The organism is Acidobacteriota bacterium (assembly GCA_039030395.1).
Taxonomy (GTDB): domain Bacteria; phylum Acidobacteriota; class Thermoanaerobaculia; order Multivoradales; family JBCCEF01; genus JBCCEF01.
Genome location: JBCCEF010000009.1, coordinates 57,672 through 115,342, shown reverse-complemented (window position 1 = coordinate 115,342; position 57,671 = coordinate 57,672). Strand labels below are relative to the sequence as shown.

43 protein-coding genes and 1 pseudogene (2 of these 44 cut by a window edge) are annotated in these 57,671 nt (G+C 65.7%); 24 read left to right on the top strand and 20 right to left on the bottom strand.

Annotation, left to right across the window (positions count from 1 at the left end; all coding sequences use genetic code 11):
- The 3 genes in view from AAF481_11025 to AAF481_11015 are tightly spaced (at most 9 nt apart) and all read left to right on the top strand, a layout consistent with a single transcriptional unit that may run on beyond the window.
- Positions 1-503, top strand: the 3' portion of a protein-coding gene (locus tag AAF481_11025) for a multicopper oxidase domain-containing protein (GenBank protein MEM7481696.1). It extends 475 nt beyond the left edge of the window; the window shows 503 of its 978 coding nt (coding positions 476-978); its start codon lies beyond the left edge, outside the window; its stop codon occupies positions 501-503.
- Complete coding sequence (locus tag AAF481_11020; GenBank protein MEM7481695.1) at positions 503-1,507, top strand: multicopper oxidase family protein; 1,005 nt, start codon at positions 503-505, stop codon at positions 1,505-1,507. Before AAF481_11025 ends, AAF481_11020 begins: the two co-directional genes overlap by 1 nt.
- Positions 1,508-1,516: 9 nt before the next feature.
- Positions 1,517-2,053: a sulfur transferase domain-containing protein gene (locus AAF481_11015; protein MEM7481694.1), complete on the top strand. Its 537-nt coding sequence runs from the start codon at positions 1,517-1,519 to the stop codon at positions 2,051-2,053.
- A 17-nt stretch (positions 2,054-2,070) separates the two neighbouring features.
- On the opposite strand, the gene AAF481_11010 is transcribed toward AAF481_11015, so the two are convergent.
- Genes AAF481_11010 through AAF481_11000 form a run of 3 tightly spaced genes read right to left on the bottom strand, consistent with a single transcriptional unit; the run spans position 2,071 to position 4,054 of the window.
- Positions 2,071-3,390 (bottom strand): right-handed parallel beta-helix repeat-containing protein, encoded by a 1,320-nt coding sequence (locus AAF481_11010; GenBank protein MEM7481693.1) that lies wholly within the window; start codon positions 3,388-3,390, stop codon positions 2,071-2,073.
- Between the two features lie 36 nt (positions 3,391-3,426).
- The gene (locus AAF481_11005) at positions 3,427-3,813 is read right to left on the bottom strand and encodes a type II toxin-antitoxin system VapC family toxin (GenBank protein MEM7481692.1); all 387 of its coding nucleotides are present in this window, start codon (positions 3,811-3,813) and stop codon (positions 3,427-3,429) included.
- Positions 3,797-4,054: a type II toxin-antitoxin system Phd/YefM family antitoxin gene (locus AAF481_11000; GenBank protein MEM7481691.1), complete on the bottom strand. Its 258-nt coding sequence runs from the start codon at positions 4,052-4,054 to the stop codon at positions 3,797-3,799. The genes AAF481_11005 and AAF481_11000 overlap by 17 nt, the downstream gene beginning before the upstream one ends.
- A gap of 100 nt (positions 4,055-4,154) precedes the next feature.
- Between AAF481_11000 and tesB the strand changes: the two genes are divergently transcribed.
- Positions 4,155-5,027, top strand: a complete 873-nt coding sequence (gene tesB, locus AAF481_10995) for an acyl-CoA thioesterase II (protein MEM7481690.1) — start codon at positions 4,155-4,157, stop codon at positions 5,025-5,027.
- Positions 5,028-5,226: 199 nt separating this feature from the next.
- On the opposite strand, the gene AAF481_10990 is transcribed toward tesB, so the two are convergent.
- The 3 genes from AAF481_10990 to AAF481_10980 form a co-directional block, all read right to left on the bottom strand.
- The gene (locus AAF481_10990; GenBank protein MEM7481689.1) at positions 5,227-5,820 is read right to left on the bottom strand and encodes a gamma-glutamylcyclotransferase family protein; all 594 of its coding nucleotides are present in this window, start codon (positions 5,818-5,820) and stop codon (positions 5,227-5,229) included.
- Entirely contained in the window at positions 5,817-8,594 is a 2,778-nt protein-coding gene (locus AAF481_10985) for a tetratricopeptide repeat protein (GenBank protein ID MEM7481688.1), read from the bottom strand. The genes AAF481_10990 and AAF481_10985 overlap by 4 nt, the downstream gene beginning before the upstream one ends.
- A 166-nt stretch (positions 8,595-8,760) precedes the next feature.
- Complete coding sequence (locus tag AAF481_10980; GenBank protein MEM7481687.1) at positions 8,761-11,127, bottom strand: DNA polymerase II; 2,367 nt, start codon at positions 11,125-11,127, stop codon at positions 8,761-8,763.
- 127 nt (positions 11,128-11,254) lie between these two features.
- Here AAF481_10980 and AAF481_10975 point away from each other — a divergent pair, with 127 nt between their 5' ends.
- The 10 genes from AAF481_10975 to AAF481_10930 all read left to right on the top strand — a co-directional run bounded on the left by AAF481_10975 (position 11,255) and on the right by AAF481_10930 (position 23,921).
- Positions 11,255-11,638 (top strand): GntR family transcriptional regulator, encoded by a 384-nt coding sequence (locus tag AAF481_10975; protein ID MEM7481686.1) that lies wholly within the window; start codon positions 11,255-11,257, stop codon positions 11,636-11,638.
- A gap of 6 nt (positions 11,639-11,644) precedes the next feature.
- Positions 11,645-12,652 carry an ATP-binding cassette domain-containing protein gene (locus AAF481_10970; GenBank protein ID MEM7481685.1) on the top strand — a complete coding sequence of 336 codons (1,008 nt, stop codon included), beginning with the start codon at positions 11,645-11,647 and terminating at the stop codon, positions 12,650-12,652.
- 2 nt (positions 12,653-12,654) lie between these two features.
- On the top strand, positions 12,655-14,517 hold the full coding sequence (locus AAF481_10965) for a hypothetical protein (GenBank protein MEM7481684.1): 1,863 nt from the start codon (positions 12,655-12,657) through the stop codon (positions 14,515-14,517).
- Entirely contained in the window at positions 14,514-16,529 is a 2,016-nt protein-coding gene (locus AAF481_10960) for a prolyl oligopeptidase family serine peptidase (protein MEM7481683.1), read from the top strand. The genes AAF481_10965 and AAF481_10960 overlap by 4 nt, the downstream gene beginning before the upstream one ends.
- Positions 16,530-16,609: 80 nt before the next feature.
- Positions 16,610-17,692: a DUF2157 domain-containing protein gene (locus tag AAF481_10955; GenBank protein ID MEM7481682.1), complete on the top strand. Its 1,083-nt coding sequence runs from the start codon at positions 16,610-16,612 to the stop codon at positions 17,690-17,692.
- Positions 17,689-18,501, top strand: coding sequence for a DUF4824 family protein (locus tag AAF481_10950; GenBank protein MEM7481681.1), 813 nt, complete (start codon positions 17,689-17,691; stop codon positions 18,499-18,501). The genes AAF481_10955 and AAF481_10950 overlap by 4 nt, the downstream gene beginning before the upstream one ends.
- Before the next feature lie 214 nt (positions 18,502-18,715).
- Positions 18,716-19,093: a hypothetical protein gene (locus tag AAF481_10945; GenBank protein MEM7481680.1), complete on the top strand. Its 378-nt coding sequence runs from the start codon at positions 18,716-18,718 to the stop codon at positions 19,091-19,093.
- A gap of 61 nt (positions 19,094-19,154) precedes the next feature.
- Complete coding sequence (locus AAF481_10940; protein MEM7481679.1) at positions 19,155-20,501, top strand: hypothetical protein; 1,347 nt, start codon at positions 19,155-19,157, stop codon at positions 20,499-20,501.
- A 45-nt stretch (positions 20,502-20,546) separates the two neighbouring features.
- Positions 20,547-20,759 carry a hypothetical protein gene (locus AAF481_10935; protein MEM7481678.1) on the top strand — a complete coding sequence of 71 codons (213 nt, stop codon included), beginning with the start codon at positions 20,547-20,549 and terminating at the stop codon, positions 20,757-20,759.
- A gap of 240 nt (positions 20,760-20,999) precedes the next feature.
- Positions 21,000-23,921, top strand: coding sequence for a TonB-dependent receptor (locus tag AAF481_10930; protein ID MEM7481677.1), 2,922 nt, complete (start codon positions 21,000-21,002; stop codon positions 23,919-23,921).
- 10 nt (positions 23,922-23,931) lie between these two features.
- On the opposite strand, the gene AAF481_10925 is transcribed toward AAF481_10930, so the two are convergent.
- The 4 genes from AAF481_10925 to AAF481_10910 all read right to left on the bottom strand — a co-directional run bounded on the left by AAF481_10925 (position 23,932) and on the right by AAF481_10910 (position 31,984).
- Positions 23,932-25,293 carry a lysophospholipid acyltransferase family protein gene (locus AAF481_10925; protein ID MEM7481676.1) on the bottom strand — a complete coding sequence of 454 codons (1,362 nt, stop codon included), beginning with the start codon at positions 25,291-25,293 and terminating at the stop codon, positions 23,932-23,934.
- Positions 25,293-26,609: an MFS transporter gene (locus tag AAF481_10920; GenBank protein MEM7481675.1), complete on the bottom strand. Its 1,317-nt coding sequence runs from the start codon at positions 26,607-26,609 to the stop codon at positions 25,293-25,295. Before AAF481_10920 ends, AAF481_10925 begins: the two co-directional genes overlap by 1 nt.
- A gap of 62 nt (positions 26,610-26,671) precedes the next feature.
- Entirely contained in the window at positions 26,672-28,642 is a 1,971-nt protein-coding gene (locus AAF481_10915; protein MEM7481674.1) for a hypothetical protein, read from the bottom strand.
- A gap of 1,755 nt (positions 28,643-30,397) precedes the next feature.
- Positions 30,398-31,984 (bottom strand): sigma 54-interacting transcriptional regulator, encoded by a 1,587-nt coding sequence (locus AAF481_10910; protein ID MEM7481673.1) that lies wholly within the window; start codon positions 31,982-31,984, stop codon positions 30,398-30,400.
- 195 nt (positions 31,985-32,179) lie between these two features.
- Between AAF481_10910 and mprA the strand changes: the two genes are divergently transcribed.
- From mprA to AAF481_10895, 3 genes are all read left to right on the top strand, one after another.
- Complete coding sequence (mprA, locus tag AAF481_10905; GenBank protein MEM7481672.1) at positions 32,180-34,291, top strand: MprA protease, GlyGly-CTERM protein-sorting domain-containing form; 2,112 nt, start codon at positions 32,180-32,182, stop codon at positions 34,289-34,291.
- Positions 34,288-35,187: a rhombosortase gene (gene rrtA, locus AAF481_10900; GenBank protein MEM7481671.1), complete on the top strand. Its 900-nt coding sequence runs from the start codon at positions 34,288-34,290 to the stop codon at positions 35,185-35,187. Before mprA ends, rrtA begins: the two co-directional genes overlap by 4 nt.
- Positions 35,188-35,355: 168 nt before the next feature.
- A complete protein-coding gene (locus AAF481_10895; protein ID MEM7481670.1) occupies positions 35,356-35,571 on the top strand; it encodes a hypothetical protein in 216 nt (71 codons plus the stop codon).
- Positions 35,572-35,586: 15 nt separating this feature from the next.
- Here AAF481_10895 and AAF481_10890 read toward each other — a convergent pair whose 3' ends face one another.
- The 8 genes and pseudogenes from AAF481_10890 to recA form a co-directional block, all read right to left on the bottom strand.
- On the bottom strand, positions 35,587-35,712 hold the full coding sequence (locus AAF481_10890) for a hypothetical protein (protein ID MEM7481669.1): 126 nt from the start codon (positions 35,710-35,712) through the stop codon (positions 35,587-35,589).
- A 152-nt stretch (positions 35,713-35,864) separates the two neighbouring features.
- Complete coding sequence (locus AAF481_10885) at positions 35,865-39,179, bottom strand: CHAT domain-containing tetratricopeptide repeat protein (GenBank protein MEM7481668.1); 3,315 nt, start codon at positions 39,177-39,179, stop codon at positions 35,865-35,867.
- Between the two features lie 78 nt (positions 39,180-39,257).
- Positions 39,258-40,688: a hypothetical protein gene (locus AAF481_10880; protein MEM7481667.1), complete on the bottom strand. Its 1,431-nt coding sequence runs from the start codon at positions 40,686-40,688 to the stop codon at positions 39,258-39,260.
- The gene (locus tag AAF481_10875; GenBank protein MEM7481666.1) at positions 40,685-42,097 is read right to left on the bottom strand and encodes a CHAT domain-containing protein; all 1,413 of its coding nucleotides are present in this window, start codon (positions 42,095-42,097) and stop codon (positions 40,685-40,687) included. The genes AAF481_10880 and AAF481_10875 overlap by 4 nt, the downstream gene beginning before the upstream one ends.
- A gap of 629 nt (positions 42,098-42,726) precedes the next feature.
- Positions 42,727-42,804: pseudogene (locus tag AAF481_10870) on the bottom strand (elongation factor Tu).
- A gap of 1,124 nt (positions 42,805-43,928) precedes the next feature.
- A complete protein-coding gene (locus tag AAF481_10865) occupies positions 43,929-45,323 on the bottom strand; it encodes a hypothetical protein (protein MEM7481665.1) in 1,395 nt (464 codons plus the stop codon).
- A gap of 179 nt (positions 45,324-45,502) precedes the next feature.
- Positions 45,503-47,485, bottom strand: a complete 1,983-nt coding sequence (locus AAF481_10860) for a Na+/H+ antiporter NhaC family protein (GenBank protein ID MEM7481664.1) — start codon at positions 47,483-47,485, stop codon at positions 45,503-45,505.
- The gene (gene recA, locus AAF481_10855) at positions 47,485-48,543 is read right to left on the bottom strand and encodes a recombinase RecA (protein ID MEM7481663.1); all 1,059 of its coding nucleotides are present in this window, start codon (positions 48,541-48,543) and stop codon (positions 47,485-47,487) included. The genes AAF481_10860 and recA overlap by 1 nt, the downstream gene beginning before the upstream one ends.
- A 352-nt stretch (positions 48,544-48,895) precedes the next feature.
- Here recA and AAF481_10850 point away from each other — a divergent pair, with 352 nt between their 5' ends.
- The 5 genes from AAF481_10850 to AAF481_10830 all read left to right on the top strand — a co-directional run bounded on the left by AAF481_10850 (position 48,896) and on the right by AAF481_10830 (position 54,499).
- Entirely contained in the window at positions 48,896-49,603 is a 708-nt protein-coding gene (locus AAF481_10850; GenBank protein MEM7481662.1) for a glycosyltransferase family 2 protein, read from the top strand.
- A gap of 72 nt (positions 49,604-49,675) precedes the next feature.
- Positions 49,676-50,257, top strand: coding sequence for a hypothetical protein (locus tag AAF481_10845; protein ID MEM7481661.1), 582 nt, complete (start codon positions 49,676-49,678; stop codon positions 50,255-50,257).
- 143 nt (positions 50,258-50,400) lie between these two features.
- Complete coding sequence (locus AAF481_10840) at positions 50,401-51,348, top strand: MoxR family ATPase (protein MEM7481660.1); 948 nt, start codon at positions 50,401-50,403, stop codon at positions 51,346-51,348.
- A gap of 8 nt (positions 51,349-51,356) precedes the next feature.
- Complete coding sequence (locus tag AAF481_10835; GenBank protein ID MEM7481659.1) at positions 51,357-52,388, top strand: DUF58 domain-containing protein; 1,032 nt, start codon at positions 51,357-51,359, stop codon at positions 52,386-52,388.
- Positions 52,385-54,499 (top strand): DUF3488 and transglutaminase-like domain-containing protein, encoded by a 2,115-nt coding sequence (locus tag AAF481_10830; GenBank protein MEM7481658.1) that lies wholly within the window; start codon positions 52,385-52,387, stop codon positions 54,497-54,499. Before AAF481_10835 ends, AAF481_10830 begins: the two co-directional genes overlap by 4 nt.
- On the opposite strand, the gene AAF481_10825 is transcribed toward AAF481_10830, so the two are convergent.
- Positions 54,496-55,287 carry a prolipoprotein diacylglyceryl transferase gene (locus AAF481_10825; protein ID MEM7481657.1) on the bottom strand — a complete coding sequence of 264 codons (792 nt, stop codon included), beginning with the start codon at positions 55,285-55,287 and terminating at the stop codon, positions 54,496-54,498. The genes AAF481_10830 and AAF481_10825 overlap by 4 nt on opposite strands.
- Positions 55,288-55,387: 100 nt before the next feature.
- On the opposite strand from AAF481_10825, the gene AAF481_10820 reads away from it, so the two are divergent.
- Positions 55,388-56,296: a methylated-DNA--[protein]-cysteine S-methyltransferase gene (locus AAF481_10820; GenBank protein ID MEM7481656.1), complete on the top strand. Its 909-nt coding sequence runs from the start codon at positions 55,388-55,390 to the stop codon at positions 56,294-56,296.
- Positions 56,297-56,376: 80 nt separating this feature from the next.
- The gene (locus tag AAF481_10815; protein ID MEM7481655.1) at positions 56,377-57,216 is read left to right on the top strand and encodes an MBL fold metallo-hydrolase; all 840 of its coding nucleotides are present in this window, start codon (positions 56,377-56,379) and stop codon (positions 57,214-57,216) included.
- Positions 57,217-57,385: 169 nt separating this feature from the next.
- Here AAF481_10815 and AAF481_10810 read toward each other — a convergent pair whose 3' ends face one another.
- Positions 57,386-57,671, bottom strand: the final stretch of a protein-coding gene (locus AAF481_10810; GenBank protein ID MEM7481654.1) for a hypothetical protein. Its footprint extends 497 nt past the window's final position; 286 of the gene's 783 nt are visible here — the last part of the coding sequence; the start codon falls outside the window, past its right edge; its stop codon occupies positions 57,386-57,388.

Sequence of the window (57,671 nt, the reverse complement as noted above, 5' to 3'; positions counted from 1 at the left end):
TGCCCGCCGGCGCCGGTGACCGCCTCTATCCGGGCGGCCCGACCTTCGATCGCCAGTACACGCTATTTCTCCAGGAAATCGACGATCGGTTGAACTCTGCGATTGCCGGTGGCGGCAGCTACGACCTGGCGAACTATGAGCCGAACTACTACTTCCTGAACGGCCTCAGCCATCCCGGCACCAAGGGCGATGCGGACACCCGAATCGTCATGTCGAATGGCGAGGATGTCGCCATTCGAATGATCAACGGCGGCACTATCGTGTCGCCAATGCACTACCACGGCTACCACGTCGACGTGGCGACCCGCGACCGGGTGGTGGAAACGGCGGTGGTGGCAAAGGACACGGTGCTGGTGCGGGTGGACGAGTGCGTCGACGTGATCCTGCAGGTCGATCAGGTCGGCATGTATCCGCTGCACACTCACTATGTACCGGGAGTGACCGCCAACGGGGTGTACGTCAACCCCTTCGGCGGCGCCCTGACGATGCTGGAGGCCACCTGATGCGCACCTTTACTTTTCTCGGACCGGACACCGTGTCGGTGGTCGTGGCGATGAACGGCAGCCAGCAGATGGCCGACGGCACCAACATCGGCACCTGGTACTTCCGCGAGGGGACCGGCCTCGGCTTCAACGGCGACCGCACCATTCCGAGTCCGGTGATCGAACTCACCGAAGGCCAGAACGCTGCCATCACCCTGACCTCCAACCGCCCGCACTCGATCCATCTGCACGGGCTGGACGTCAACCAGGCGAACGACGGCGTGCCCACCACTTCCGGCTACGTGGCGACCTCGGTGCCGATGGACGGCTTCGGACGGGTGCAGGGCTACACCCGCCTGAATTCGCCCTTCACCTATGCCTTCGTGGCGCCGCAGGCCGGTAGCTACATGTACCACTGCCACATCGACACCGCCCTCCACATGGAGCGCGGTATGGCGGGCATGATCATCGTCCGTCCACCGGACGGCAACACCGAAGAGGTATGGGCCGGCGGACCGACCTTCGACAAGGAGTACATCTGGCACCTGCACACCATCGACAGCTCCTGGCACACGGTGCAGGTGAGCGACACCACCCTCAACCGCTACCGGCCGGACTATTTTCTGATCAACGGCAAGAACGGCTCGCAGATCGACACCGACCCGGCGACGGCGATCACCGCGGCGGCCGGCGATCGGGTGCTGATCCGGGCGATCAACGTCGGCTATCAGCCGGCGCTGGTCAAGTTCGGTGGCCTGTCCTTCGACGTGGTGTCGAGCGACGGTCGGCCGCTGGCGTCGACCCTCACCGCATTGACGGAGCTGTGGGTGACCTCCGGCGAGCGCTACGACATCATCTTGACCATGCCGGCGGCGACCGACGTCACCGCCTCCGTCGAGTACTGGAATGTCCGGATGGCTGCGATCCTCGGCACCGCCACGGCGCCGGTGGTGGAGGATCCGACCCTGTTCGCCGATGGATTCGAGAGCGGCGACACCACCCGCTGGTCAAACAGCGTGGAGTGAGGAGCTGCCATGCAGACTGTGGGCCTTGCGGGAAGCGTTTTGATGATCGGCCTGGCCTGGATGACGTCGGCCGCCGTCGATGCCGAAGCACGCCAGGTGGACGACTCGGCCTGGGAAACCCTCGTGCCCAACGCGCGGCGTCCGGCGCCGCAGGTAGTCTCCGGCGGCCAGCCTTCGGCGGAGCAGCTCAAGTCGGCGCGGGAAGCGGGTTTTCGTACCGTCATCAACCTGCGCGGCGAGGGCGAGCCGGGCGCCAAGGGCCAGGAGATCGAGGCCCTGGGCATGGAATACCGGGCTTTCCCGATTGCCAGCGCCGAAGACTTGAACGAGGAGAACGCCCGCGCCTTCTCCGCCCTGCTCGCGGACGCCGACGGTCCGGTGCTGCTGCATTGCGGTAGCGGCAACCGGGTGGGGGCATTGTTTGCTCTGTCGGCCTTCTACGTCGATGGAGCGACTCCCGAAGAGGCGCTCGAAAAAGGGCTCGCTTCCGGCTTGACCGGCCTGGAGCCGGTGGTGCGCCAGCGGTTGGGCGTGCCGGGAGAGTAGCGTCGTCGGTTCTTAGATCAGGGAACCGCCGCGTCCCAGGCTGTGGTAGTGCCGGCCTCGAAGCCATCGGTGAAAATCATCGTCCCGGCGGCGCCCTCGTAGGCTCCGATGTCGTAGGTGGCGCCCTGCGGCCGGGGGGTCCCGAGGATGTCCGTCGGCACCTGCGCCACCGGGTTGCCGGCGTCGAGAAGTGCGCTGGCCGAGGCGGGGCGGTAGTCATCGCCGGGGAAGTCTTCGAACCAATCTAGCGGTTCGCCAGCGAGGGAGTTGGCGTCCTGCCCGGTGGCCGTCCGCCACTCGGCGAGGGTGAGGACGCTGTTGCCGTCGTCGGTGGTGAAGCGGTTTTCTACCGCGTTGTGATCGCTGACGAAGCCGGTGAGGGAGTCGGCGGAAACGCTCATCGCGCCGCGAAAGGAGTGGGCGCTGTAGAACACGTTGTTGCGCACCTCGTTGCCGGTCGAAGCGTTTTGGATGTTGAGCCCCCAGCGGCCGTCCGAGGCCACCACGACGGTGTTGTTGTAGACCCGGTTGTTGATGGACGGCGCGCCGCCGTCGATGCGGTAGAGGGAAATGCCGCTGGCGTGGGTGTCGTAGATCAGGTTGTTGGCGATCCGCGAGAACTGCACGCCGTCGCAGTTGATACCGGAGCCGCCGGCCTCGCCGTTGTCGAAGATGACATTGTTCTCGACGATCGCCTGGCTGATCACTCCGTCGCCGCCGAGTGAAGCGTCGCCGTTCATGTGGATGCCGTTGGCGTTGTTGCCGTGGATGAGATTGCCACGGATCACCGGTCGGTCGCCGCTGTTCGAGACGTAGATGCCGTGCTCGATGACGCTGTTGGTGGTGACGTTGCCTTCGATGGTGAGGTCGTCGCAAAAGCCGGTGAGAATCCCCCAGCGGCCGTTGCCGTCGGCCCGGTTGTTGCGCAGGGTGACGTTCTCGCACAGCACCGCCCGAATGCCGGCGCGGGTACGGCCGTCCACCCGGAAGCCCTCGATCACCAGATGCGAAGCGCCCTCGATGTTGATGCCGTCCGGCGTCGACGCATTGTCCGAGACGATCGACGGCTCTTCCCCCGGAAAGGCCCGCCAGAGGATCGGCTGCACCGCCGTGCCGGAAGTGGTGAGCTGCGCCCCGGCATGGTTCCCGCCGCGCACCAGTACCGTGTCGCCGGGGGACACCTGGCTATCGGCATGCTCCAAGGTCGCCCAGGGGGAGGCGACAGTGCCCGGATTGGCGTCGTTGCCGGCGGGTGGGGGAGCGACGTAGAAGGTGTCGGCGGAGGCGGGGAATGCGCACAGGAGAAAAGAGCTTGCAACCCAGGCTAGTAGTTTCATAGCGGTGAGTCTATGAGATCCGTCGAAGACCCACCCTCAAATGCGAATCAAGGGCACGTCGTAGCTTGCAAGGGTGCGGTCGTGGGTTACCAGCGTGAAGCCTTCGACCTGAGCTTGGGCGACGAGCAGACGGTCGAAGGGGTCGCTGTGGTGAGGCGGTAACTCCCCGACCTTCTCGGCGTGGTCGAAATGGATGGGGAGAGCATTGAAGCCGCTATCCCTAATCCCCTCTTCGAAAGGCTCGGGTATGCGAAGGCGACCGATCGCGCGCTTGATCGCAGCTTCCCAAGCGGAGGCTGCGCTGACGAAGACCGCGTTGGCCGTACCAATGGCGTCCAGGCCCTCCTGGCCCAGTCTCGCGTCGTTGCTTCTCCACCAGAGGAAAACGTGAGTGTCGAGAAGGAGCCTAGTCGTTCGGGTCATTGCGACCCTCGAACGCTGCTAGCAGGTCGTCCGGAAGAGGAGCATCGAAGTCGTCCGAGATCCAGACCTGTCCTTCCCAGCCACCCGGTTTGCGCGGCAAGCTCTCGGTACGAAAGGGACTCAGCTTCGCCAGTGGCACTCCCGATTTGGCGATGATGATCTCTTCTCCCCGGGCTGCTCGATCTACCAGCTTGGACAGAGATGTCTTGGCTTCATAGAGATTGAAGACTGCTTTGGACATTTTCACGCGCTCCTCGCCTTGGTCTCAGCCTGCTTGACTAACCTTGACCAAAAAAATTGTATCCCAAGTCGATTCCGCCGTCCGATAGGATCCCCGTCCCATGAGCGCGATACTCGAAGATCTCATCCAGCTCCTCACTCTGGAGCGACTCGATACCAATCTCTTTCGCGGCCAGAGCCGGGACATCGGCACCAACCGGGTGTTCGGCGGGCAGGTGCTCGGTCAGGCGCTGGCGGCGGCGAACAATACGGTGGAGGGGCGGGTGGTGCATTCGCTCCACGCCTATTTCCTGCGCAAGGGCGACCAGGAAGCCCCAATCATCTACGAGGTGGACCGCCAGCGCGACGGCCGCAGCTTCACCAGCCGGCGGGTGGTGGCGATCCAGCACGGCCATCCGATCTTGAACATGGCGGCTTCCTTCCAGGTACCGGAGGACGGGCTGGAGCACCAGTCGACCATGCCCCAGGTGCCGCCGCCGGAGAAGCTGAAGGACGTCACCGACCACCGACGCCAGCTCCAGGACCGCCTGCCGGATACGAAGCTACCGCGCTATCTGCTGCACGATCGGCCCTTCGAGTTCCGGCCGGTGCAGCTCCCGCAGTTCATCGATCCGGAGCCGCGAGAACCGAGGGCGAGCATTTGGTTCAAGACCACCGGGCCGATGCCCGATGACGAACATCTCCACCGGGCGATGTTGGCCTATGTCTCCGACTACTACTTGATCGGCACCGCCACTCGGCCCCACGGCACGTCGGTGTTCGATCCGCGCCTACAGCTCGCCAGCCTGGATCACGCCCTGTGGTTCCAGCGCCCGTTCCGGCTCGATGAATGGCTGCTGTACTCCATCGTCAGTCCGAGCGCATCCGGCGGCCGGGGCGTTTCCCGCGGCGAAATCTTCCGCCGCGACGGCGCGCTGGTGGCGGTGGTGGCCCAGGAGGGCGTGATGCGCCTGTGGCCGAAAAAAGACAGTTGAAGAAGAATGGGCAGGGTACTGAAGAACTCTGTAGGCTCCTTCAGTACCCTGCTCCGAGCCCGAAGGGCGAGGCGGCGGCGTAAGCCGCCGAAGATGGGGTGAGCCTGAAAAGACTTGACTTTTCGGGCGAGGGGGGCGCCTAGCCCCCCTGGAAAGAAAAGCTGGTAGGGAAGCTGAGATCATAGGCCGAAGGCCTATTTCAGCGACCTGCCAGCTCGGCCATCAGCCGCCGGGTCCGCTCCTCCCACGAGTCGCCGTAAGCCGCCGCCAGCGGCGTGATGCCGTCCGCCAGAAAGGTGGTGCGGTCGAAGTCTTCGCCGAAGGCTCGGCCGACGCGGTAGGCGCCGCGGCGACCCAGCTCGACATCGAGCCAGCGCGGCAGCAGGCGGTCCGGGTCCCGTTCGATCCACTGCGCCGTGCGCGGCGCGGTGTAGAGACTGCCTTCGCCGATGGACTCTCCGGTAGCGAAGTCGTACAGCGGTTCGACCCGTCGCTGGTAGTAGCGTTCGCGGTGGTCGAGGCGCTCGAGTTCGCCGGCGTCCACCTCGAAGGCCAGAGCGTTGAAGTGGTGTCCCTCCGCCGGTTCGACGTTCATCGCGCCGGCTTCGATGCCCGCCTTGCCGAGTTCGCAACTGGCCTGGTAGTGGTCCGGCCGCAGGTTGAAGAGCCGGCGGTAGTCGCGCACGGTCACCGGCCGGGCGACCTTGGTCCCCGCGCGGTCGGCGCCGATGGTGTCGCCCAGAGAACCCTGGTCGAGGAGGGTGCCGTAGCCCACCAGCAGGACGCGGCTCATTCTTCGGCGGCCCCCCGGGCGATGGCGATTCTGCGCACCGCCTCCATCGCATCGGGGCGCTTCCAGCCCACCACCTCGGCTTGGGCAGCGCTCCACGCTCGGTCGCCGATCTCGCCGCGAACTGCCATCAGCCGAGCCTCCATGGTGTCTTTGTCGGTCGGTCGCTGCGAGACCTCCATCGCCTCTCGTCGTCGCTCGGCGAAGGCCGAAAGGCGCGCGGCGGCCAGGCCATCGCCACCCAGGGCGGCGATCTCGGCGGCGATTTCCCAGCAGCGGAGAATCGAAGCTTGGTCATCGACCTCGTCGTAGAGCCGAATCGCTTCGCGCAGTGTGTCGCGGCTGGCGAGCAGGTCGCGGGTCATCAGATGGGCCCGGGCGATGCCCAACAAGCTGTTGGCGACGTTTCGACGATCGCCCACCAGCAGGCGCCGCTCCCGTGCCTTCTCGAAATAGACCTTGGCTTCGTCCGGCTCGTCCTCTTCGAGGGCGAGATTGCCCAGGCCGATCAGGGGAAAACCACTCTCCCACAGGTTTCCGGCGGCCTCGAATCCGGCGACGCTGTCCTTGAGCAGGGCGCGCGCCTCGGGAATGCGCTTGCGGTACAGCTCGGTTTTTCCGAGGTTGTTGCACGCCACCGCCACCAGGCGGTCATCTCCGGCCTCTTGCGCCAAACGGTGGCCTTCGCGGAAGTAGTCCATCGCCTTGTCCGGGTCCCCGTGCATGAACAGGAGGCCGACGTCGCCGAGGGCGTTGGCCAGACGGTCCGGTCGACCGAGACGCCGTTCGAAGCCGAGCACCCGGTAGAAGCAGCGACTCGCTTCGGCGACGTCGCCCTGGCGATAGGCCAGCAGCCCGAGCCCGCTGAGCACCGAAGAGTGCAGTTCGTCCGCCACCCGGTCGTCCGCCTGCAGGGTCGCGGGGTCCGTTCGCGTCTCTTCCGGCACCAGGCGGGTGAGGCGGTCTCTCCCCTCGTGAAAGAAGCCGCGCATCTCCCAGAAGCGCCACATCGCAATGCCGAGCCGGTAGGCCGTTTCGCGATCGCCGGCGGCGCGCAAAGCGGCTCGTAGATTGGGGTGCTCCTGCTCCAGGAGCTGGAGGCGCTCCTTTTGGCCGGTGGCGAGCATCTCGCGGTTGGCCGCTTCCGCGATGTCGAGAAAGTAGGTCGCGTGGCGGCCTCGCACCGTCGGCTCCTCCCCCGCATTCTGGAGTTGGCGCTCGGCGTACTGGCGCACGATCTCCAGGAAGTGGAAACGCTCATTGCCGTCCTTCTCAAGCAGGGACTTGTGGACCAGATCCTCGAAGGCTTCGAGGATGTCGTCGAGTCCCTCGCCGGCCGGTGGATGGTCTTTGCAGATCGCTTCCGCTGCCTCAAAGCTGAAGGAGCCGCGAAAGGCCGCGATGCGTCGGAACAGTCGCCTCGCCGGCGGCGTCAGCAGATCGTGGCTCCAGTCGAGGGTGGCGTCCAGGGTGATGTGATGGGGGTTTTCGGCGGCCTGGGGACTCTGCCGCAGAAAACTCGCATCGTCCAGGCGATCGGCGACGCTTTGGACGGACAGCGGCGAAACCCGCGCGGCGGCCAGTTCGAGGGCGAGGGGGATGCCTTCCAGGCGCCGGCAAATGCGCGCTAAGGCGCCGGCATTCGAGGGATTCAGCCGGAAGGATTCATCGCTCCGCTGGACGCGGTCGACGAAAAGTTGAACCGCCGGCACACGAATCAGCTCCAGCGGCGGCAGGCCGGTATGGCGAGGCACCTCGAGCGGCGCCAGGCCGAGCATCACTTCGCGCTTGCCCAGGTTCAGAGGCTCGCGGCTGGTGGCGAGGAAGCGGACTTCCGGGCATTCGTCGAGGAGGTAGCGCAAAAGCTGGGCACAGGCCGAGATCAGGTGTTCACAGTTGTCGAGGACGATCAGTAGCTGCTTCTTGCGAAGCTGCTCGGCCAGGGCGCGGGTCGGCGGCTTTTCCGCTTGCTCGCGAATCGACAGGGTCTTCGCCACCGTCTGGGGCACTAGCGCCGCCTCCACCACCGGTGCCAGGGAAACGAGCCATACCCCGTCCCGAAAGGACTCCAACTGGCGACGGGCGACTTCGAGGGCCAGGGAGGTCTTGCCGAGGCCGGCGAATGCCGCCAGGGTCACCAGGCGATGGCCGCCCAGCGCCTTCTCGACTCGCTCGATGTCGCCGCCGCGGCCGACCAGGGGCTCGTGCTCTGCGGGCAGGTTGTGAAGAGGTTCTTCCGTCCTATCCGCTGCCGGGGCAGTGGGGATTGCTGTGGGGGAGCCGAGGGGTGGTTTCTCAATCGCCGGCTGGCCGAGCAGGTGTAGGCAGAGTAGGTCGAAGCTCTCCGCTTCGCTGACGTTGAAGTAGGTGAAGGAGCGCAGCGGCAGAGCGATGAGTTCGGCGTGGTCGCGGTCGAAGATGATCGGCACGAGCTTGCGATTGCGCCCCGCCGATTCGAAGAACACCTGACTGAGCATGAGGGCCTCGGACCGGGAGCCGAGGCGCTTGGATCCGTCTTCGATCTCTTCGCCCTTGAACGCTTTGGAGTAGGTGGGATCGAAAACGAGAAGCACGAAATCGGCTTGTTCGATCTGCTGGCGAGACCACTCCTGCCAGCCTCGCTCCGGACCGATCACGTACTGATCGATGTCGGAGTCGATGCCCCGCTCCAGCAGGCGACCGGAGAGATCCTTCACCCGCGCTTTGTGCTCGGGAGAACTCTGGCTGTAGCTGATGAAGACCTTGGGTGGCCGTCCTGTCGGGGAAGAAATGCTCATCGTCGCCTGGCTGGTTGTGAAAGCCGCACCGACCGAGGTGCCCTTGGGCCTCCTCTGCTCCTGCCAACGGTGATTGAAAAGTCCGGCCCTCAGGATAACAACGAAAAGCTCTCAGAACTGTCCAGACGGTTCAGGGTCCTTGTCCTCGCAGGGAGGCCGTGAGCCATCAGAAGAGTTCCAGTTGCCGGTCGTCGCCGATCACCTTGGCGAAGTCGAGTTGGAGGATCGCCAACACCGGTTCGGCAATGGGGCGGATCTGCTTTTGTACGTAGTGCTCGTAATCGAGTGCGCCGCGCCAGCCCGCTGCCGGCTCGGCGCCCCCCGGGGTGATGACATAGCGGATGATCCGCGGTGTCTTGCCGGGCATCTTGCGGGCGGCGGCAACGTGCGGCGGAGTGGTGGCGGTGTACTCCTCTGGCCGCTTGCGCAGCGCTTTGCGGTAGATCAGAGCACCATCGTGTTGCCCGTCCCGCAGCTCGGTGACCACCTGATGCAGGTAGTCTTCCACCGGACGCTCGTGAAATAGCCGTTCGTAGAGTTCCCGCTGCACCGTGCGGGCGAGATCCGTCCAGTCTCGGCGGACCGCTTCGAGGCCAGTGAAGATCACCTTTGGCCCGTCTCCCTCGTCCACCAGGCCGGCGTAGCGCTTGCGGGCACCGCCGGTGCCGTGGCGAACCGGCGCCAACAGCAGTTTCAGGTACAGCCGTTCGAATTCCAGCTCCAAGCGGCTCTCGACCTTCCATTTCGCGCCGATGTGGTCGGCGAGATCTTCGTTCAGCCGCCGCACCAGATCTTCGCCCAAGTCCCTGGCACCGGACGCGTCGGCGGCTCCGGAAGCGACGAACAGGCTGTCCGTGTCGCCGTAGAGCACGCGGTGGCCGTAGCCCTCGATGCGCTTCTTGGACCACATCAGCAGCTCCCGCCCGAAGCCGGTGATGGCGTTGGCGACCGGCGGGTTGTAGAAGCGGCAGGCGGAGGTGCCGAGCACGCCATAGAACGAGTTCATCAGGATCTTGATGGCGAAGGAGGCCACCTTGTCGCCGGCCGCCTTGGCCGCCTCGCGGCGCGGAAATAGGGTGTCGAGAAGCGCCGGCAGGATGCCCGGCCGGCGGCTGAAGGCGGCGCCGTTGGGTGCCCGGATCGGGTCGCCGTCGTCCTCCCGGGCGGCGCGGTAGTAGCCGAGGGGGTCGATCTGGAAGGTGCGAATCAAGCTCGGATAGAGGCTCTTGAAGTCGAACACCAGCACGTGTTCCCACAGCCCCGTGTCCGGTTCGAGGACCGCACCGCCGTAGTTGGACTCGGCGCTGTCGGTGCCGCTTTGAGCGGCCTGGCGGCGGGCCGTGGCGACGGTCGGCGCCACGATGCCGAGGCGGTGCAGCTCCGAAAGATACAGCAGGTCGAAGGCGGCGATGGAGCCGGAGACCCGGTCCGGCGGCAGCCCGGTCAATAGGCTGCGCTCGCAGGCCAGCTCGACCAGTTGAAGTCGGTCGAGGATGTCGAGCACCAGCCGGGCGTCGAGGGCGTTGTAGGCGACGAAGTGCTCGCGATCCTCGCGGAACAACCGCTGGATTTCCTCTCCGCGGTGCGCGCCGGAGAGCAGCTTGCCCTCGCCGAGAACCTGGCGGGCGACGTGATCCAAGGAGTAGCTCTCCATCTTGACGAAGGCGCCGCGCAGCAGGCGAATCCCATCGAGCACCAAGCGTCCAGGGAGGGTGATCTGGTTGCCGCCGCTGCGCTGCGGACGGATCCGCATGGGGCCACCGCCGCGGCCGATATCCATCGCCACCCCTTCGCGCTCCGCCAGCCGGGCGAGCACCGGCAGATCGAACTCCACGATGTTCCAGCCGGTGAGGACGTCCGGGTCGAGGGCGACGAGGCGGTCCCGGAAGCCCTGGAGGAGTTCCTTCTGGCTGGCGAAGGGGATCGCCCCGTCGGGGCAGTCCATGCCCGGTGGAGTCCACAGCAGCACCTCCGAAACGTCCTCTCCTTCAAAGGCGACGGAGAGCAGCTCTTGGCCGCCCATATCCGTCTCGATATCGAAGGAGAGGACGGCGAGCTCCACGCCCCCTCCCGCCGCGACACTTTCCGCCGGTGCGATCTCCGGATCCTCGAACACCCGTCCCAGGCCGGGTTCCAGACGCGACGGTCCGCGCAGGGTGACGGCGCTCCGGATGCCGCGGCGCATCAGGTAGCGCACGGCGAAGCGCACGTCCGCCTCGTAGCAGGGGATACCGGCGCCGAACAGCCGGTCGCGCAGCGGCGGCGCATCTGGCGGCACGGCGAGATCGACCTTGGCGGCGGGCCGTCCGGCGAGGGTGACGCGTTGACTCGCCACGCTCGAAGCGCCCAGCGCCGCGGCTCGCTCGGCGTCCGCCGCTTCGATGTAGAAGGCCGGTGCTTCGCGATGGTCCCGCACCAGAAAGGGCTCGCCGTTGGCCAATTTTCCGAACAGCAACACCACCGGCCGGCCGCGCTCGATGCGGTAGGTGGGTTCGAGGATGAAGCCTCGGTAGGGGGCGGGCGGATCAGCCATCGCTCGGCAGCCTATCTCGGTCGCCTCCTTCCTTCCCTCGACCCCGGGACTTGACAAGGTCCACTGTCTTTAGTGTACTAGATCACATGGTACAGTTGGTGCAGCCGAACGGTGGAGCTTCCCGAACATGATTCAGATCGCCACCGGCGACGCGCGACCGGTCTTTCGTCAGATCGTCGACGGCCTGCGCATGAAAATCGCGACGGGCGAACTGCCGCCGGGCACCAAGCTGCCGAGCGTGCGGGGCCTGGCCCTGCAGCTCACCGTCAACGCCAACACCGTCGCCAAGGCCTACAGCGAATTGACCTCCGAGGGCCTGATCGAGGCCCGCCAGGGGGTCGGCGTGTTCGTCAGCGAGCCGCGGCAGCGGCTGAGCGACGACGAGCGGCGCCGCCGCCTCGACGAAGCTCTCAAACATTTCGTTAGCGCGGTGGCCGCCCTCGGCTACGAGCCGCAGGATCTGCTCGACCACCTGGCGCGTGAACTCGAACCTCTCGCTTCGAAGGAATAGGGACTGATGATCGGAACCACCCAACATCCGGTGTCCGCCGAGGAGGCTCCACGCCTCACGGCGGCGGCGGTTTCTCGACCGCAGGGTCGCTGGGCCCTGGAAACGGACTCCTTGACCAAGCGCTTCGGCCGCAAGATGGCTCTCGATTCCTTGACCTTGCGGATTGCCCGCGGCGGGGTCCACGCGCTGGTCGGCAGCAACGGCGCCGGCAAGTCCACCCTTTTCCGGCTGCTCCTCGGGCTGCTGCGCCCGACCGCCGGAGCCTGCTCGGTGTTGGGAACGGACTGCGCCAACCTTGCCCCGGAGGTGCGCGGCCGCATCGGTCTGGTGCACGAAGAGCACACCCTGCCCGGGTGGATGAGCATCGAACGGCTGAGGCTGATGCACCGGGATCTCTATCGGTGCTGGAACGAGAAGATCTACCGCGAGGTGCTCGGCCATTTCAACGTGCTGCCGGAGCAGCAGGTACGGCAGCTCTCCCGCGGCGAGCGGGCCGGGGTAAACCTGGCGCTGGCGCTGGCGCTGGCGCAATCGCCGCAGTTGCTGATGCTCGACGAGCCCACCCTCGGCCTGGACGTGGTCGCCAAACAGGCCTTCCTCGAAGCGCTGCTGTTCGCAGGGGAGGACCCCGGCCGCACCATCGTCTACTGCTCGCACCAGATGGACGAGATCGAGCGGGTGGCCGAGGATCTGGTGATCCTCGAAGGCGGCCGACTGGTGCACCACTCGCCGCCGGACGACTTCCTCCAGCGCATCGCCGCCTGGACGGCGATCTTTCCGCCGGGACCGCTGCCGGTGGTTCCGGGCCTTCTCCAGACCCGCCGCATTGAGGAGCGGACCGAACTGGTGGTGATCGATCCGGATCGCGACTTTCCGGCCCTCCTGGCGAGCCTCGGCGGCGACGACATCGTGCGCTCCTCGGTGGGCTTCGACCGCGCGGTCAACGCCTTTCTCACCCGCGGACACTCGGCTCCAAATTCCCCTGACCATCCTTCCCCTGACTCCAGGAAATGACCATGTGGCACTTGACTTCGAGCGAGCTACGGCGCTTCCGTAGCCTCATTCTGATCTTTGGCATCGCCCACCTGGTGGGCCTTCGTCTACTGGCGACCTTTGCGGATCCCTTCGTGCCTTCGCGCGCTCTGATGGCCGTCGGCGTACTGTTCTACGGTCTTTGCGGACTGATCTTCGGTAGGGTCCAGTTCGGCCCCTACCAGCGCCCCAACCAGTGGGCCTACTTGATCCACCGCCCTCTTGCTCCGGGCCGCATCTTCGCCGCCCTCACCCTGGCCGGCGCCATCGCCATCGCCGCCGCGGTGGCTCTTCCCTGGGTGGTCAACACTCTGGCGATGATCCTCGGGTCGCCGGCGGGGGTCGATCCACGCCACTGGCTGCTGATGCCCTTCATCGTCGGCCTGGTCGTGGCCTACTACCTGTGTGGCGTGTTCATCTTGCTGTCGAAGAGCCGGGTGGCGCTGTTCGTGGTGTGCTGGCCGGCCTTCTTCCTGACTTCGTCGGCCGTCGGAGGCTGGGTGTTCTTGGTGATGGCGGTGGTCTTGCTGTGGCTCGCCTACATCACCTACGCGGCCTTCAAGCCGGATCTCACCAGCCACGTGAGAAAGCCCCTCGCTCTGGCCGCCACGGCGCTGCCGATCCAGTACGCCTTCCTCGGTCTGCTGCTGTTCGCCGGCAACTTCATTTATTCGATGACCATCGTCACCAAAGAAGTGGGTCTCGGCGGTCTGCCGACCTGGAGCTGGAACGAGTACTTCGGCGAGGGCAGCACCCCGTGGGTGCGGACTCTGCCCGAGGGCGAGGCGATGCTCCATGCCCTGAGCGCCGGCGATTCGCCCGCGGCGCGCTTCCTCGAGCGGCAGATCGCCCTGGCGGACGCCCACTGGGTGTCGCCGACTCTCGCCCGGCGGCCGCTGCGGCATCAGCTGTTCTTCCAGGGCGACGGGCCGCCGTTGATCGATAGCGAGGGCGAGGTGCGCTGGGTCTTCCGGCACGACGCGATGCGCTTTGAAGGCACCGAAATCCGCTCCGGCGAGGCGGCCGGATGGTTGGGGAAGGGCGCATCGCAGGAGGCCTTCGACACGGTTCCTCTGGTGCGAGGCTCCTACGTTGCCGCCGGGCCGGAGCTGCTGCGCCTCGATCCGGAGACCGGTGAGTTCACGACCCTCTGGCGGGCGCCGGCGGGGGAGCGATTGGTATCCGCTCCGACCGGCGGAACCTCCCTCGCCGTGCTGAGTGATCGAGCCCTCTACCTGTTTACGCCGCGCCCGCGCGACGAGACCCTGGTGGCGCGAGCGGCGGTCCCCCTGCCCACTGAGCTGCGCAACCTCTTCGGCGTTCACTTCGCCGAGCTGGTAGACGGTTGGGCGGTGGCGTTCCTGAGCGGTCGCCTGAGTGACTACGGCTTCGCTTCCACCGAGCAGGTGATCGGCGAGGTGTCCTTCGACGGGGAGTGGTCGCCGGTGGCGGAGCGCCCCCTGCGGGTAGGGCTGCACGCCAGCAGCCGGTACTTGGGATTCATCCTGTCGCCGGCTCTGCGTTCGTTCCACTACCTGGCCTGGTCGGCGGCGGCGCCGCGCAGCGCGAATCGAATCACGGCGTCGGATCTGCTGCGCCGCCGGCTGCCCTCCGCGGTGTACCTCGCCGCGCTGGGGGTTGCGTTGCTGTCGGCCGCTTCGGTCGCATGGCTGGCGCGGCGGCGCCGGTTGACGATGAGGGAGCGGTGGGGATGGATCGCGGCCGGCTTCCTGACCGGCGTTCCGGGCCTTCTTTCATTCGTATTCTTGACCAGCCGGCGGGAGGACCTCGTCCCGGTCCGCCGCTCTCCGCCGTCGGCGGCGTTGCCGGAAGGCGCGGTCGCGTGACCGCCGTGAAGCGTCCATCGGGGAAGGTAACCCTCGCCCTCCTCCTGGTCGCTTTGGCCCTTCCCGCCGCGCTGCGGGGAGCGGACCGCCCGCCGGCGATCGAGCGGTATCTCGCCCAGCCGGCCATCGCGTCGGCGGCCCTGGCCCCGGCCGGCGACCGGCTGGCCTACCTGCTGCGCGAGGAGTTCGGCGCCAGCCTGTGGTTGCTCGACACGGCGAGTGGCGAGAAACGCCGCCGCCTCGCACCGCGCCGGATCGATGGCGTGGCGTGGTCCGCCGATGGCGAGGGCTTGTTCCTGGAACTGGGCGAGCGCATCGCGTACGTGCCGGTCGCCGCAGGCCGTCCCTTTGCCCTGTGGCGCTTCGACGAACGCATCGAACAGCGCTATCAGGGGCCGCATCCGGTGCTGCCGGGGGCGGCGCTCGTCACCGAGTTCGACGAGGAGACGGGCCGGCACCGGCTACTTCGGGTCGGCCTCGAGGGTGAGCGGGACGTTCTGTGGCAGGGAGAAGGCTCGATCGTCGACTTTTTGTTCGACCCTCGCGGACAGCTTGCCTGGCTGGCGGAGGTGGACGGTCTGGAGCGGGTGATTCGGCGGGTCGAGAATGGCGCTGTCGGTGCCGGGCCGGAGATTCTGCGCTGTGGCTTTCGCAATGCCTGCGCTTTGGTGGCCGCCCGCCCGGACGGCGCTTCGCTGGTGCTGCGTCGGCGGATCGAAGAGGACCTCTGGGGCTTGACGGAGTTCGATCTTCGGACGGCGAAGGAGCGCCCGATGCACCGGGATCCGCGCGGCCTGGCGGACCTCGCCACGGTGATCCTCGAACCGGCCTCCGGACAGCCGGTGTTCGCCGTCCACCACACCGAGGCGCGGCGGATCTATGCCTTGGACGCCTCGGGGAAGGGACACCTGGAGCGTCTTGCGGCGCGCTTTGCCGGCAGCGAGTTGTGGATCGAGCCCCGGTTCAATGGCGGTTCGTGGTGGGTGATGGAGGCCGGTGCCGGCACCCACCATCCGCGGCACCACCTGTACGACCCGGCGAGCGATCGCTTGCGGGAGATCCTGCGCGAGGAGCGCTCCGGCGGCGCACCGCTGCCGGCGGTGGGCCGCGGCCGCCAGCAGCACCTGTCCTACCGGGCGAGCGACGGCCGACTCGTCCACGGCTTCCTCACTCTGCCGGCGCAGGGCGATCCGGGCACCGCGCCGCTGGTGGTGAAAGTGCACGGCGGTCCCTGGAACCACGTGCAGTCCGGCTGGGACTCGATCGCGCAGTTTCTCGCCGATCGCGGCTACCTGGTGTTCGAGCCCAATTTCCGGGCTTCCACCGGCTATGGCCTGTCGTACATGCTGGCCGGCGGCGGCGACTTCGGCAACGGCCGGGTCCAGCAGGACATCCTCGACGGGGTGGACCACCTGCTCGGCGAAGGCTACGGCGATGCTGAGCGGGTGGGCATTCTCGGACACTCCTTCGGTGGTTTCTCGACCCTCGGTGCCCTCGCCTTCACGCCGCGACGTTTCCGGGCCGGCATCGCGTCGGCGCCGCCCATCGATCTGCTGCGGACCCTGCGCGCCTACGACGACGAGGCGACCTTTGCCGGTGGAATGCCCCTCAAGCGGTTGCTGCGGACGCATGTCTTCGACTTCGAGAATCCGGAGATCGCGGCCCACCTGCGGAGCCACTCGCCGGAGCACCACCTGGCCGCGACGCAGCGGCCGCTGCTGATGGTCGCCGGCGCTCGCGACGTCAAGGTCGACATCGCCGAGGTGCGCCACTATGCCGCGGCCCTCGACAACCTCGGACGGGACGTCAGCCTGTTGGTGGACGACGAGTCCGGCCACAGTTTCGAGGATCCCCGCCTGCGGCGCGCCTACCTCTACCTGATCGAACGCTTTTTCGGCCTTCACCTTGGTGGCCGGGTCGTGGAGGAGGCGGATCCGGACCTGGAGCGCTACCTGGAGGCAAACCTCCGACTCGCTGGGACCAGCCTGCGGCGTGCCTTGAAGTCCGACTGAAGTCGTCGGCCGGTTGATACCCTTGCCGGCGAGATGCCTTGTCCGACAACTGAGCCCAATCTCCGGCACCGCGGCGGCGGATGAGCGATCCGCCGACCCTCTCGCACCTCGAAGCCCAGCGGCGGGTGGATCGCATCGCCGCCTTCCGGGCGGAGCTGACGGATCTCGAAAGGAGCGGGGTGCTCGCCCTGACGGAAGCGCAGCGCGCCGCCGTCGAGGGGCACCACGATCTCCTGGTGGAGGAGCTGCGCCGGGCTCACGACATCGACCGCGATGTCGACGAGAAGCGTCTCTCCTGGGGCCTGCGCATCGCCTCCTTCTTGGGCTCCCTGGCCCTGTCGGCCAGCGTGGTGCTGTTCTTCTACCGCGTTTGGGGACTGCTGGCGACGCCCCTCCAGGTGGCGATCCTCGTCGGCGCTCCGATCCTGGCGCTTTTCGGCACCGAGTGGGTGGCGCGGCGTGATCGCTCCGGCTACTTCACCGCCCTGGCTGCCCTCGTCGCCTTTGCCTGCTTCGTGCTCGATCTCTCGGTGCTCGGTCGGATCTTCAACGTCATTCCCACCCCCAGCGCCTTTCTCGCCTGGGGCGCCTTCGGGCTGCTGCTCTCCTACGGCTATCGGCTACGCTTGCTCCTGGCTGCCGGGCTGATCAGCCTGACCGGGTTCCTCTCCGCCCAGGTGGGCACCTGGGGCGGTCTCTACTGGCTTTCCTTCGGCGAGCGGCCGGAGACTTTCCTGCCGGTAGGACTGCTGTTCTTCGCGCTGCCGATGATCGTCGCTCATCGGCAGCGCGCGGATTTTCCCCCTATCTGGCGAATCGCCGGCTTGCTTTGCCTGTTCGTTCCCATCCTGATTCTCTCCAACTGGGGGCGCGGCAGCTTTCTGCCCTTCGCGCCGGATACCACCGAGGCGCTTTACCAGGTACTCGGTTTCGTTTTGTGCGCCGCCGCCATCGGCTGGGGGATTCGCCAGCGGTGGGGTGAGGTGGTGAACACCGGCAGCACCTTCTTCGTCATCTTTCTCTACACCAAGTACGTCGACTGGTGGTGGGACTGGATGCCGCGCTACCTATTCTTCTTGCTCATCGCCGTGACGGCGGTGGCGGCGATGGTCGTGCTGCAGCGCTGCCGGCGCTGGCTGGCGAACCGGGGAGGGGTGGCGTGAAGCTCCGCTGGGTGTTGCCCCTCGCGCTTCTGCTGGCCGCCAATCTGGTGGCTCTCGGCGGCGTGCTGTGGAACCGGACGGGGGACCCCGAGGCGGTGGTGGTACTCACCGAACGGGAACTCGAGCTCCCAGGCAGGTGGCGTGAGGAGATGGAGGATTCGGGCCTTTCACTCCACCTCCGCTGGCGACATGACAACCTCAGTACGGCGAACTTCGACGCCGACAAGTTGCGTCGGCTCGGATTCGACTTTGCGAAGGTGCCGACAGCGGAAGAAGCCTTTGAAGATCCGGCGCGGGCTTACGTTCCGCGACAGTCGAAACCCCTTCTGATCGTGCTCGAAATGGACGGGGAACTGTGGCGTGGATCTTTAGCCAAGCGCCGCCGGGAAGGGCCGGCCGAATGGCAATCGCCAGAGGATCACGCGCGTCGCCTGCGCCGGGCGGAGGTGGAAGAGAGTCGCCTGCGGGTGGCCGATGCCGGCGCGGACCGCCGAGAGCTGCGGAGCCGGTATCCGGATCGTTTCCGATACGTGATCGTGCCAGGCGTCGTCGAGATTTGGGTGAACTACACGCCCGAACCCTCCCTGATGAGCCGGGTCGAGGTGCTGGTCCGCCAGGTCCACGCCCCGCGTGGCCTGCGCGGTCCGCTCGACGAATTGCGGCAGCGGGACGCGTCCACCACCTCGCCCAACACTTTCCAGCCGCCCCGCTATCGGGCCACCGTCGCCTTCGGCCGCCGCCTCGAGCCGATCCTGCGGCGGATCGAATTGCTCGATGCCGAGCCCGTTCCGTCGACCTACCTGGAATGATTCCGACCTAAGGTCCGGCGCCGCAGCGACGGCTTCGAGCAAGGGAGAGATCAGTGCGGCAGCGCGACCGGTCGGATGAGGAACTCGTCGATGCCGATCGATATCCCGCGTACAGCAGGGCGCCCGCCGTGGCGCAGCGCTAAAATGGGCCGTTCTTGGCTGAAATATTGGCGATCCGGAGCCGGAAGGGCTGCCGGAGCAAGGAGCTGTAGAGATGCGAACCGTTCTGGCCGTTGTGGTGGGAGTCGTGACCTGGGGAGTCGTCAATACCGTCCTCTGGATGGCGCTGCTGGCCGTTTCGCCGGATGCTTTCGGCGACGATCGCCTGCCCACCACCACAGCGATGACCGCCGCGTTGCTGGTGCTGTCCTTCCTCTGCTCGATCGCCGCCGGATTCGTGGCAGCAAAGATTGCTCAGGGTAATCCCGGCAAGGCGGTTTGGATTCTCGCCGTCGTCAACCTGCTGATCGGCATTGCCGTCGAGGTGAGCCAGTGGGACGCCCTGCCGGTTTGGTATCACCTGGGACTGATTCTGATGGTGATTCCCTTCACCTTGCTGGGTGGGCGACTGGCAGGTACCGCAGCGGCGTGACCGGGCCTCGCTCTGCAATCCGAAGGAGGTCGTGGCCACGGCCAGGGTGAAGGCGAGAACCGTGGCGTCCTTCGCCCCGACGTCCGGCGGAACCTTGGCCGGTCGCTTCCTCGGCCGCTTCCTGGCGGCCTATACGGTGCTGTACATCCTGCCCTTTCCGCTGGACCGCCTGCCGATGGTTGGCGACGTCATCGGAGAAGCCTTCAGCCAGGGCTCGAAAACGTTGGCGGCGGCGGTGGGAACATCGATTCTGGGGATCGATGGAGAGATCTTCATCGGGCGAACCGGCAGCGGCGACACCACCGCTGACTACATCCGCATCCTCTACCTGGTGGTCGGCGCCCTCGTCGGGGCGCTGATCGGGTCCTGGCTCGCCCGGCGGCGCTCCGCCCCTCCGGCTGTCGGACGTGGGTTCGCCATCGCCATCCGTTTCTATCTCGCCTTCTACATGCTCGACTATGGGTTGAGCAAGGTGATTCCGGTGCAGTTCATTCAACCGCCGTTGGAGCGGCTCTTGCGACCCCTGGGCGAAACTTCGCCGATGGGCCTGGTGTGGACTTTCATGGGCGTGTCACCGGCCTACACGATCTTCTCCGGCCTGGGCGAAAGCCTGGCCGGCATCCTGCTCCTCTTCCGTCGCACCGCCACCCTCGGCGCCCTCGTCGCGGCGGTGGTGATGACCAATGTGGTGATGCTGAACTTCGCCTACGACGTGCCGGTAAAGCTGTTCTCCAGCCATCTGCTGGCGATGGCCGGTTTCCTGATGTGGCGGGATCGTCGCCGGCTGATCGCGGTGTTCTGGGGCCGCGGCGCGGTGCCGGCGCCGGAGCCCGCGCCGCCTCTGCTGCCGGCGACCGGGTGGTCGGCGCGTGTCCCGCGCTGGCTTGCCCCTTCGGCGGTGGCGCTATTCGCCCTGTGGCTGATCGGTACCAACCTGTACGGTGCGTGGTCGCTGCACCATAGCTTCGGCAACGCGCGGCAGAAGCCGGCGATCTGGGGCATCCACGAAGTCGAGGATTTCCGGGTGGACGGCGAAGAGCGCCCACCGGTGCTGACGGACTCGCTGCCCTGGCGCGCACTGGTGGTGGATCGCGCTCTACCTCGCAAGTGGCAGGAGTGGGAGTTCCCGGGGCGAGTGGTGGTGCAGAGTCTCGACGGTTCCCTCGAGTCCTTTCCGGTGCGCCTCGATGAGTCCGCTCGCACCCTGAGCTTTCTGGCGACCCAGGATGCCGATAGCGAAGTGATCGACACCTTGGCCTATGAACGCTCCGCCCCGGACCGGATGGTCCTCACCGGTACCTGGCAGGGCCATGCGGTGGAGATCCACCTACGCGAACGAGACCTCGGCACCTTCGAGCTGATCGGCCGCGGATTCCACTGGATCAACGAGCTGCCCTACAACCGCTAGCCGGGCGCGGACTCATCGCTCCGGGGTCGCTGCCGGAGTCTTTCCATGCACGACACGTCTCCAGAGGCCGAGCGAGTCCAGGCAGAGGTCCACCGCCGCATGAGCGGTCCGGAGAAAGTGCGGATCGCCATGGAGATGTCCGAAGCGGTCCGGGAGATTGCGCGAACCCGCATTCGTGCCCACCATCCCGAATGGGATGAAGATGCGGTACGGGATGAACTGCCGCGGGAACTGGATGGCTTCAGATGCCTCCGCTGACGCGCTCCTCGGTCGGATAGTTCGAGCGCTAGAGGGAGCGGGAGAGCCCTGCATGCCGGTTGGCTCCTAGCTCAACCAGGATCGTATGATAGAATTTTTCGAATAATAACATATTCATTAAAAAGAGAGTGTCTCGACCAGATGTACTGAAACCACTAGGTTCCTCCGCCTTGGCGACCTCGTCCTTCCGCGGCCGAGCGACGCCTGCGCTCTTTGCCCCTATTCGGAAAGGAGGCTGCCGTGCTCAGATTCCTTCTCGCTTCGCTGCTGCTGTTCGCCCTTCCCGCCAGCGGTCAGTTCGCTCGCTCCAGCCTCGCCGGCACGGTGAGCGATGAACAAGGCCAGTCGTTGCCAGGGGTGGTGGTGACGGCAACGGATGTCGATCTCGGGGCCTCGCGCACCACCGAAACCACCGACCGCGGTACCTACACCCTGCACGGCTTGCGGCCGGGTACTTACCGGGTGCGGTTCGATCTCGACGGCTTCCGATCGATCGAGAAGGAGGGTTTGCGCTTGCTGGTGGGGCAGGAGGCGCGGCTCGATACTTCCCTCGAGCTGGCGGCGGTGGAGGAGACCCTGACGGTCACCGGCGCGGCGCCGCTCATCGAGGTGGCCTCGAAGGAGGTCGGCGGTACCCTGACGGCGGAGGAGTTCGACATCCTGCCCACCCCGAACCGCAGCGCCCTGCTGTTCGCCGGGCTGCTCCCCGGGGTGACGCCCTCACCGGATACCGAGTCGACCTCCTCGGACTCGCTTTTCGTCAACGGTCAGTCCGACTTCAACAATTCGTTCAACGTCGACGGGGCGAACAACGACGATGACGTGATCGGGGCCATCGCCGGCGCCCAGACGCGCACCCCGATCGAAGCAATCCAGGAATTCCAGGTGCTCACCTCGCAGTTCGACGCCGAGTTCGGGCGCGCCCTTGGCGGGGTCTTGAACGCGGTCACCAAGAGCGGATCGAATCGCTGGGAAGGCGCCCTTTTCGGCTACCTGCAAGACGCCTCCTACAACGAAGAGAACTTCTTTACGGAGGTCAACAACCTCGAAAAGCCGGACACCGAGTACCGCAACCTGGGCCTCGCCCTGGGGGGACCGATCGTCCGGGACCGGGCCCACTTCTTCGTCAACTACGAGGATATTTCCGATGAGGAGGGGATCGTACGGTCTTTCGTGTCGCGGCCGGAGAAGAACTTCTCCACCCGCGAGGACAATGCTATCGAAAGCGTGTTGCTGAAGGTTGACTACCAGGTGACCGGCTCCCACCACTTCGCCGCCCGCTGGCTGCGCGAGGAATCGCCGCAGTTCAACCAGATCATCGGTGGTCAGGAAACTCTGGAGACCTCCCGCGAAGAAGACGATACGGACTCCAACTGGATCGCATCTCTCGACTCGGTGCTCGGTTCTTCGGCCTTCAACTCGGTCCGGGTGTCCTTCACCAAGGAGGATGTGGCCTTCGCCAACCCGGCCTTCAACAACAACGGCCAGAGCTTTGAGGCGCAGCGCAACCAGCCGGTGCGCGAAGACCGGCCGGGGATCAACCTGGGGTCGAGCGGTGTCGCCCAAGCGCGGGTGAACCGCTCCACTCAGTTCGACGATACCCTCTCCCTGTGGCTTCCGGATTGGCACGGTGAGCACGATTTGAAGGCCGGCGTGCAGTATTCCGAGCGCGAGGAGATCTTCGCCAATTCCGGCCTGGCCCAGGGGGAGTTCGACTTCGATGTGGATACCCCCTTCGACCCGAACGACCCCGCGACCTACCCGATCGCCTTCACCGTCCGGGTGGGTGGGCCGCAGACCGGTGAGATCCCGACCAACGACGTCCTCGGTCTGTTCGTACAGGACGACTGGCGAATCGGCCCGAACTTGGTGCTGAACCTGGGGCTGCGCTGGGACGAAGAGAGCGCTACCGACAGTGGGGACCTCGCCCCCCGGCTAGGCTTCGCCTGGACCCCCTCCGACAGCGGCCGCACGGTGGTGCGGGGCGGAATCGGTCGCTTCTACGATCGCCTGCCGCTGTTTCTCTATGACGACTTCTTCCTGGACGCGGTCAGCCTGTCGAGCGGTTTCCTCCAGGCCTTGCCCTCCGCCGGTGCCGACCAGCAGTTCTTCGTCGACATCGCCCAGCAAAACGGCATCACCACCCTCGACGGCCTGCGGGACTTTCTGATCGCCTTCATCGAGGGCGGTGCCGGGGTGCGGGTGAACCGCTCGCCGACGGTGGACAACCGCGACCGCAGCCAGCCCTACGCGGACACCATCTCCCTCGGATTCCAGCACGAACTGGTCGCCGGTGTGGCGGTGACGGTGGACGTGGTGCGGGCCGAGAACAAGGACGCTCTGGTGCGGGGCAGCCTCAACCCCTTCTCCTCCTCCGAGGGAGGACGACCGAATCTCAGCATCCTGGCGGGTCAGCCGGTGGAACTCGACAACACCACCACCCTGTTCAACGCCGGGGAACGCGAGTACACCGCTCTCCAGGGCTCTATCCAGAAGCGCTTCGACGGCCGCTGGGGCGGACGCTTCTCAGCCACCTATTCCGAGGCGGATGGCAACTACGACGGCGATCCCGGTGACCTCGCCTACTTCCAGACGCGCACCGAGACGGGCTTCAACTTCGACACCGGCGAGATCATCGGCGAACCTCTGGCCCTCAATCTGGGGGATCCGCGCAACGATCAGCCGGCGTTCTTCGATCGCGACTGGAATCTGGTGGCCTCGGGCCAGTATCGGGTACCGAAGACCGGCTGGCGCGGTAGCGATGGGCTGGTGGTGTCGGGGGTGGCGCGCTACCTCTCCGGTGACCGCTTCACCATCCTCGACAACTCGGCCCGCCTCGACAACGGCAACCGCGCACCGGCTCCCGGAGGCACCTACGATTCCGATGCGGATCTCGGGCGCGCTCAACAGGGAGTGGACTTCGACGGCGGTCTTTCCGGCGCCGAGAATCCGAGCTTCCTGCAGCTCGACTTGAGCTTCCGCTACCAGCTACCGATCACCCAGTGGCTCGAGGCGAGCCTGCTGGCGGACATCTTCAACGTCACCGACCGGGTGAACTTCACCAGCGCGGGGGGCACGCGGGCTGGCACGTCGACCTTCCTGGTGCCCAATGTCGCCCGTCGCGCTCGCTCGTTCCAGTTCGGCGTGCGCCTTGAATTCTGACTGGGAGTGCTTAGGCTTCGACCTCGGAGAACGCTCGGTAGAGTTCGACCGCTCCGGCCACCTGCTGGCGGACCTTGGCGCGGCGCTTGCGCAGTTCGGCGGCCAGCTCGCGCCGGGTTCCCAACTTCACGTAGGCCTTGGCTTCCGCCAGAAGCTGCCGGCGGTCGTCGTGGAAACGCAGCGCCGTCGGTCCCGTGAGCGGCGCGAGGGCCAGCGTCGCCAGCCCTGGCCACAGGCCTAACCCGAAACCGAGATCGTGCCCGACGGCGAAGGCCTGCGCCAGCCAGCAGAACGGGTAGATTAGCATCGCGGGAAAGATCTTATAGGTTGCTTGCTGGTCCGGCTTGCGGAAGAACCGGGCGAGGAGCGACACGGCGGCGTAGGGCAGAGCGTTGAGCACGCTGCCGATCAGGGCGACGGGTAGGCGGATCGCCATCCTGAGCAGCCGCGCCAGCAGGTGCCGGGTCAACGAAGGGAGGGCGTAGCGTGCCGCCACCTGGCGGTCGCGCAGGGCGGCGGCGTCCAGCAGGTCCTGATACCCGACTACCGCTTCCTCGACGGCGGCCACGCGCTCCGGATAGTGCTCGGCCAGCCGCCGGTAGCCGGCGAGGAAGGCGCGATGGGCGTCGAAGGTGTGGTGCAGCTCCGGTCGATTCGGCAGGTCGGGATCGCTGCGCTGGAAGATCTCCACGGCGCGGGCGATGCGGTGGGCCTGGTCCCAGCTCTCGAAGTTGGGAGTCACCTCCTCCAGGCGGTCTCGGATCTCGTTCGTCAGGGCGCGCACGGCGGCCTTGGGATCGTCGTGACCGCGGGCTACCGCCTGCGGATTGATCGCCTCGCCTACCCGCACCAGCACCCGCGAGCGAAACTTTCCCTTGTCGTCGAAGATCAAGCCGACGGGGATCACCTGCAATCCGAGCGGGCCGAAGCGCTCTTCGGCTTCCAGGACGATGCGCGCAGCGCCGGTCTTCAAGGGCAGAAGGCCTGGCTCGCTGTGGCTCGTTCCCTCCGGAAACAATGCGATGGTGCCGCCGTCCCGCAGTACCTCGTGGCAGCGGCTGAAGGTCTGGGCGTTCTTCGAGGTGTCCACCCCTTCGTCCTGGCGCCGATAGACGGGAATCACCCGTGCCCCTTGCAGCAGCGGCCGCAGCAGCGGATTACGCCACAGGGTGCTCTTGGCGAGAAATCGCGGAATCGCCGGGAACGCGGCGAACAGCAGCATCGCATCCACCAGGGCGGAGAAGTGGTTCGCCACCAACACCTGCGGGCGGTTCGGCTGCACCCGGTCGCCGCCGTCCACCGTGAAGCGGCGGAAGAAGAGGCTCAGAATCCAGCGATCGAGCCAACGCAGCACCTCGAGGGTGGTGGACATCAGGGGGCGACGGCACCATCAGATCGTCGATCCCAGGCTTCCGCCGCCTGGTGGCCGCGATCCTCGTGAATCGTCTGCATGCCGATCAAGCCGATCAGAAAGAAGGCGCCGTTGACCAAGATGGCGATGCGCTGGGAACCGGTGAGGGAGGAGAGCGACCCGAACACCAGCGGTCCGAGCAGGTAGGCGCCCTTGCCCGCCAGGCCCCACAGGGCAAAGAACTCGCCGCTCTTGGCAACCGGTGCGAAGAGTCCCACCATCGCCCGGGAAGCGGACTGCAGTGAGCCGATGCCCAGCCCCGAGGCGATCGCGACACCCCAGAACACCGCCTTCGACTGAGCGAGAAAGGCGGCTGCCGAGATCAGGATCCACAGAACCAGAGTGATCTGGATGGTGCGCCGCGCGCCCAGCCGATCCTGGATCGAGCCGAACAGAAAGGCGCCGCCGGCGGAGCAGATCTGGAGCACCATGAACATCACGATCAGCTCCCCGGAGGTGAAGCCGAAGGTGCGCTCGGCAAAAATCGAGGCGAAGGCGATCACCGTCATCAGGCCGCAGGAGAAGACGAAGAAGACGATCAGAAAGCGCACCAGCTCGGAAAAGTGCCGGAGCGAGCGGGTCGTTTCCCGCAGGTGGCCGAAGCCGGCCCGCGCCGATGCCGCCAAGGACCATTGCGGCGCCCGCGGCGCCCGCTCGCGAAGGAAGAGAAAGGTCGGCAGGCCACTGATCAAGAAGAACGCCGCCGTCACCAGCCAGGCGGTGCGCAGCGCCGGTACATTCTCCAGGGTGAAGCCGCCGGACAGAAACGGCCAGCAGGCGAGCAGGCAGAGGAGACCGCCGAAATAGCCCAGGCCCCAGCCGAATCCCGAGATTCGCCCGATGTTGGCGGGAGTCGAGATCTCCGGCAGAAACGCGCCGGCCAGGTTTTCGCCCATCGCGAAGGCGATATTCGACACCACGAACAGAGTCAGCGCCAGATACACCTGGCCGGGCAACACGAACCACAACAGCGCCGTGCCGGCCACGCACAGCAGCCAGGTGCCGGCGAGAAATACCTTCTTGCGACCGGAGTCGTCCGCCACGGCGCCGACGATGGGCGAGGTGAGCATCACGAACAGATTGCTCACCACGATCCCCACGCTCCACAGAAAGTCGGCGCTCGCCCCGGGAGCGACCAGTTTGGTGAAGTACACACTGAACGCCACCGTCACGATCAGCGTCGTGTAGGACGAGTTGGCGAAATCGAACATCGCCCAGCCGACGATCTCGCGCCGGCGCACCGGGACCGCAGTCGGTACCTTCGCATCAGGGATCATGATGCCGGGGATTGTGGCAGGTTTTCGGGCGCGGCGCTGGAGTCAGGATCCGGATGAGATATTCAAGGCGGGCTGAGCAAAAGATCCTGGCTGGAGCCCGGCGCGACGGCAACGGTTGCCAACGGCGCGGCTCCGGCGGCACCGGTGCGGAATAGGTATTCGAATTCCGCCTCGTTCGCGGCCCTGAAAACGGTCCAAGAACCGGGTGCCAGATTTGGAAAGACCATCGAGCCTGAGCCGCTTCCGGGGACGGCTTCCTGGAGTCGGGCAGAACTTCCCAGAACGATCCCTCCTCGCTCGTGCCGAATGAGAAGGAGTCGGCCCTCCTGGGGACGCCACTCTCGGGTGACAGGAACCAGGGAGAGCCGTCCTCCTTGGGTTGGAAGCTCCAAGACAACATCGCTGTCGTCGACGCTGCGTCGGAATGCCGTTGTTGGATATCCTGCGGCTCGCACCAAGAGGTTGACGAAGGCGCCGTCCGGCACCCTTCCCAGATCGATGGAGAACGCTCCTTGCGATTCCGTGGTCACAAAGCCTCCGCAGAGATCATGAATGCCGGTCCACGAGCAGCTCACGAGAATAGGAATGTTGGCGATGCCCTGACCGCCCACGGCCATTTGTCCGCGGAGTTGACTTCCTTCGCGAATGGTCAAAACTACGCCAGAGACAATCTGTTCGGCAGCCAGGTCAATATCCTGTCGGTCGCTTTCGCCCGCTTCGGCTATTGCCTTGATCTGCCACTCGCCCTCTGCCAGGCGTTCCGCCCGGAAGCGGCCCAACTCGTCTGCCTTCTGAGCGCGACCGAACGGACTTCGATAGGAAGCGTCGCCAGGTCGAACGTAGATCGTCGCCTGTGGAATCGGTTTTCCTTCCGAGTCCTCGACCGTCCCTTCGATTGCTCCACCCGGAAGTTCGATCTCGACCCAGTCCTGCGGATCTGTGAATTCTACTTCCGGTACCCGAGAGACGCCTTCCTTCTCGATCCAAACATCCACATCGTAGGTTCCGGCTTCTCGCAGGACGAGTTGAAATGCGCCGTCGTCCCCGGACTTTGAGGTGGCGAGCTTGTCGCCCTGGGTCTCTGCTTCATGACTCAGCAGTTGGAACTTCGCCGAAACCGGCTCGTCTAGCCATGTGATCTCGCCAGAATAGACGTTGCCTTGCGCTTGCAATGGGACCAGAGTCGATTGACCTGGCAACACCTCGACGTGCTCTTCCGCTAGGGTGAAGTCCCCTCCGGGACCATCGAGATTGAGCCAGAACAGCCAGGTTCCAGGGTGGAGCCCAGAGAAAGTCGCGGTGCCATCGGAAGAGAGAGCTCTCACCAGCAGAATCTCGGAGAGCCACTCGCAGGATGAAGATCCGCTGGCAAGAACCTCCAGAATCACACCCTCCGGGATCTCGAAGGCGGCGGTTGTGACGGCCACCGTGACCTCTCCTGGTGGCTCGATCTCGAGTTCCAGCAACGTTTCGGTGCCCGATGTCGCCACCATCGGATTGGAGAGAACGAAGGCTCCTTCCGGAGAGATGGCGAGAGCGCTGAGGGGGTCGGCAGGCAGCCCTCGGAACCGGGTCCAGCCTTGTGCATCGGTTCGTTGAGTAAGAACTTCTCCTTCCAATCTCTTGCCCGAAGCCGCCAACTCCACGGCTCGATTGACCTCGCTATCAGACAGGAGAAGGACCTCGGCGTTCTCGACCGCACGTCCCGAATCGGTGGAAGTAACGCGAATCAGCAAGGATCCACCGGGAGTCCACCGATGGCGGCCGACGTCGTGAGTCGCGTCGCGTGGAAGGCTCAGCGAGCCGAGCGTAACCGGGGCGAAGTCGGGATCCAGGATGGAGAATTCGGCGCAACCGGCGGGAACCGCCGCACGCCAGGTCAATTCGCGGTCTATGGTGAAGGGGAAAACGCCGATCAAGGTGCCGCTGTCGCATTGGCGAGCTTCGACTACGGCGCTCGTCGGCTTGGCGACGCCGCGAGGGAGTTCAAGGCTGCCGGTCAGGTACGCCAGCGGGAACAGGGCCGTTTCCACGACCGATGATCCGTCGCATCGAGAGCGATCGATCTCCAGGAGGGGAGAGCTGCTCCGTGGTGTCGTGACCTGGAGCCCGGTCGGCTCGTCGTTGCAGTGAGCTACTACGCTGAGTGTGATTCTTTCGGACCCTTGCTCTTCGATGGCGACGTCCCGCTCATGTGGAAACTCTGCCCACTGCACTGCTCGGAGAGAGCCGATGTCCTCGGACTTGGCGTTGGGAATCAGGATCTCGATCCTTTGCTCCGAGCGGCTTGGACCACTCGACGAAAGCTTCCCTGGCCACGACACACTCTTGGTGACGGTCTGGCCAGATCTAATCTCGGCTACCCCCAGGGACCAAGGTCCTTCGGCTACCGAACTTTCCATGGAGTGTTTCAAAAGAACTTCATATCGCCCGGGCGGAAGCCCCTTGAAACTCTCACTTGAACGAGTTCCGATGGCTCGTAGTGAAGTGCGGTAGATGAGATTCGCGTGTTCTGATGAGATGTCTGGGCCATCGGAACCATCGCCGACTGCGGGTCTCAGGGCCAACCAAGGATTGGGCAGGGTAGGTCGCTTCTCGGGAAGATCGATGTTCAGATCGCCGCCTGTGCCCAAGGCCAACTCTCCGAGATCTCGATCCTGGTCTCGAAACTCGATTCTTCCCAGGTCTTTCGAGGCATGAAGGGAGGCTTGAACCCAATATCTGGCTCCTGCTCCAGCTTCTCCACGGATTCGAAAGAATCCAGTCTCGTCGCTTCGACCGACGAGTAGGGGCTCGACGAACTTCATGCCAAGAGGGCTCAAGCGCCAAGGAGAATCAGGAAGAAAGTACTCGAGAGGACCGATCATCGCATCGACTACGCCGAAATTCTGCGATTTGGTGACAAGCCGCCCTTGGACCTCGCCGAGCCTGGGGACCCTACATCGAACCCCGAGATGATTCGTTCCCGTGAATTCGAATGTGTTTGTAAAAGCCAGTCCAAACTCTTTGGCGGCACAAACTAAGCGATATCGACCGCTGGGGATTGGAGGTGTCGAAATGGGCTCGGCTGAAGCGGAGACGAGAGCTTCCCAGTTTGGCTCCCTCCATGGGCGGTCCTCAGCCACGAGCCCCACATAACGTTCCGATTCGACTTTCTCACTACTTGCCCTTTCGACGACGGAGACTAGGATCCTGGAGCCTGGTGCTGCGACAGCAGGCGTCTCACACATCCAAGCAATAAGCAGCCCCGCCAGGAAGACCCTCCCGAAGGTCCTCGCTAACTGCGCAGGCAGACCGGAGGTGGTCACGGTTGGCTATGAAGCTTGAGGGGCGGGAGAGAACCAGCCTGCTTGTCCAGCCATTGGGTCCTTCGGCTCTTCGGTCCCGCCGCTCCAGAGCCCCGGCTGGTCGAGCTCGTCTTCCCCGCCTTCACATTCTTGGTCCCCCTTGCACTGGTCATTTCCCGGTCTCGAAATGGCACGACAGTCGCTGACGTTGGTGACAGGGGTTATACAGTGACGAGGATTGATAAAGGTACCTTCGTGTGGGTAGCAGTTGGCCACACAAGGATTGAAAAACGTGCAACAGAGTTGGCAATCCTCGCATCCAGCACTTGCCGGATGAGCGATCACGAGCCCAAGAGTCATCGATAGTGAGCAGATAAAAAAGAAGATATTTATTCTCATAACATTCTCTTTACTATTTCAATAACAGTAGTTGTCGCAGCGGGAGCCTGTCAAGTGCAGCGAGATCGGCCGCTTGCGGACGGAGGTTGCGGCTCCTGCCGTTCACTCGCCGATTGAACGGTCTCGATCCACCCGACTCTTCACCGTTCTCCGATCCAGCGCCAACCTCCGCGCCGCCTCTTGGTAGGTGCCGGCCTGACGGTAGACCAGGGTGCAGTAGCGGTTGAGGAGTTCGTCGGCGGTGAGGGTACCTTGAATGACGGCCTGGGCGAGGGCCTGTGTGGGGTCTGGTGGGGACCCTTCCGTTGCCGGGCGGTAGTCGCGGCGGATCATGACGTTGCGCAGGCATTGGCTGAGTTCCCGCACGTTGCCCGGCCACGGGTAGGAGGATCCGAGGTTCTGTTCGATCCAATCGCGCGCCTCGGCGGCGATGTTGTCGGCTTCGGTGTTGTCCACCAGCCGCCGGGCGAGGGTGGTGAGGAGGTCTCCGATCTCTTCCGGATCGTCTGCCAGGCGGGCGGCCAGGGAGGGGGTCTCGATGGTGTCGGAGCACAGCCGGTAGTAGAGGTCCGCCCGGAAGCGGCCGTGGCGCATCTCTTCCGCCAGGTCGCGGTTGGTGGCGGCGATGGCTTTGCCCTGGAACCGGCGTGAGCCCTGATCGCCGCCGGTTTCGCCGAGGCGCTGGAAGGTGCGCGATTCGAGCACTCGCAGCAGTTTCACCTGGATGGCGAGGTCGACTTCGCCGATCTCGTCCAGGAAGACCGTGCCGAGGGCCGGGCAGATCTCCAGCCAGCCGGTACGGTCCGCGATGGCGCCGGTGAAGGTGCCGCGCTTGTGGCCGAACAGTTCCGACTCGATCAGGGTAGGGGACAGGGCCGAGAGGTTGAGCGGAAAGAAGGACTCCTGGTAGTCGCCCTCGAAGGCGCCGGTTGAGGGATTGAACGGCACATAGCGCCCCAGCCCGATGGCGCGGGCGACCAGCTCTTTGCCGGTACCGGAGGGTCCGGTGACCAGGGTGGTGATGTCTCCCAGCCGCCGAAAGAGGGAGCGCTGGAAACGCCGCATGTCGTGGGTGAAGATCGATTCCCACACCCGCGCTCGCAGGACGGCGGCGGGCAGGGAACGGCCGAGAATATGGCGATAGGTGTAGTGGAAGGCGCGGCGCACCTGGAAGAAACAGGCGAAGAGGTGGGGCGGGGCGAAACGGCCCGTCGGGGGAATGCCGGCCGGCTCCAGGCAGCGCTCCAGCTCGTCGCGAAACGTGTCGTAGAAGGGCGCTTCGAAGCGTTTGGCGCTCGGACTCCGGCGATGGCCAGAGGAGCCGCCGGAGGCCGATTCGGAGCGCAGAATCAACTGTAGAAAGGCGTCTTCGTGCCGGTAGTACTGGCGGTAGACCACCAGGTCGCCGTAGAGGATCCGCTCGTCCTCGGTCGGTTTGGCGCCACCGACCAGCCGTCCGCGCAGGGTTTCGACCAGCTCCTCGGTGCGTTCGGCGAGGGCCACCAAATTCGGTTGCTCCGGCTCGTCACCGGGACCGGCGTGCCAGACGGCGGCGCGGTCCGGTTCGCCATAGGCGGGCCCCAGGGCGCGACGCTCCGCTTCCAGTCGCTCGTGCAGGAAGGGGTTGCACCACACCAGGTCGGCGATCGCTTCGACGGTGGCTTTCTCTCTTCGATTCAAGAATGTCATGGTCAATAAATGTACGTTGTCTGTTCATCAGATGTCAAAATTCAATCCCCAAGCAAATCTACCGCTCTCGAGGGATCGATCGATAAGTGCCTTTAATGTAGTGACTTACCAGCATCGATGCCGGATGGCATAGGTGTCGCTCATGGGATCGCCTGCCTCGGCATCGAGCTGATGGCACACCTGAGGAGGTTACTCATGAGCTTCTACAAGAATCGAGTCACGGCTTTCTGGTGGACGGTCGCCGCCGTCCTTCTACTTTCCGCTTCGCCGGCTTGGGGTGCGGGTTTGCTCGTTGCTGACGGGGGTTTCGGTGGGGTGCTCGAAATCGAAGAACACGATGTGCGGGTGACGGTGGACAACGGCATCGCCGTCACCGAGGTCACCCAGGTGTTCCGCAATACCGAGAATCGGGTGGTCGAAGCCCTCTACACCTTTCCGGTGCCCAAGGGGGCTTCGGTCTCCGGTTTCAGCATGTGGATCGAGGGCAAGGAGATGGTGGGCGAGGTGCTCGAAAAGGAGCGCGCCCGGGAGATCTACAACAGCTACAAGCGGGTGCAGCGCGACCCGGGATTGCTCGAACAGGTGGACTACAAGACCTTCGAGATGCGGATCTTTCCGATTGCCGCCGGCGCCGAGCAGCGGGTGATGGTGACCTACTACCAGGAGCTATCGACGGATGCCGGCTGGTCCACCTGGGTGTATCCGCTGGCGACGGTGTCGCGGCCGGGGGTGGACGCGCGGGTGCGCGGCCGCTTCGCCCTCGACTTCGATGCTCGCTCGGAGATTCCCATCGTCCAGGTGGAGAGTCCCAGCCACGGCGATGACCTGGTGGTGGCGCGGCACACCAACAGCTACGTGCAGGCGAGCCTGGAAGCGAGCGGCGGCGACCTATCGCGGGACGTGGTGATCGCCTTCGAGGCGGAGCGTCCGCGCACCGGATTCGACCTGGTGACTTCCCGGCCGGACGGTGAGGACGGCTACTTCCAGCTCAGCTTGACCGCCGGAGAGGAATTGGCCGACGAGCTCGGCGGCATGGACTACGTGTTCTTGCTGGATGTCTCCGGCAGCATGGGGGAGTCCGGCAAGCTCGCCCTTTCCCGCGATTCCCTGAGCGCCTTCATCGGCGCCCTGGGCGAAGACGACCGCTTCGAGGTGATGACCTTCAACATCGCCCCCACGCCGCTTTTCCAGCGCTTGAGCGAGACGGACGAAGGGGCCCTGCGCCGGGCGGCGGAGTTCTTCGACGAGCAACGGGCGCGCGGTGGCACCATCCTGCGGCCGGCGATGGAGGCGGCCTACCGCTACAAGTCCCCGGATCGGCCGCTCAACGTCGTCGTCCTGTCCGATGGCATGACCGAGCAGTCCGAGCGGGCGGAGCTGCTGGCCCTGATCGATCGCCGGCCGGCCGGCACGCGGGTGTTCTCGATCGGCGTTGGCAACGAGGTGGATCGGCCGCTGCTGGAGCAACTCGCCGAGGACGCCGGCGGCCTGGCGGCCTTCATTTCTCGCGGCGCGGACTTCGACCGCCAGGCGCGGGCCTTTCGCCAGAAATTGATGCGGCCGGCGGCGACGGAGCTGGAACTGACCTTTGACGGCGGCGACGTCTACGACGTCGAGCCGGCCAAGCTGCCGAGTCTGTACTGGGGCAGCCCGCTGCGGATCTACGGCCGCTACCGCGACGCCGGACCGGTAACCCTGCGGCTGACCGGCGCCGTCGGCGGCGAGATGCTCGACAAGGAGTTGACCATAGAGCTGCCCGCGGACCCCGGCGGCCGGCCGGAGATCGAGCGCATGTGGGCCTGGCATCGGGTGCGCTCTCTGCAGCGGCAGGCGGACCGGCGGGGCAGCCGCAAGGAGGTGATCGACGAGATCGTTCGCCTCGGCGAGGCGTATTCGATCGCCACCGAGTACACCTCCTTCCTGGTGCTGGAAAACGACGCCGAGTACCGCCGCTGGAGCCTCGAGCGGCGGAACGCCCAGCGGATCGAGCGCGACCGCCGGCGTCAGCAGGAACTGCGCGACGAGCTGGAAGCCCTGCGCCGCGACACCGCCGCTGGCCTGGGACCGGTCGATCCGGAGGCGAAGCAGAAGATCGCTCAGGCGCGACCCGCTTCCCCTCAGCGCGCCTTCCGGAACTCGACGCCCGCCAATCCGCCTCCGACAACGTCGAGTTCGTCCGATTCCAATGGCTGGGATCTCGATCTCGGCGGCGGGGCGCTCGATCCCTGGACGGTGATGCTCTTGGTCCTGATCACCGGCGCCGCCGGCTGGACCCTGCGCCGCCGCCCCTCCCGGGGGCCGCGGTGAAGCTGCGAGAGGCCGCTACGGAGAGGCGAGGACGCTGGGTCCTCGCTTCTCTTCTCACCCTTGCCGGCACCGCCGTAGCGGTGCATGCGGTGCCGGCCTGGCATTCGCTGATGCAGTTCGACCGCGAGCGCATCGCCGGCGGGGAGTTTTGGCGCCTGGTGACCGGCCACTTTGCGCACTGGTCCTGGGATCACCTGCTGTGGGACGTGGTGGCTTTCGGGCTGCTCTCACTGCTAGCGGTGCGTCTGGCGCCCCGCCGCGCCTTCCGCATGCTGGCGGTGGCGGCACCGGTGATCGGTGGAGCGATCTGGTGGCTGGCACCGGAAATTCGCCTCTATCGGGGCCTCTCGGGCCTCGACGCGGCGCTCTTCACCTTGGTGGCGGCGGGCCTTCTGCGGCGGGGACGTTTGTCGGCGGTCGTGGGCGGATTCGCCCTGGCCCTGTTCCTCGCCAAGGTGGGCTGGGAGGTGTCGACCGGTGGCGCCCTCTTCGTCCAAGCCGAAGGCGGGGGCTTCGTGACGGTGACACTGGCCCACCTAGTGGGCGCTGGGGTGGGATTCGTATTCGGCATCCTGCCGGCGAAGCGCGGCCCAGGACTCGCCCAGCGAGCGGCCGAAACAAGAAAGGGCCTGCCGAGCGTTTCGCTCCGCAGGCCCCGTGGGTTGCCGACGACGACCTTGCGCCGCTACTTGGCGTCGGTTCCAGCGCTCTGCACTTGGCTGACCAGTGTCATTAACCAAATGGCCAGGACGCCGTCTGCGATACCGAGGACGATGTGCAGTCCTGACAGACACTGGCCCATCAGGCCGAGGACAATACCGATGACCGAGGCCAGGGCCAGCAATGCCGCCGCGATCTTGGGTGGCACGGTGGACAGCGGCGGCGGTTCGGGTTGACCCTGGTCAACGTGGCCGCGAGCGTACACGGTATCGATCAACCACTGGATGAGAAGAACCGCGGCAGCAATTTCGATCGCCGTCAGGCCGACGGCGAACATGTTGAAGCAGTCGGTCAGGTACGCCTGCATCGCATGTGCGCCGGCCAAGAAGGCGGCTGCCGCCGCTGTGACGACAATCGTCGGCGGGGGCTCCGGCGGACCGGTGTCGATGGGCGTGATGGCGTGGTTTGTGTCGTCTGGATTGGCCGTCGGAGGTGGCTCCGGCTGCCCAGGATCTTTGGCGCTGTGGGCCCTCGGCGGCAGAGTGCTCCCGGCCTCCCCGGAGGCACTCGGCGGCGGCTCCGGCTGGCCAGGATTCTTGGCGCCGCGAGCGTTCAACTGATCGTTGCCAGGCGACTCAGGCATCGTCTTTCGGCGGGTTGGGTTCGTCCGAAGGCTGCTGCATGGTGGGTGGCGGGTCTGGATGGCCGATGTCGACGTGCCCGCGAGCGGTGTCCTGGTCGGTTTCAGTCTGTTGTGGCATCTTCCCTCCTTGCTCTCTATCGTCGTTGAGAGCGTAAGAACATAGATTTCGATGGCGCCGAGGGCACTCATCGATGGCGGATCAATCTTGTGACTTACAACATCAGGCGCTCCACTCCGAAAGGTCGTTACACCGATTGCTTGCAAACTTCGTCACGGCACTTTGGTGGCGATGTCGTGGTCGATGGTCGCGGGGTCCGGTGCTGCAAGGGAGATGGCCGGGCCGACGAGGACGAAGGGTGCCCAAAAATAAGGATGAGAGTACTCACCCTCTCGCTGTTCGATCATGGAGATCTTCGCTTGTTGCGAGGCATCGACACTGTTTTGCCCATCGCGCAGTCCGCGGTAAAAGCTTTGCATCAGATCGCGCGTTGAGCGATCATCAACGGACCAAAGACTCACCATCAAGCTGCGAACCCCGGCGGAGAAGAAAGCACGGGACAGCCCGATCAATCCTTCTCCTCGGACCTCTTTGCCCAGGCCCGTTTCACAGGCCGAAAGGACCGCCAGATCGGCGTTGAGCTTGAGATTGAAGATTTCCGGTACTTGAAGGCGTCCGTCATCGGTCGGTGAGCGGGCGAACACCAAGGCGGACCGCATCGGAACCTCTTCGTCGATCTCGCCGTGGGCGGCGAAGTGGAGTAGGCCACCGCGCCCGGCCAACTCCTTGATGCGATCTTCCGTCGCCGTCTCGATGACGGATACCCGGTTGCGGGGGAACAGGCCGGCGAGATCTCGCACCTCCTCTGCCACATGCGACAACGAAGGCAGCTGCCCGCTCAACTGGGAGCTGCGATCATCGGAGCTTGCCGAGGGCTCGCCGTTGGATCCCGAGTAGGCGAACGCCACCAATTGGAAGGCCGTTGACCGGCCCGCTTTCGACAGGCTGCGCAGGGTGGCTGCCGAAGGCAAATACGAGACGGCCCACTGGCTGAGGAGAAAGTCCTTCGATCGGGCCGGCCGTCCGGCGACGGGGGGCGGCCCGTCCGAATTCCACAGGGCTTCGAAAGGCAAAAGATGCAGCTTGCGGTCCGGCGCGATGATCAGGTGGTCGATGCCCTCCAGAAACGGTACCGCGGGCTCGATCAGTAATTCATAGGCCGGGTGGGTTTTGAGGAACAGATCGCGCGGCGACGAGAAGCGGTCCTCCAGTGCGCCGCGCGCCTCGATCACCGTATTCTCGATCTCTTCGGCGGTGTTCAGATCCTGAATGACCAAGCCATCCGGGCGCACGATGAACAGATAGGAGTGATTCTTGCCGAGGAAGTATTCAAGCAGCGCCGACCCCGGTGCCAACCGGCTCTGAATCTCGTCGGCCGAGATGGGTTCCGGGTAGGCGACATCGGCATAAGGAGCGTGGTTTCGGCGGATTCTTGCTTCGAGGTCTTCCCATCGCCGTTCGGCGTCCTCGAGATCGCTCGACACTTGCTGCCTCCGCTCATCGTCCGGCGCGAGAAGACTGAGGCGTGTTTGATATTTGGAGATTTGTTGGAGGATGGCGTCCTCTTCGGCTTTGAGTTCTTGCGACAGGCCCTGCCGAACGTCGTCCCGGGCCTCCGTCAGGAGTTCGATCAGCGCTCGGGAGCGAACCTTCTCGCTCGCCTCCAGGGCCATGCGGTCAAAGCCCGCTGCCGGGTTCTCGCGGTGGCTCTTGACGAGAATGAGGAGATTGGTTTCATTGATCTCCACGAGCTTCGATGCAAAAATCGCCCGTTGGTCGGGATCCGGCAGGCTGGAGCGCAGAACTTCGTTGATGCGCAGGCCGGCCTCCGCGTGTTGGCGTGCCGTTTCGAGGCGATCTTCTCCGGCCTCGAAACGAGCCAGGCGAGAATAGGCGGCTCCCACCCAGCCCGGAGAGTTGTCTTCTTTCGCCAGTTCGAGCGCTTCATACAGGTGTTCTCGGGCGAGGAATGCATTGCCTCGCTCCTTCTCGGTGTCCCCCAGTTCCAACAGCGCGCTGCACCGTGAACTCGAATGGGAAACCTGCCGCAGGGACTCCTGCAGAATCGCATACGATCCTTCGAGGTCGCCCTTTTTGCGCAGGAGACGTCCCATGGCCACTTTGTAGAACCCGAAACTCGGCGCGAGCTGGGTTGCCCGGCCACTCTGTTCGATCGCCTGTTCCAAGTTTCCCAGGGCTTCCTGCGCGTAGGCCAAGCGGTTCGCGATATCGGCCTCTTTGGCGGGAAGATCGAGTGCCACGACGAGCCGTTGTGCCCGCTCGAAATGCTCGACCGCTCCGGCGAAGTCCTGCATCGAGTGCAGCACCTGGCCCAGACCGACTTCGGATTCGACGAGGGCGAGGGTTTCTTCAAGCTGTTCCGCAAAGCGTAGGGCTCGCTCACTCTGCAGCCGGGCGGTCTCGTAGTGACCGTACTTTCGATTGAACGAAGCCCAGTTGTTCCAGCTCACCACCACCTGAGACCACCGTCGGGCGCGCTCGGCATACTCGGTGGACCGCTGGTGGAGGGCGTGGATCAGATCCGGTCCATCGGAGAGGCGATCGTGGATGATCGCCAAGTTGCCGAGGGTGGTCGCGAGGCCCGCGAGATCCCCTTGTGCTTGCCGGATTTCCAACGATTCACGAGCGAATTCGAGGGCCTGTTGAGGGAGGCGCTCGCTCAAGCGAAAGCTGGTCAGCCCGTCGAGGGTGTCCGCCCTCTGCAGGCCGGCGGGGTCGCTCTCGGTGATGCGCAGGGATTCCTGTAGGTCGGCCTCCGCTCCTTCCTTACCGAGAGAAGCCTTCAACCACCCGCGCGTTTCGAGAATCTTGGCGCGAATCTGCGGCATCTCGGTCATAGCCGCCGCCCTGTTCACCGCCTCGAGGCCGCGTTCGAGGCGGCCGAGTTCCAGCAGGAGATCCGCCGCTTCGTCGAGGGCGAGGGCTTCGCGATCTGGCTCTTCGAGTTCACTCCACAGCTCGGCGGCATCGAAAAGTCGCTCGACCGCTTGCAGGCGCTGACTGGCAACGTGGCGCAGGTGGCGACCGTCTTGAAGCAGGGCTTCGGCTTGTATTCGAGCCTCGTCGCCCGGCTGGCTCGGCCTCTGTTCTTCCAGGCGAAGCCGATAACCGCCGGTGCGCTTTTCGAGGGCGTGGATCTCAAGCTGATGGCGGCCCGCTGTGGAGGTGATCGCCGCGAAGCGCTCTTCTACCCAGGAGCCTCCGGGCCCGCTCCCTTCGGCTACCGTTTCGCCGTCAGGGTCGATCAGCCGAACGAGCACGTCCACATCCCGCTGCTCCAGGACCAACCTGATGAAGTAGCCCTGCGGAATCTCGAGATTCCACCGGTGTTTCTCCAGGGCACCGAGGGTTCCTTCACCGAGGGATCTCAGTGCGCCCTGGTCGGTGGGCTCCCGAGCTTCCTCGGGCGGCGAATCACCGCACGCCGGGAGGAGTAGGAGAGCCACCATGAGCAGCCAGCGGGCTCGGGTGCGCAAGGGCGAGAGAGTCGACAGAACCTGATGCATCATGGGATTCCATGAGCATATCGGAATAGACCCGCGAGGGTGGGCTCGACAAAGGGTCGCTCTACCCGCAGACCCGCTTCAGGCGAAGAACGCCGTGGGATCGCCCAGCAGAACCGTCGAGGCGACGTCCGCCGCCGCCAGCCGAGGATAGAGCATGGCGGTGGTCGGGGTTCCGCCGTCGCGGATGTCCTGGCGCATCTTGATCCAGGCGTCGTTGAGGGAGGCGGAGCGGCGGTGCCAGTCGGCCAGGGTCATGCCGACGGGCTTTTTCAAGTAAAGGCGCTCATACAGCGGCTTGATCAAAGTGGTCGCCAGTTTCTGGCCCGTCTCCGGTTGCTTGAGGGTCCAGTCGAAGGTCGGCTCGACCTGCCCGATGAAGGCGCGCAGGGGCTTCTCGGCGCCGAGCAAAGCCCGCGGCAGCGGCGCCGTCACGTTGCCCAGGCCGGCCACGCCGTCGAGCACTTCGGCGATCGGGCCGTCGGTGGGAAAGAGGTCCCGATAAGCGCTTTCTGCCTTGCAGCCGGCGGAACAGCAGGCATGGCAAAACCACACCGCGCCGTCCGGCTGCCAGTGGCTGAGGAGGTCGGCGACATCGAGCAGCTCCAAGTCTTGCCCCACCGGCAGGCCGAGGTCCCGGCGCAGGGTGTCGCGGTCGTCGAGGGGCGCCGTTTGGCCGTGACTGCTGGTCGCCACTAGGAGCGGACGCTGGTCGGCCAGCGCGTCCCGCAGGTCGCTGCCGGTGACCTCGGATTCCTTGCCGTCGAGAAATACCGCTCCGGTGCCGATGTCACTGTCGCCGGCGAGCTTTTTGTGCAGCGGCCGCGTCAGCACCGAGCGCAGGGTGGCGGTGATGTCGTCGGCGTTGTGCCGCACGGCCCAGGTGACCGTCTGGTCGAGGCGAGCGCTGCTGCCGGACCAGTCGTGGAGCAGATGGTCGATGTAGCGCTTCAGGCCGGTTTCGCCGAGGTCGAGGCGGCCGACGAATCGTCCGCTCTGGGAGAGAACTTCCTGCAGCTCCCAGGAGATTTCCTCCGGGGAACCAACGATCAGCAGGTAGGCGGGGATCGAACCGATCGCCACGCCGAGACCCGAGCCGTCGATCGTCGGCGCGTTGTTGGCGTCGAGGTCCTTGAGAAGGATCAGGGCGTTGGGATCGTCCTTCGGAAACGGCCGCAGCACCGGTACCCGTCCGAGGTCCGTCTGGCGGCTCGCGATCAGCCGGCGGATCGGCGCCGGAACATCCGCCTCCTCTAGGTCGAGGGGCAGGACCACTCCCCAGCCAACCCGCGGGTCCTGCCAGCGGGTGAGGATCGGCTCTTCTTCCGGCGCCAGCATCGAGGGCTCGTGGGCGCCGGCTTCTTCGCCGAGGGCCCACCGTCGCCAGGTCGGAGCGAAGGTTCCCTCGGTTTTCGCCAGGTCGCCGCTGAAGGCGTTGACCCGGACCGTCAGGTCGCCGGGCGCCGGCACGCTAGGGAGCGCCCCGTCTGTGGCCGGCTCAGAGGGACTCACGTCAGGGCCTCCATGAGCTGTCGGCGGAGATCGTTGATGCGGTCGTCGAGGATGGCGAGTTTTTCCGCCGGCAGATCGGGACTCGACACCACCAGATCGTTGCGCACGGACTTGAGAAAGGCGATTTCGCCTTCGAGGCGGTCGATCGTCTCGGCGGAATCTTCGGCCTCGAGGTGGGCAGCCGGTTCGCCGCCGTCGGCCGGGGCCGGACCGACGATCTCAAAGGCTTCTCGGCGGACGTAGATCACCGGCAGGGTCCATTCGGGACTCTCGCTGGCTCGCGACAACACCTGCACCCGCTCTCGGCAGATGTGCTTCCGGACCGCCGGCAGGGCCTCGATCCAGCGCAGATCCGCCCGCGCCTTGCCCGCCGTTTCGGCGATCATCGGACCGGCGGTGCGGTAGAACGACCCGGTGAAGAGGTGAGCATCGCGCCGGTCGATGGCTTCCCGCATGGCGATCATCGCCGGCAGGGTTTGGCCGCTATCGGTCATCACCTGCCGGGCGAAGGACACGCTCTCGCTGGCGTTGGCGCCCAGGCAGCAGTTGAGCACCAGTAGCCAGAGCTTCGAGCGGCCCTTGACCAGCTCCGCCACGGTGGTGGCTTCGAGGATCAACGAACCGCGGGTCCGGTGACCGATCTGATCGTCGCGCAGCGACAATTCCAGACGGGGTTTGTCCTCGTCGTCCCCCGCCAGACCGTGGCAAAAGAAGTGGAGAATCTGCGGCTGGATTCGCTCCAGCGCCTCTTCGATGCTCGCCAGGTCCAGCAGTTCCTCGAACTTCACGGCGGGATCGCCGAGGGCTGCGACGGCTTTCTCCAGGTCGTCCGCCGGCGGACCGCCGAGGTTGAAGTCGCTGCTCAAGACGGTGAGTTCGAAGGGCGGCGAGCCGGGGGCGCGGAGGCCCTCGACCAGGGCCTCCAGTTCCTCGATGGCGGTGATCATGCGGCCGTCCGGCTGGGCACCGGTGGCGGCGAGTACCGCCACCACCCGCAGGGTGCCGTCCCAGGTGCTCTGCAGCGTGCGGAGCTGGCTAAAGGGGGTGACCACCCGCCCGAGGTACGGTGAGTCGCTCAGGGCAAGGAATCCCCCGGTGGGGGTTCGGAGGGTCTCCCAGGGCAGCCGTTGACTGTCGGCCTCCAGATCCTCGATCAGCAGGACATTGCCTGCCCGATGCGCCGCGTCGAGCTGCCGGGCGATCGGCGGGAAGCCCGCCAGCACCGAAAACAGCCCGTCGCCCAGGCTGAGCAAGCCGCCGTTCGCGGCCGCGGCGGTGTGGAAGGGGCCGAGTTCGAGTACCTCCTGATGTCGTTCATCGGGCCTTGGTTCAACGATTCGCTCTTCGATACGAACCCGCTGTTGCAACGGCCCTTCGTCGATGAAACTCAATACGGTGCGGGGGCTCATTCCTTGCTCCCTCCGCCGCCCAGGAGATCCGCCACGAAGCGCAACCCGTCGACCGCTCCCTTCTGTGCCGCTCGGCCGCGCTGGGTGTCCGCCAGGTACTTGGAACCGAGTTGGGCGAGATGTCGCTCCAGTACCCGTTGACTGGAGCGCATCCAGGGTTTCTCATCGCCATCGACCGTTTCGGCCCCCGAACCGCCCCGGGAGGGGGAGGACTCGGTGCCGAGGATGGCTTCATAGCGTTCCGGCCGAATCTTCGTAGCCAGGGTATAGCGAGACAGCATGACGTGGTTCAGGGCGTCGACCGGCGCTTCCTCGGGTGACTGCAGACTGGCGCGGTAAAGGTGAGTCCAGTCGAGGTCCTCGATCGGGGAGCCTTCGCCGTCCTCGCCGGCGGCGTCGTGTTCCGGCACGGCGTCCGGCGGCAGTTTGTCGGACGTGGAACCGCCGCTTCCGACGGAAAAGTCATCATCGGGGAGTCCTTCTTCCGGTGCCGATGCACCCCCGAGTCCTCCTTCTTCTCCGTCGTCGGGACCCTCCCTCCCTTCGGCTCCGTCCGGCTCGGAGGATTCCGCCGGAAACTCGTAGGCGTTCGTCACATCGAGAAACTCAGCGAGATCCTCTTCTCCCTCGTCCCCGGGAGTCTCGTACTGGGTCAGCAGCTCCTTGACCTCCATCTCGACCAGTTCCAGCAATTCCTGGTCGGAGACTTCCGGTTCCAGCCGGTCCGGGTGGCAGTACACGGTGACGGCCGGGTCCGGTGGTGGCGGAGTCCCCTCGCCGTAGAGGAAGGCCAGGGCCGCCGCCAGGGCGGAGCCGTCCGGATCCTCCCGCGCGTCATGGAAGACCACCGGTCCGGGCCGGCGATCGACGATCTCGTCGGCCAGGGAGCGTAAGCCGGCGATCGAGAAGTTGCCCACCGGCGAGGTCACGCCGAAGCCCACGGCGCCGAGCTGGTCGAGGAAGATGCGCAGCTCGTCGGCATACACGAAACGCGCCCAGTTGGGATCGTCGTTGACCTCCGGAGAGCGCGAGAAGGCCAGCGCCCCGCGGCCCCTGGAGAGGTAGCCGTGGTGGGTGAACTGGACCAGGTCCACGCCCTGCGGCAGGCTTGCCGCCATCCAGCGCAACCAGGAATTGCGCAGCGGCGAGGTGCGACCGTCGCCGTCACCGTCCCTGTCGCTATCTCCGCCCGTCGAGTACACCTTGATTCTGCCGTCGGCCACCAAGTCCTGCGCAAAGGCCGGTTGAATCTCGTCCCGCAGGGCGGCATCCACAAACACATGTAGTCGCGCCTCGACGCCGGCTTGTTCGAGGACCTCCCAGGTTTGGCCGAGGTGCTCGGTGACGGGAATCTCGCCCTTGGCACGCGGTGAGCTGGAGCACCAGGCGATGTCCAGGCGTCCTTGGGGTCGCACCGGCGTCAAGGCGAAGCGCGGCAGGCGCAGGATTGGCTGCTCGAAGTACTGCTGGATCCACGACTCCCAGGGAAGCTGCGGCAGCAGACCCTTCGGGCGGGCCAGTTCGAGCCACAGCACTTCATTCGGGTCCAGGCTGTTTCCCAGAGCGTGGAGAGCCTCGGTGAAGGACAGGGCGGGAGTGGAGCGGCTGGCGAGGTCGCCGAGGACGTTCCGTCCTCGCGGATCGGAAGCCTTGGAGGTACCCCGGTAGGGCATCACATTGAATTCCGCCAACGGCACCGTCCAGGGGTCGAGCATCGGCTCGTTGCCGCGCAGCACTTCGCACAGCAGGCTGTCCGGCTCCGGCCGCTGGGTCAGCGACAGGCGCAGGCGGAGCAGTTCACGTTCCTGGACGATCGCTTCCATAGGTTCTTTTAGAAGGTCGCTCGCACTTGGTTGAAGAGCGCCCAGGCGGTGTGCTCGGAGACGACGTCGCCGTGGCCGCCGATCAGGGTCGATCCTTCCAGGGCCAACACGCCGGGCTCTGCGGAGTTGAGGTTCGGATAGTCCGTGCCGGCGGCGGGCATTGAAATCTCGCGACCCTGAGGGTCGCTCAGCCCGCGCGGACCCCAGCCGCCGAGGGCGCCGTAGCGCTCCGGCTTGAACGGACCGGCCATCTGCACCTCGCCGAGATCCTTCTTGCGGGTGACCGCCAGGTGAAAGCTGCGCCGTAGGGCGAAGTCCTTCTTGGAGAAAGTGCTCAGGATCGGTTGGCGCACCGCCCGCGGCGCGTCGTGATAGCCGCCCGGGAAGCCCTCATCGTCGACGTCGGCGGCGAAAGCCCAGAAGTTGATCGCAGGCTGCAGCAGCAGGGCAGAGGTCACCGCACGGTCTGCCAGCGGCGCTACGCCCCGGGAGCCCACGATCGCCGACAACACCACCTTGCAGCCGTAGGAATGGCCGATCAGGTGGGTGTGGAGGGTGGAATCGGCGGCGACGATGGCGCGCAGCAGGCGGGCGACTCCGCTGCCGCCGACCACTCCGGCGCGGTCCTTCATCGAGCGCACCGTGAACATCCGCACCGCTTTGCGCGGATCGAGGAACGAAAACAGACCGGCGGCCGCGGGGCCATCGCTGGCCTCGCCGGGCATGCCGAAGGAATCGTCCTCTTCGTCTTCGTCCTCTTCCGTGGCGCCGGGGATCTTCACCCACAGTTTGACCAGATCATCCGCCGAGAAGTCGGCGGTTGGGGCGGCGCCTTCGTCGGAAGCTTCGGCGGCCGCCTCCGGCCGCCGGAAGGCCGGCAGCAGGAGTTCCGCCAGCTCCTTGGTCTCCTGCGGATTCAGGCGCTCAGCGCCGGCCAGCTCGTAGAAGCGCAGGCGCTGGTCCGCCGGCACCGCCTCCGCCAGCTCGCGCAGCTCCTCCTGCTCCGCTCCGGTGCCGACGTCGTCGCTGGTGGCGCCGGGCGGCAGAGCGGCCATCTCGGGACCCTTTTCATCGCCGAAGACCAAAGCCGTACTGGGCCAGAACACTCCGACCAGCAGCGGCGAGTACTCGCCCGGGAGAGCTCCGCCTTGCCTCCGGGTCGCGGTGAAGGCCTCGAAGAATTTCCGGTAGCGTCCGGTGGCCGTCGGCCAGTCGTTGTTCCAGCCGTGGGAGAAGAGGTAGAGGTGGGTGAAATCGCCGCTCGCGATGGCGGCGACCAGCGCTTCCTGGTTCCGCGGATTGGTGGGGAATCCGGATTTGTCGAAAGCTGCGATGTAGAAGGGCGCTTTGCGGCCGTCGCCCATGTCGACGTGCTCGAGGGGACCGGTTGGCTGAGGGGGCATCCGTCCTCCTGACTGGGGCGTGCTGACGAACACGCCGGTTCTTACAAAATGGCTACAATTCAATGTAGCACGGGGTTTTGACCTCATTGCGGAGGACGGACCTCGGCGAGTGAATTCCCAGGATCGCGACCGACCCTCCACGAACTACAGCGTAGTGGGCGCTCGAAAGGTACCGATTGTTACCCTGCCGTAGCGGCGTTTTCGACCCGCTGTCCCCGCCAGCGGACGACGCCCAGCACGATCGCCGCGCCGAGAACCATGCAGATCCAAGGCGATACCCCGAAAGCCGACAGGATGTCGCCGACGAGGATGCTGACGATGCCGACGCCCAGGGCGTAGGGGAGCTGAGTGCGCACGTGGGCGATGTGGTCCGAACCGGCGGCGATAGACGACAAGATGGTGGTGTCCGAAATCGGCGAACAGTGGTCTCCCCACACGCTGCCGGCGAGCACCGACGAGATCGATCCCACCAGCAAGTGCACGTAGGTCCCTTCGCCCACCGAGTGGCCGGCGTTGATCGCCACGCCGTGGACGATCGGAATGACCAGCGGTACCAGGATCCCCATCGAACCCCAGGAGCTCCCCGTTGCGAAGGCGACGGCGGCGGAGAGCACGAACACCAGCGCCGGCAACCACACCGGCGACAGGGTGCCCTCGGTGAGACGCACCAGGTAGTCCGCCGTGTGGAGGTCGGTGCAGACCTGTCCGATAGACCAGGCGAGCACCAGCACGATTAGCGCCAGCAGCATCGATTTGAACCCTTCCACCACCGCACCCATCGCCTCCTTCAGGGACAGGAGACGCTGGGTCAGGGGCAGGGCGAGGGCAACCAGCAGGCCCGCCAGGCTGGACCACAGGAGCGTGGCGTAGGGATCCGCCGCGGCGAACACTTCTCGCATCCAGGCTCCCAGGGCCGGGTGGTCGGCGCGGCTGGTGCCATCCGCCGCCAGAGAGCCGATGCCGCTCATCCACAGGCCGCCGAAGGTCACCAGGATGACAGTGAGGATCGGCGCCAGGGCGTTGGCGGCGCGGTAGGGAATGTCCTTCGGCGGCTCGACGGATTCGGTGCCGTAGTCGGCGAGGGGGGTGTCGCCCTCGGCCAGCACCCGGCCGTCCCGCCGGGCGCGCCGTTCGGCCTTGAGCATCGGCCCCAGGTCGCGGCCGGAGAAAGCGATGTAGAAGCCCAAGACCAGCGCCAGGATGGGGTAGAAGCGGTAGGGGATCGAGCCGACGAATAGGCTGTAGGGGTTCAAGTCGACATTCAGGCTGGCCAGGGCGGCGCCGATCAGGCCCACTTCGAAACCGATCCAGGTGGAGATCGGCATGATGCTGGCGATCGGCGCGGCGGTGGAGTCCACCATGTAGGCGAGCTTCTCGCGGCTGATCTTCAGGCGATCGCTCACCGGGCGCATGGTGGAACCGACGATCAGGGTGTTGGCATAGTCGTCGAAGAACACCAGCAATCCCATCGCCCAGGTGGCGAGCTGGCCGCGCCGCGGGGTGGTGGCGTAGGGCACCAGCATGGCCACGATGCCGCGAGTGCCGCCGCTCTTCGAGATCACTCCGACCATCGCTCCCAGCAGCAGGGTGAAGACGATGATGGTGGCGCGGCTCGGGTCCGCCAGGGAGTTGATGACGAAGCGGTCGACACTGCGGGCCAACGCCACGAAGGGCGCCGTCAGCGGGTTGTCCCAGACCAGGATCAGGGCGCCGGAAAAGACCCCCAGGAAAAGCGAGATCAGCACGTCTTTGAACAGCAGCGCCAGGCCGATGGCGAGAATCGGCGGCAGCACCGAGAGCCAGCCAGGCAGGATGCGCAGAATGGTTTCGGCGCTCTGCCCTCCAGCCTCGACGGTAACGACTGTCCGTCCCGCGGGCAGGTCCCGCACCGGCACTTCGAGGGTGTGCTCGCCGGCGGCGAGAAGGGCGCGATGGAGTTCCCGCCCGTCAGAGCGAACGGTCACCGCCAAGGGCGTCGTGGCCGGTAGATCCGCCAGGGTGACCTCGACCTTCGCCTCTCCGCCGGTCAGGGCGATCCCGCTCGCCGCCGCATCCAGCTCCAGTGCGCTGGCGGCCGGAGAGGCGAGGAGGAAGAGCGCCGCGAGAGCGGCCTGAGCCCACTTCCGGAGCGTTCGGTCGGTGACCCTCGGCGGATCGCTCATCACGCCTTGGCGGCCGCTTCCTTCGGCGCTTCTTCCGGGGCCTCGGCCGCCTTGGGCGCCGGCGGCAGGTTCAAGGCCTCGCGCAGTTTGGCCTCGATCTCGTCCGCCAGGTCCGGGTTGTCGCGCATGAACTGCTTGGAATTCTCCCGCCCCTGGCCGACCCGCACGTCGCCGTAGCTGTACCAGGCGCCGCTCTTGGTGAGGATGCGGTGCTCCACCCCCATGTCGATCAACTCGCCGGGCCGCGAAATGCCCTCGCCATAGTCGATGTCGAACTCGGCGATGCGGAAGGGAGCGGCGACCTTGTTCTTGACGATCTTGGTCTTGGCCCGACTGCCCACCACCAGATCGCCGTCCTTCAAGGCGGCGATGCGGCGGATGTCAATGCGTACGGAAGAGTAGAACTTGAGAGCGCGGCCGCCGGTGGTGGTCTCCGGGCTGCCGAACATCACGCCGATCTTTTCGCGGATCTGGTTGATGAACACCAGGCAGGTCTTAGACTTCGCCACGATCGCCGTTAGTTTACGGAGCGCTTGGGACATCAATCGCGCTTGCAGACCAACATGGGAGTCGCCCATTTCGCCTTCCAGCTCCGCCCGCGGTACCAGCGCCGCCACCGAGTCGATCACCACCACGTCCATCGAGTTGCTGCGTACCAGCATCTCGGCGATTTCCAGCGCCTGCTCGCCGCTGTCCGGCTGCGATACCAGCAGGTTGTCGATATCCACGCCGAGCTTGGTGGCGTACTCAGCGTCGAGGGCGTGTTCAGCATCGATGTAGGCGGCCACGCCGCCGGCGCGCTGCGCCTGGCCGGTGACGGACAGCGCGAGGGTGGTTTTGCCGGAGGATTCCGGGCCGTAGATTTCGACCACCCGGCCGCGCGGGAACCCGCCCACGCCGATGGCGCTATCCACGGCCAGCGAGCCGGTGGGAATGGCCGGTATGGAAATGGCTTCGCGGCGGCCCAGCCGCATGATCGAGCCCTTGCCGAACTGGCGCTCGATCTGGGTCAGGGCGCTGTCGATGGCCTTCAGTTTTTCGTTCTTTGCATCTGCCATGAGTTTGACTCCTTGAGGCGGTGATCAGACGGTATTGTACTCACCGAACGGCGAAGCGCCAGCGCCTATGGCGGCCACCGCGTCCGGCTTCTGTGGTCTGGAGACGCGGAACGGTCCTTCGATCGCTCGTTCACCGAACGGGCGATCTTGATGGGCGAGGGTGTCGGATCTCGCGGCCGAGCCGTAGAGGGCGAGGCGGCGGGCCTTGCCTCCCCGCAAGCCGCCGTGGACGGGGTGAGCCCAATTTAGCGGTGCTTTGTGGGACGATGGGGCGCCTAGCCCCCTGGGAAATGTCAGCAGGGTACCGGCGTGATCAGAATCATGCCGATACCCTGCGATACACTTCCGCGTCGTGCCAAAACTGTCGATTGTCGTACCCGCTTTCAACGAGAAAAATACCGTCCACGAGCTGCTCCAGCGCGTGGCCGCGGCCCCCTTGCCGGACGGTTTGGAGCGCGAAATCGTGGTGGTCGACGACAAGTCGACGGACGGCACGCGGGAGCTGCTGCGGGACCTGTCAGCGCGCTCCGATCCGATGCCCTTCGAGCTACTTGAACAGCCCGAAAACCGCGGTAAGGGCGCGGCAATCCGCGCCGGCTTTGCGGCGGCGACAGGCGATTTTCTGCTCATTCAGGATGCCGATCTGGAATACGATCCGCGGGAGTATCCAGTGCTCCTGCAGCCGATTCTCGAAGACGAGGCGGACGTGGTGTACGGCTCCCGCTTCCTCGGCGGTCCACACCGGGTGCTGTTTTTCTGGCACTACCTCGGCAATCGCTTCTTGACCACCCTGTCGAACATGCTGACGGACCTCAATCTGTCGGACATGGAGACCTGCTATAAGGTCTTCCGGCGCGAAATCCTCGCAGGCATCGATCTGCGGTCGAACCGGTTCGGCATCGAGCCGGAACTCACCGCCAAGGTCGCCCGCCGCGGGGCGCGCATCTACGAAGTCCCGATCTCCTATCGCGGCCGGACCTATGCCGAGGGCAAGAAAATCGGCTGGAAGGACGGCTTCTCGGCCATCTGGGCGATCCTTCGCTATAATCTGGGCCGCTGACCGGCCTCGCCGGCACCGTCCGGCGGCTTTCTACTCGCGTTCTTTTTCTATCCAGGAGGCAGTTTCGTGTATATGACGACCCATCGGTTGTGGATTTCGCTTCTCTCCCTTTGCCTGCTCTCGCTCTTGGCAGTGGGATGCGCTCAACCCACGCCGGAGGAACGCGTCGCCGAACTGCGCGCCGGCTACACGGCCGACCTGAACGGGTTTGTGGTGGTGCAGCAGCCGGTGCCGATGGAGCCCATGCTGGACGACGACGGCAATCCCGTGCTGGACGAAAATGGCGAGCCGGTGATGGTCGATCCCACGGCGGTAACCGAGGAAGCGGAGGGAGATCAGGCGTCCGATGCTGCGCCGGCGGCCGTGCCGGTGGCCCAGGACATCAAGCTCGACATCATGGTCAACAACGACAACTACGAGAAACTGCCGGGTCTCACTCTCGACGTCAGTCAGGCGGACAGCAACGAAGTCGAGAAAAACCACTGGAAGATTTATATCGACACCTCCGAAATCGCCCGCGGTAACCGAAGTGCCCTCGTCCACACCCTGGAGGGGGTGGATTTCCAGGAGGGCGACGGTTTCGCCGTCGAGGTGCGCTCGCCGGTGCCCGCCGAAGAGCGCTCCGAGTATCGAGAGTTCTCGGAAGCCTCCTGAAGCTCTGCCGCCGTTCCGGTCCGGTGGAGGGGGAGTTCGCCTCCTCCTCCACGTATCCTGATGGGTTGATCTTGCTCAAATCCGAAGTACTTTCAAACGGCGCCTTCTGTGACGCGCCATCCCCCCGGGCGTAAACCTCCACGATGCAACTTTCGATTTCCGCCTCCGATCCCGTCTCCTCGATTCGAGCCCTCGAAACCAACGTTGCGCGGGTCATTCAAGGTAAAGAAGGAGCCGTTCGGCTGGCCGCCGTCTGCTTGCTCGCTCGCGGTCACATCCTGATCGAGGATGTCCCGGGGGTTGGTAAGACGACCTTGGCCCACGCCATCGCCCGCTCCCTTGGACTGGCCTTTCACCGCATCCAGTTCACCTCCGACCTGTTGCCCTCGGACATCATTGGCGTGTCCATCTTCAGCCAGGAGAAGCAGGCCTTCGAATTCCTGCCGGGGCCGTTGTTCTCGAACGTCGTGTTGGCGGACGAGATCAATCGAGCGTCGCCCAAAACCCAGTCGGCGCTGCTCGAAGCGATGAGCGATCACAAGGTGTCGGTGGAACGCAAGCGCTACACCCTGCCGGAACCGTTCATCGTGCTGGCGACCCAGAACCCGCTCGAATTCCACGGTACCTTCCCGCTGCCGGAGTCCCAACTCGACCGCTTTCTGATGTCGCTGCGGCTGGGCTATCCGCCGGTCGAGGACGAGCGGCGCCTGCTCCTGGGCGGCGGGGTGGAAGAGGTGCTCGAAAACCTCGAACCGGTGATGACCGGCGACGATCTCCTGGCGCTGCGGGAACGGGTGACCAAGGTCCAGGTGACCGAAAAACTGGTCGACTACATGCTGGCCTTGGCGGAGAAAACCCGCCAGTCCTCGGACTTCATTCTCGGCGTCTCGACCCGCGGCCTGCAGAGCCTCTACCGCTCGGTGCAGGCCTACGCCCTGGCCGAGGGCCGTGACTACGCGGTGCCGGACGACGTACAGCGCCTCGCCTCGCCGGTGCTGGCCCACCGGATCCTGCTCAAGCGCGGAGGCGACCTCGATGCCGCCCGCCGCGCCATCGAGGGGCTGGTGGCGTCCGTTCCAGTGCCCATCTAAGCCCTGCCGTGGCCCGCGTCTCCGTTCCCCAAGGCATTCGCATCACCAAAGTGGGACTGTGGTACGTCCTGTTTACGGTGATCGTCGCCATCGCCGGTACCAACACCGGCAACAACGCCCTGTACATGGTGCTGGCAGCGATGCTCGGAACGCTGGTGTATTCCGGTTTGGTGTCTCGCCAGAACGTGCGCAATTTGGAGGTGCGGATCGAGGAGCCGGACGAAGTGTTCGCCAACCGGCCCTTCCGGCTGCCCTTCCGACTGGTCAATCGCGGACGGTTGATGCCTCGCTGGTGCCTGCTGCTTTCCTTCACGGAGCAAGGTTCGCCGCTGTTGGTGCCCTACGTCGAGCGGCGCGGCGAGGTGCGCGGCTCCTACGAATTGATCCTGCCTCGCCGTGGCCTCCAGCGGCTACCCCCGAGCTACGTGTCGAGCCTCTTCCCGTTCGGCTTCTTCCGCAAGGGGAAGCGCTACCGAACTCCGCTGGAGGTGCTGGTGTTTCCGGAGGTCTTCCCGGCCGCTTCGGACCAGGCGGTCGAATCCGGTTCCTTCGGCGACCAGGGGGCGCGACGCCGCGGCCGGGGGCACGACCTCCACTCCCTGCGGGCTTTTCGCTCCGGCGACGACCCGCGCCGGATCCACTGGAAACAGACGGCGCGCACTGGCTCGCTGATCTTCCGGGAGAGCGCGGCGGATGAGGCGCGGCGGCTGGTCATTCTGCTCGACAACGGGGTTGCCCCCTTCCCCGATGACATCGCGGAACAGCGTTTCGAGCGGCTGGTGAGCGAGGCGGCGACGGCCGCCGTCGACTACCTCGACAAGGGCTTTTCGGTGGAACTGGTGACCCGCGACCGGCGCTTGCCCTTCGCCACCGGCCGGCGCCAGCGGTTCGCCGTGCTCGAGGCGCTGGCCCTGATCGAGGCCGTGCCGCCGGGACGCTCGCTCCTCGCTTCGACGGATCCCCAGGCCTCGGAACTGCGCTTTGCCCTGGCCACCGGTGAGGCGACGCCCTCGGAACCGGAATTCGCGGAGGCCCGATGACCGCCCATCCGGCGATGGCCTTCGGACGCGAGAAGCGGATCCTGCTGGGGCTCCTGGCCCTCCTGGCGCCGCTGCCCCTGCCGCTCAACGAGACCCTCGGCTGGTCGTTTCTCGCGATCTATCTGCTCGGCGTCGTCGTGTTCATTCGCCATGCGGCGAGCGGCAGCGACCGCTGGCTTTCGCCCTGGATGATGAACGTTCTCGGGCTGCTTTACCTGCCGCTCTTCGTGATCGACCTGCGGGCTTTCAGCGGCGGCCGGTTGGTGGGCCCGATGCTCCATCTCGGCCTGTTCGCGATCCTCATCAAGCTCGCCTCGCTGCGCCGGGAGCGCGACAAATGGCAGGCCTTGATGGGAATTTTCTTCGTCTTCCTGGCGTCCATGGCGACCAGCGTCCACCCGTCCATCGTCCTCTTTCTGCTGGTGTTCCTGGCGGGTGGTTTGTACCTGCTGATGCGCTTTGCCTTTCTCCACCTGGTGGCGGGCTTCGGCCAGCGGGATCCGGCGCTCTTGCGCCTGCCGCTCGGTGCCTTCCTCGGCACTTCGGTGTTGATGACCCTCGTCTTTTCGGTGCCCCTCTTCGCGCTGCTGCCGCGCGTCTCGTCGCCCTACGTCAACGTTCGCGGCACCGGCACCGGCACGATCATTCAGGCCTCCGGCTTTTCCGACGAGGTCACCCTCGACTCCATCGGTCGCATCCGCGAGAGCCGGGCGGTGGCCCTGCGCGCGCGCTTCGACGACCCGGCGCGGACCGGCATCGATCAGCGCTACAAAGGTGCCACCTACGACGTGTACGACGGCGGCTCCTGGCGGCGCAGTCCGCGGGTGCGTTCTTTTTCGCGCTCTAACGAAGGTCCCGTTCGGCTGGTGGAGGGGGCGCCGGAGTCCTGGGCGACGCTGTGGCTTCGCCCCCTCGCCTCGCGCAGCCTGCCGCTACCGACGGAGACCCGGCTCTTCGACATTGAGCTGCCGCGCCTGGGGTTGGGAACCGGCGGCGCGGTGATCCTGCCGTTCCCGCCGGTGGAGGTGCTGGAATACCGCGCGGCGCTCGGCGGCGACGACCTCTCCGCTGCCCTCGATCCGCCGGCGGCGGGCCCCGAGGTGCCGACCCTCGATCCGCGCGGCCTCACGCCGGCCATGCGGACGATGGCGGCGGAGGTGATGGGGAAGGAGGGCACGACGGCGGATCGGATTCGCCGCCTGGAGAGCCACTTGGCGACGCAGTACACCTACACCCTGGACTTCGTCGGGCGGGAGATCACCAACCCGCTGGAAGATTTCCTGTTCCGCTACAAAAGCGGCCACTGCGAGTACTTCGCCTCGGCGATGGTGTTGCTGCTGCGGGCGGAAGGGGTGCACTCGCGTCTGGTCACCGGCTTTCTCGGGGGCGAGGTGAATCCTCTCGAGGGGTACACCATCGTTCGCCAGTCGAACGCCCACGCCTGGGTCGAAGCCTACATCCCCGACGAGGGCTGGCGGACCTTCGATCCGACCCCCGCCGCCGGCCGGCCGGAGAGCGTCGCGCCGAGCACCTGGAGCCTGGTGACTCAGGCCTGGGACTTTCTGATCTTCCGCTGGGACCGCTACGTGCTCACCTTTGGTTTTGAGGATCAGCTTCAGCTCTTCGGCAGCTTGAAGGATCTGTGGGCGCGGTTGTGGAGTCCACGAGTTCCCGCCACGGAATTGCCTCCGCCGGCGGATGTCGTGCCGGACGATTCCCCCATTGAGCCGCTGCCGGAATTGTCGCCCCGGCGCTGGAGCGATTCCGTTTGGATCGTCGGCGGACTGGTGACGGCGACGATCGCACTGTTCTGGTGGCTGGTGCGCCGGCGCCTGCGCGGGCCGCTGACGGCGACCGGCGTCTACCGGCGCCTGCGCAAGGACCTGGCCGGCGCCGGACTGCCGGTGGCGGAGTCTCTGGCGCCGCTGACTCTGGAACGCCGTGCCGGTCGCCGGTTCCCGGATCTCGCTGAACCGATGCGCCGCATCGTTTCGCTGTACCTCGAGGAGAGCTTCGGCGGCCGTGCCGTGGTCGGCGCCGCACGGCAGGAACTGGCCGACGCTCTGGGACAAACCCGCCGCGGACTGCGCGGCCGCTCGGCGGAAGGCTAGATCGTTCCCTCCGCCTTCGCGCCCGGCCGACGCCAGAGGAGAAAGATCCCGAGCGCCACCAGCACGGCGCAGATCCACTGGCTAGTGCTCCAGGTGGCCAAGGCCCCCCGGCTGTCGCCGCGCAGGAACTCCAGAAAGAATCGCTCCGTGCCGTAGAGCAACGCCCAGGTAGCGGTGAGGGTCCAGGGTTTCGGCCGCCGCCGGAGGATCGCCAGCAGAACGGTGAAATTGAACAACTCCGCCAGCATCTCGTAGATCGGCGACGGGTGGAGCGGCACCCCCAGGGGCGTGCCGGCGATCTCATGGGCGGCGGGATCGGTGTAGGTGATCGCCCATGGAAGCTCACAGGCGGCGCCGTAGCAGCAGCCGGCCAGTAGACAACCGGCACGACCGATGGCGTGTGCCAGCGGCAGGCCGGTGACCAGCGTGTCCACCACCCGCGCCGTGGGGAGGCGATGGCGGTGCACGAACCAGGCGCCGAAGGCCACCGCTCCGGCCACGCCACCGAGCCATACGCCGCCGGCCAGGGCGAGGGAGACGAAATCGACCTCGCCGGAGATCAGCTCCGGCCACTCGACCAGAATCAGAAGCACCTTCGCGCCGAGCAGGCCTCCGAGGATCAAACCGAAGTAGAGATCCAGCCACAGCTCCTCTTCGCTGACAACCGACGGCAGCAACCGGCGCGCCACCCGCTGCGTCAGCCACCAGCCCACCAAAATCGCTACCACCATCGCGGTGCCGTAGCCGGTGACGGTGAACGGGCCGAGTTCGAAGAGGATCGGGTGCATGGCGGCATCTTACGCGGTGCAGTAGCCGTGCATCACGGACTCCGCGCCATGAGCAAGAATCGGGTGGCACCTTGGCCGGGGCCTCCGTAGAGTTCGCTGCATGATGATGACGACGACCTCAAGACCTGAGTCCCCGCTTCCCTTCGTCCCCGCGCGATCCAACGGCTCGTCCGACGACCGTTCCGGCTCCGAGACCTACCGTCGCGTCGCGGCGGCCATTCGCTTCCTCGACGACCACCAGGGCCGGCAACCGGAACTGGCGGAAGTGGCGGCGGCGGCGGGGCTGAGCCCCACCCACTTCCAGCGCCTCTTCCGGCGCTGGGCGGGCATCAGCCCGAAGCGCTTCCTGCAACACCTCACCGTCGAGGCCGCCAAGGGGCGCCTCGACCAGGATGTCCCAGTGTTGGAGACGGCTTGGGATGTCGGATTGTCGAGCCCCGGCCGGCTGCACGATCACTTCGTGTCCCTCGAAGCGGTGACTCCCGGCGAGTACAAGGCGGGCGGTGACTCCCTCGACATGGTTTGGGGCCTGCACGATTCCCCCTTCGGTGAGGTGCTGGTGGCGGCCACCGAGCGCGGCATCTGTCGCCTCGCCTTCACCGACGCCGAGACGGTAGACGAAGTCGCCGCACAGCTCGAGCGCCGCTGGTCGCGATCGACCCTGCGGCGAGACGATGCGGCGGTTCGGCCCTGGGCGGAGCGCGCCCTGGCGCGGAACGAGCGCACCCCCCTGCTGGTGCAGGGCACCAACTTCCAGATTCAGGTGTGGCGGGCGCTGCTGAGAGTGCCGGCCGGCTCCCTGATCTCATACGGCCGCCTGGCCGAGACGGCGGGAAGCCCCGGTGGGTCGCGGGCGGTGGGATCCGCCGTCGGCGCCAATCCGGTGGCGATGCTGATCCCCTGTCATCGGGTGTTGCGCGCCGACGGTTCCCCCGGCGGATACCGCTGGGGAGGCGTGCGCAAACGCGCTCTGGTGGCGTGTGAGGGAGCCCGGACTGCCACTCGGTAGGGCGTGTCGGCGCGAGAACTCACCGGTTTGCCGTTCGTACTTCTTTGAGAAAGAACTCTTGAGGAAGGGGGACGACCATCATGCGAATCCGCAGAACCGCCGCCAGATCCGCCCTACTGCTCCTGAGCGGCTTGGCTGTCGCATGCCTGCCGCCGTGGGGCGCGGCGCTGGCCGAGGAGGATCGCGGCGGAGTGAAGGTCACCTTCCTCGCCAACGAGGGGGTGTTGCTGGAGGCCGATGGCGAAGCGGTGATGATCGACGGCTTCGTCACCGAGCCGTACTCCGAGTACGGCGCCTTACCGGACGAGACGGCGGCGGCGCTGGCCGGAACCCAAGCCGGTGACGGCCGGTTCGACTCCGTCGTCTTGGCCCTCGTGAGCCACGTCCACCGGGACCACTTTCAGCCCGAGCCGGCGGCGATCTTCCTGCGCGGTCATCCGGACGCCCAGCTCGTCTCGTCGCCTCAAGTCCTCGCGGCCCTGGCCGGCGACGGCGAGTTCGCCAACGCTCGCTCGCTGCTGCCCAAACCGGGAGAGACCGAGAAGCTCCGGCAGGGAAAGATCGAGGTCGAGATCCTGCGCCTGCGCCACGGCGGCCGGGCTTGGGGAGAGATCGAGAACCTCGGTCACCTCATCCATCTCGGTGGCCAGACCATTCTGCATATCGGCGATGCCGACACCGCCGCCGGCAACTTCGCCGCCTACGATCTGGCCTCGCGAGAGATCGATCTGGCGCTCATCCCCTACTGGTTCTTCTGGCCCGAAGGAGGCCGCCAAACGGTGAAGAACCACCTGGTCGGCCGGTACACCGCCGCCGTCCACATCCCGCCCAAAGACTTCGACGAAATCGCCAAAGCCCTGGCCAAATCCCACCCGAATGTCCGGGTGCCGAAGGTTCTAGAGAGCTTCGAGCTGGAGTGACAGCCGAACCGGTTCTTCGAGCCCGATTAGTTCGTCGCGAGAAGGTGGAGGTGCCCGCAGCTACAAGGAGTCTCGAGTCCCGAGCCCCGCAGGCGTACGTGTAGTACGTCGAGGAGCGGAGGGGCCGAGCGACGCCGTAGATGTGGGCACATCCGCCTTCGCAGCAGAACTAGAACTGGACGTGTGCCTGAAAAAACAGTGGTGGGTCGACCCGTTGGTCGAGTAGATCGTCAGCCATCTCCGGAGTCAGCACAAACTGCCCCGCCCGCTCGCCGGTGGGAGTGTTCATCAGCAGCTCCAAGGTTTCCAGGTCGCCATCGCGGGCCGCGGAGCGTAGCGCGCTGGCGGCGACCACCAGAGCGCGAAACACCTGCGGTTCGCCGGCCGTTTCGACCGTCACCAAGATGCTGCTCGGGTTCGAGCCCTGATAGGTCTGGGTGGTGGCGAGGCCCTGG

Bases quoted from the DNA above. Each gene is read 5' to 3' on its own strand.
- AAF481_11020 (MEM7481695.1), top strand. From the start codon at position 503: ATGCGCACCTTTACTTTTCTCGGACCGGACACCGTGTCGGTGGTCGTG.
- AAF481_11015 (MEM7481694.1), top strand. From the start codon at position 1,517: ATGCAGACTGTGGGCCTTGCGGGAAGCGTTTTGATGATCGGCCTGGCC.
- AAF481_11010 (MEM7481693.1), bottom strand. From the start codon at position 3,390: ATGAAACTACTAGCCTGGGTTGCAAGCTCTTTTCTCCTGTGCGCATTC.
- AAF481_11005 (MEM7481692.1), bottom strand. From the start codon at position 3,813: ATGACCCGAACGACTAGGCTCCTTCTCGACACTCACGTTTTCCTCTGG.
- AAF481_11000 (MEM7481691.1), bottom strand. From the start codon at position 4,054: ATGTCCAAAGCAGTCTTCAATCTCTATGAAGCCAAGACATCTCTGTCC.
- tesB (MEM7481690.1), top strand. From the start codon at position 4,155: ATGAGCGCGATACTCGAAGATCTCATCCAGCTCCTCACTCTGGAGCGA.
- AAF481_10990 (MEM7481689.1), bottom strand. From the start codon at position 5,820: ATGAGCCGCGTCCTGCTGGTGGGCTACGGCACCCTCCTCGACCAGGGT.
- AAF481_10985 (MEM7481688.1), bottom strand. From the start codon at position 8,594: ATGAGCATTTCTTCCCCGACAGGACGGCCACCCAAGGTCTTCATCAGC.
- AAF481_10980 (MEM7481687.1), bottom strand. From the start codon at position 11,127: ATGGCTGATCCGCCCGCCCCCTACCGAGGCTTCATCCTCGAACCCACC.
- AAF481_10975 (MEM7481686.1), top strand. From the start codon at position 11,255: ATGATTCAGATCGCCACCGGCGACGCGCGACCGGTCTTTCGTCAGATC.
- AAF481_10970 (MEM7481685.1), top strand. From the start codon at position 11,645: ATGATCGGAACCACCCAACATCCGGTGTCCGCCGAGGAGGCTCCACGC.
- AAF481_10965 (MEM7481684.1), top strand. From the start codon at position 12,655: ATGTGGCACTTGACTTCGAGCGAGCTACGGCGCTTCCGTAGCCTCATT.
- AAF481_10955 (MEM7481682.1), top strand. From the start codon at position 16,610: ATGAGCGATCCGCCGACCCTCTCGCACCTCGAAGCCCAGCGGCGGGTG.
- AAF481_10945 (MEM7481680.1), top strand. From the start codon at position 18,716: ATGCGAACCGTTCTGGCCGTTGTGGTGGGAGTCGTGACCTGGGGAGTC.
- AAF481_10935 (MEM7481678.1), top strand. From the start codon at position 20,547: ATGCACGACACGTCTCCAGAGGCCGAGCGAGTCCAGGCAGAGGTCCAC.
- AAF481_10925 (MEM7481676.1), bottom strand. From the start codon at position 25,293: ATGTCCACCACCCTCGAGGTGCTGCGTTGGCTCGATCGCTGGATTCTG.
- AAF481_10920 (MEM7481675.1), bottom strand. From the start codon at position 26,609: ATGATCCCTGATGCGAAGGTACCGACTGCGGTCCCGGTGCGCCGGCGC.
- AAF481_10910 (MEM7481673.1), bottom strand. From the start codon at position 31,984: ATGACATTCTTGAATCGAAGAGAGAAAGCCACCGTCGAAGCGATCGCC.
- mprA (MEM7481672.1), top strand. From the start codon at position 32,180: ATGAGCTTCTACAAGAATCGAGTCACGGCTTTCTGGTGGACGGTCGCC.
- AAF481_10890 (MEM7481669.1), bottom strand. From the start codon at position 35,712: ATGCCACAACAGACTGAAACCGACCAGGACACCGCTCGCGGGCACGTC.
- AAF481_10885 (MEM7481668.1), bottom strand. From the start codon at position 39,179: ATGCATCAGGTTCTGTCGACTCTCTCGCCCTTGCGCACCCGAGCCCGC.
- AAF481_10875 (MEM7481666.1), bottom strand. From the start codon at position 42,097: ATGAGCCCCCGCACCGTATTGAGTTTCATCGACGAAGGGCCGTTGCAA.
- AAF481_10865 (MEM7481665.1), bottom strand. From the start codon at position 45,323: ATGCCCCCTCAGCCAACCGGTCCCCTCGAGCACGTCGACATGGGCGAC.
- AAF481_10860 (MEM7481664.1), bottom strand. From the start codon at position 47,485: ATGAGCGATCCGCCGAGGGTCACCGACCGAACGCTCCGGAAGTGGGCT.
- recA (MEM7481663.1), bottom strand. From the start codon at position 48,543: ATGGCAGATGCAAAGAACGAAAAACTGAAGGCCATCGACAGCGCCCTG.
- AAF481_10845 (MEM7481661.1), top strand. From the start codon at position 49,676: ATGACGACCCATCGGTTGTGGATTTCGCTTCTCTCCCTTTGCCTGCTC.
- AAF481_10840 (MEM7481660.1), top strand. From the start codon at position 50,401: ATGCAACTTTCGATTTCCGCCTCCGATCCCGTCTCCTCGATTCGAGCC.
- AAF481_10830 (MEM7481658.1), top strand. From the start codon at position 52,385: ATGACCGCCCATCCGGCGATGGCCTTCGGACGCGAGAAGCGGATCCTG.
- AAF481_10825 (MEM7481657.1), bottom strand. From the start codon at position 55,287: ATGCACCCGATCCTCTTCGAACTCGGCCCGTTCACCGTCACCGGCTAC.
- AAF481_10820 (MEM7481656.1), top strand. From the start codon at position 55,388: ATGATGATGACGACGACCTCAAGACCTGAGTCCCCGCTTCCCTTCGTC.
- AAF481_10815 (MEM7481655.1), top strand. From the start codon at position 56,377: ATGCGAATCCGCAGAACCGCCGCCAGATCCGCCCTACTGCTCCTGAGC.